Genomic DNA, 56,497 nt, shown 5'->3' on the forward strand with positions numbered 1-56,497 from the left:
TCTGGTTCTTTTTTTTAAATGACACTGTGGGTTACCCAGCCCTCACAGCCGCCCCTGCCCATTGCCTACCGGCGCGCGGACGCGCGCGGCCCCCTCCCCCTACCCCCCTCCCGCAAGGGGAGGGGGGACTCAGAAAGGACAGGCTCAGCGGGGCGGGAGCAGCAGCCATCTCAGCCACTCTTCGGCACGCGCACGGTCACCGGCATGCCCTGGCGCAGGCCCGGATCCGCGTCGTCGACGATGATGCGCAGGCGGTAGACCAGGTCGGTGCGTAGCTCCGGCGTCTGCACCGTCTTCGGCGTGAACTCGGCGACCGGCGAGACGAAGCCGACGCGGGCGCGATACGGCCGGTCCGGCCTGGTGTCGGTGACCACCTCGACCTGCAGGCCCGGATGGACCCGGCCGAGATCGGGCTCGGCCACATAGGCGCGGATCCAGACCGGCCTGGTCAGCGACAGCACATAGGCGACGCTGCTGGGCGCCATGATCGCCCCCGGCTCCGCCACCCGCGACAGGATGATGCCGTCGGCCGGGGCCTCGAGCGTCGCGTCGGCCAGCGAGGTCTCGGCGGTGGCGAGGTCGGCCTGGGCGGCGGCGAGGTTGGCCCGGCCGGCGGCGATGTCCTCGGCCCGGCTGCCCTCCAGCAGCAGCTCCAGCGCCTGCCGGTCCGCCTCCAGCCGGGCCTGGGCCATGTCGCGGGCGGCCAGGGCCTGGTCGAGCGTCGATTGCGGCGCGTTGCCCTTCTGCCGCAGCTCCTGGGTGCGGTCGAAGGCGAGCCTGGCGTTCGCCAGATCGGCCTCGCGCTCCGCCACCGTGGCGCGGGCCTGGGCGATCTCGGCGGCCCGCGGGCCGGCCACCAGCTTGTCGAGATCGGCCTGGCGCGCCGCGACGCTGGCCCGCGCCGCCGCGACGCTGTCCTGGAACGGACGCTCGTCGAGCCGCGCCAGCACCTGGCCTTCGGTCACCGTCTCGCCTTCCTCCAGCTTCATCTCGACCAGCCGGCCGGAGACGCGGAAGCCGAGCTCGGCCTGGCGGATGTCGACATTGCCGTAGAGCGTCAGCGGGCCGTCCCCCGCCTCGCGCCAGCCCAGCCGGCCGGGCAGGTCGAACCACCAGCCGGCGGCGACCGCGGCTGCGACCAGGACGACGACGGCGATGCGGGCCCGCTTCATGGCTGCGTCTCCGCCGCGATGCCGCGCAGATAGATATCGAGATGCCGGTCGATGAAGACGCCGAGGTCGAAGCTCTCGTCCTGGCGCACGAAGGTGCTGCCCCAGATCACCGCCATCAGCAGCGGCGCGATCAGCAGCCGGGCCGCGTCGGCCGGATCGACCGGCCGGATCTCGCCGGCGGCGATGCCGCGTTCGATCAGCCCGACGACGGTGCCCAGCATCCGGTCGATCACCGTCGCCCGCCAGAACTGCGCCAGTTCGGGAAACTGCGGGGCCTCGGCGATGATCAGGCGGGGAAACTGCCGCAGCGGCGACCCGGCCACGGTGCGCATGATGGCGCGCAGCAGCCTGGGCAGGATCTCCAGCACCGGCGTCTCCGGCTGCGCCGTCTCGCCGATCAGCCGCTCGACATTGGGCAGCACCGCCTGGCGCACCAGCGCCTCGAACACCGCCTGCTTGCTGGGGAAATAGAGATAGACCGTGCCCTTGCTGACCCCGGCGCGGGCGGCGATGTCCTCCATCCGCGTTGCGGCGAACCCCCGCTCCACGAACAGGGCAAAGGCCGCATCCAGCAGCTCCGCCGGCCGCGCCTCTTTGCGCCGTCTTCGCACCGTCTGCGCCATGACCGGTTCGCCCGCCTTCGTTAATGACTGACCAGTCAGTTATTAACGAAATAGAAGCGAGAGTCAAGAAGTGGTCGGCTGCCGTAGGTTGGGTTCGCTTGCGAACCCAACGCTTGGCCACGGCACGATGTTGGGTTCGCGAACGCGAACCCAACCTACGAAACCAAATGGAAGGAGTTCTTGCTTCCGGGGAAGCGCCGGTTGGCGCGGCAGTCTACGCCGCCGCCCGGTCCCGCCTTTCCTCGACCGCATGGCAGGCGACCAAAGCGTCGCCCGCCGCGAGCGGCTGGGGCACCTCCTGCCGGCAGCGGTCGTTCGCCAGCGGGCAGCGCGGATGGAAGGCGCAGCCCGGCGGCGGGGCGATCGGGCTCGGGATCTCGCCCTCCACCATCTTGCGCGGCCGGCCGGTCATCTCCAGGTCCGGCAGCGCGTCGAGCAGCATGCGGGTGTAGGGGTGGCGCGGCGCCCGGAACAGCGACCGGGCCGGCGCCAGCTCGACCATCCGGCCGAGATAGACGACGCCGATCCGGCTGGCCATGTGCCGGACCACGGCCAGGTTGTGGCTGATGAACAGATAGGTCAGCCCGTACTGGTCCTGCAGGTCCCGCATCAGGTTCAGGATCTGGGCCTGGACCGAGACGTCGAGCGCCGAGGTCGGCTCGTCGCAGACGATGAACTCCGGCTCCGACGCCAGCGCCCGGGCGATGCAGATGCGCTGGCGCTGGCCGCCGGAGAACTCATGCGGGAACTTGCGCCCGTCGCGCGGGTCCAGCCCGACCCGGCGCAAGAGCTCGGCCACCTTCTCCGCGGTCTCGGCCTGGGACGAGGACAGGCCGAAGGCGCGGATCGGCTCGGCCACGATGCGGTCGACCCGCCAGCGCGGGTTCAGGCTGGCATAGGGGTCCTGGAAGATCATCTGGATCCGCCGGCGCAGCTTCGCCAGCTGCGCCTTCTTCGCCGGGTCCGACAGGTCGATGCCGTCGATCAGCACCGCCCCGTCGCTGGGCTGCAGCAGCCCCACCGCCAGGCGGGCGATGGTCGACTTGCCGGAGCCGGATTCGCCGACCAGCGCCAGGGTCTCGCCCCGGGTGATGGTGAAGCTGACATCCTGGACCGCCCTCAGGGTCAGCCGCGGCGCCCCGCCCAGGAGCCGGGCCAGCCAGGGCTGGGACAGGTCGAAGCGGCGGCTCAGGCCGACCACCTCGACCACGGTCTTGGTCGTCATGCGCGTCCCCTTTCCACCAGCCAGCAGGCCGCCGCCCCCGGCCCCGCCCCGATCAGCTCCGGCCGGTCCTTTCGGCAGCGGTCGAAGGCGGCGGTGCAGCGCGGGTTGAAGGCGCAGCCGGCCGGGATCGCGTCCAGCCGCGGCATCGCGCCGGGGATCTGCTGCAGCCGCGCGTCGTCGCCCGTGACCGTCGGGATCGAGCCCATCAGCCCCACCGTGTAGGGGTGGTGCGGCTGCTTGATCACGGTCCTGACCGGGCCGATCTCGGCGATCCGGCCGGCATACATCACCGCCACCCGGTCGGCGGTCTCGGCGATCACGCCCATGTCGTGGGTGATCAGCATCACCGCCGTGCCGCGCTCCCGGCACAGCCGCTTCAGGACCGCGATCACCTGGGCCTGGACCGAGACGTCGAGCGCCGTGGTCGGCTCGTCCGCGATCACCAGCTCCGGCTCCGCCGCCAGGGCCAGGGCGATGACCACGCGCTGGCGCATGCCGCCGGAGAATTCATGCGGGTAGCTGTCGATCCGCTCCGCCGCCGCCGGGATGCCGACCTCCTCCAGGAGGGCGATGGCGCGGCGGCGGGCGCCGTCGCGGCCGAGCGGCAGATGGGTGCTGATGGTCTCGGTCAGCTGCCGGCCGACGGTGTAGAGCGGGTTCAGGCTGGTCAGCGGGTCCTGGAAGATCATGCCGATGCGCCGGCCGCGGATCCGCCGCATCGCCTCGGGCCGCAGATTGTCGATGCGCTCGCCCTTGAGAAGGATCTCGCCGCCGGCGATGCGGCCGGGCGGGTCGATCAGCCCGATCACGGCGGTGCCGGTGATCGACTTGCCGGCACCGGATTCGCCGACCACGCCCAGCACCTCGCCGGGCGCGATGTCGAAGGACACGCCGTCGATCGCGGTCAGGAGGCCGCGCCGGCTGCTGAACTGGACCTTGAGGTCGCGGACGCTGAGGGTCGCCGTCGTTTCAAGACTTGGCATGGCCCTCACCGCAGCTTCGGGTTGAGGGCGTCGCGCAGCCAGTCGCCCAGGAGGTTGACCGACAGCGCCAGCACCGCCAGCGCGGCGCCGGGGAAGATCGTGATCCACCATTCGCCGGAGAACAGGAAGCGGTTGCCGATGTTGATCAGCGTGCCCAGCGAGGGCGAGGTCGACGGCACGCCGACGCCGAGAAAGGACAGGGTCGCCTCGGTGATGATCGCCAGCGCCAGGTTGATGGTGGCGATCACCAGCACCGGCCCCGTCACGTTCGGCAGCACGTGGCGGAACATGATGGTCCAGTCCGACAGGCCGATCAGCCGGGCGGCCTGGACGTATTCCTTGCGCGATTCGACCAGGGTCGAGCCGCGCACGGTGCGGGCGTACTGCACCCAGTAGGACAGGCCGATGGCGACGACGATCACCCCGATCTGCAGGTCGGTGCCGCCGCCCCTGCCGACCAGGGCCAGGGCGATGCCGTTGATCAGCAGCGCGATCAGGATCGCCGGGAAGGTCAGTTGCACGTCGGCGACGCGCATGATCACGGCCCCGACCCAGCCGCCGCGATAGCCGGCGACGAGGCCGAGGGTGACGCCGATCAGCATCGCCAGCGCGACGCCGGCGACGCCGACCATGAGCGAGATCCGGGTGCCGTAGAGGATGGCCGAGAACAGGTCGCGCCCCTGGTCGTCGGTGCCGAGCGGGAACTGCGGGTCGCCGTCCGCCTCGAAGGCCGGCGGGATCAGCGAGTTCATCAGGTCGAGGCTGGCCGGGTCGAACGGGTCCTGCGGCGCGATCAGCGGCGCCAGGATGGCCCCCACGGCCATCAGCAGCGTGACCAGCAGGGCGAGGATGGCGATCGGCGAGCGGCGGAAGCGCCAGGCGAGGTCGCTGTCGAGCAGTCGTTGCATCGGCTCAGGTCCCCACGCGGATGCGCGGATCGACCGCGGCGTACAGGATGTCGACCACCAGGTTGATGGTGACGAAGATGAAGGCGCTGAGCAGCAGGTAGGCGGCCATGATCGGGATGTCGACATTGGCCACCGCCTGGATGAACAGGAGGCCCATGCCCGGCCACTGGAACACCTGCTCGGTGATGATGGCGAAGGCGATGATCGAGCCGAGCTGCAGCCCGGTGATGGTGATGACCGGGATCAGCGTGTTCTTCAGCGCATGGCCGAAATGGATCGCCCGGTCGGTCAGGCCGCGGGCGCGGGCGAAGCGGATGAAGTCGGTGCGCATCACCTCCAGCATCTCGCCGCGCACCAGCCGCATGATCAGCGTCATCTGGAACAGGCCGAGCGTGATCGCCGGCAGGATCAGCGAGCGCAGGCCGGACAGGGTGAGGAACCCGGTGCTCCACCAGCCCAGCCGCACCACGTCGCCGCGGCCGAAGGACGGCAGCCAGCCGAGCTCGACCGAGAACACGAAGATCAGCAGGATGCCGATCAGGAAGGTCGGCAGCGACACCCCGACCAGAGAGCCGCCGAGGAACAGGCGCGACAGCCAGCGCCGGGGATAAAGGCCGGTGAACACCCCCATCGGCACGCCGATCAGGAGCGCCAGCAGGGCGGAGGTCAGCGACAGCTCCAGCGTCGCCGGCGCGCGCTCGCCGATCAGGCCCGAGACCGGCTGCTTGAACTGGTAGGAGTTGCCGAAGTCGAACCGCACCACGTTGCCGGCATAGCGGGCGAACTGCACCACCACCGGATCGTTCAGCCCCAGGCTCTCGCGCAGCGCCTCGCGCTCCGCCTCGGTGGTCTCCTGCCCGACCATCTGATTGATCGGGTCTCCGACGAAGCGGAACATGGTGAAGGCCAGCAGCGCCACCACCAGCATCACCAGAATCGCCTGCGCCACGCGCGTCAGGATGAAGGCCAGCATCACACCCCGCTGCCGATGAAGGTAAGGGGGCGGCGGCCCAAGGCCGCCGCCCGGCGGGTTCTCAGTTCTTCTTGATCCAATCGAAGATCAGCCAGTTGTCCGGCCGCTGGACCACGGTGAACTTCTTCGACACGCCCCAGGACAGCGCCTGCTGGTGCAGCGGCAGGTAGCCGACATCCTGGTTCAGCAGGATGTCGTAGGCCTGGGCGATCAGCTCGTCGCGCTTGGCCTTGTCGCCCTCGACCGAGAAGGCGTCGACCAGCGCGTCGACCTTCGGGTTGCAGTAGCCGCCGTCGTTCGAGCCGGCGACGCCCGGCGCCCGGCAGCGCACCAGGTTGTTGAAGACGCTGAGCGAATCATAGCCGTCCGGGGTCCAGCCCAGCAGGTAGAAGCTGGTGCTGTGGCCGCCGGCCTCGCCGATCTGGGTGAAGTGCTTGGCGCGGGGCTGGGCGTTCAGCGTCACCTTGACCCCGACCCGGGCCAGCATCGACACCACGGCCTGGCAGATCGCCTCGTCATTGACGTAGCGGTCGTTCGGGCAATCGAGCGTGATCTCGAACCCGTCCGGGTAGCCGGCCTCGGCCAGCAGCTTCTTCGCCGCATCCGGGTCGTAGGGATGGCGCTTGAAGTCGCCGGCCCGGTCGAACAGCGCGGGCGAGATCATCAGCGCCGTCGGCGTCGCCTGATCGCGCATAATGCGCTTGGCGATCGCGTCCTCGTTGATCGCCTGGTAGAAGGCCAGCCGCACCCGCCGGTCCTTCAGCGGGTTCTTGCCCTTGACGCTGGAATACAGGAGCTCGTCCCGGTCCTGGTCCAGGCCGAGGAAGATGGTGCGCAGCTCGGGCGCGGTCAGCAGCGCCGTGTCGGCGTTGCCGGAGACGCGGTCCTGGTCCTGCACCGGCACCGGATCGACCCAGTCGACCTGGCCGGACAGGAGGGCGGCGACGCGGGTGGCCGAGGACGCGATCGGCGTGAATTCGACCCGGTCGATATTGCCCTCGGGCTTGCCCCACCAGTTCGGGTTGCGCACGAACACCGTCTTCACCCCGATCTCGTGGCTCTCGACCATGAAGGGGCCGGTGCCGTTGGCGTGCAGCACGGCGTAGCCGGGGTTCTTGTCGGCCGTGGAGGACGGCGCCACGGCGTTGTTCGCCTCCGACCACTCCTTGTCGAAGATCGGCCAGGAATCCCAGGTCCCGTTCAGGAGCGGGTTGGGCTTGGTCAGGATGAAGTCGACCGTGTGGTCGTCGACCTTCGCGGCCTTCATGTCCGACGGGACGCGGCCCTTGATGTCCGAGCCGGGCGCCCGCAGCCGATCGAGCGAATACAGCACGTCGTCGGCGGTGAACGGATTGCCGTTCTGGAACTTCACGCCCTCGCGCAGATGGACGCGCCATTTCAGCCCGTCGTCGGTCACCTCCCAGCCCGTCGCCAGGGCCGGCACGATCTTCATCTGCTGGTCGCGCTTGGTGAGCCCCTCATAGACGTTGCTCATCGTCGCGGTCGTGAAGGTCTCATTGTACTGGTACGAGTCGAGCGTGTTCAGGTTGCCCTGGAAGGCGAAGCGGAACACGGTCTCCGCCCGCGCCGAGGCCGAAGCCGCCAAAACCGCCGCCCCGATCAGAAGCCCGGCCGCGGCCCACCGCAGCGGTCCGGGGGCCGCCAGGGTCAAGGATCGATCTCTGCCTCGCTGTCTCACATCCGCCATCGCTGCCTCGCTGGTTCTTGGTTGCAGGACGCCGGGCGATCGGTGCCGGCCCGGCGGGTCCAAAAGATTCGAAGGCGCGGCCGGTCGCGGCCACGATCTCAAACGCCGGTCGGCGTGACTGGATACCTCCCCGGTCCCGATGATTGCCCGACTTTTGCTCCGGGTCGAGCCGGATCGGGAACCGATGCCCAATTCTCAGGCAATCGCCGCCCGTCCCCGACGGCAGATCCGGCCCGCCATTCCCATTCCCCCGCCCGTCCCCTTCCGTCCCGGCAAACCCCAGCAACTGCCGTGCCAAAGGCGCCGGTCTGCGATGCGGCCGCGCCGGACAAGGCCGCAGCCGGCCGGCTTGCACCGCCTCCGCCTTGGCCCTAGGGTACGCCGCTTCTGTCCTGGAGAATTGCGCCGGTGCGCTATATCAGCACCCGGGGTCAAGCCCCCGCCCTTGCCTTCGACGACGTGCTTCTGGCCGGCCTCGCCCGCGACGGCGGGCTGTATCTGCCGGAGACCTGGCCCACCCGCTCGGCCGAGGAGTGGCGGCGCCTGCGCGGCCTGCCCTATGCCGAGCTGGCCACCGAGGTGATGCTGCCCTTCGTCGAGGGCTCGCTGACCCGGCAGGAGCTGGCGGCGCTGGCGGCCGAGACCTATGCTGGCTTCGGCCACCCGGCGGTGGCGCCCTTGGTCCAGCTCGACCACGACCTGTGGCTGATGGAGCTGTTCCACGGGCCGACCATCGCCTTCAAGGACTATGCGCTGCAGCTGCTGGGCCGGCTGTTCGACCATGTGCTGACCAGGCGCGGCGAGCGGGTGATGATCGTCGGCGCCACCTCGGGCGACACCGGCTCCGCCGCGATCGAGGCCTGCCGCGACCGCGCCGCCATCGACATCGTCATCCTGCATCCCGAGGGCCGCACCTCCGAGGTGCAGCGCCGGCAGATGACGACGGTCAAGTCGCCCAATGTCCGCAACGTCGCGCTGAAGGGCAGCTTCGACGATTGCCAGGACATGGTGAAGGCGATGTTCGCCGACGCCCCGTTCCGCGACGAGATGCGCCTGTCGGCCGTGAACTCGATCAACTGGGCCCGGATCATGGCCCAGATCGTCTACTACGCCGCGGCCGCCCTGGCGCTGGGCGCCCCCGACCGGCCGGTGGCCTTCGCCGTGCCGACCGGCAATTTCGGCAATGTCCTCGCCGCCTATGCCGCCCGCAAGATGGGCCTGCCGATCGCGAAGCTGGTGGTCGGGTCGAACCGCAACGACATCCTCGACCGCTTCTTCAAATCGGGCGAGATGAAGATGGACGGGGTGGTGCCGACGCTGAGCCCGTCGATGGACATCCAGATCTCCTCCAATTTCGAGCGGCTGCTGTTCGAGCTGTGCGACCGCGACGCCGACCGGCTGAGCGCGCTGATGGCGGAGTTCCGCGGCACCGGCCGGTTCGGCGCGACCCCGGCGATGCACAAGGCTGCGACCGAGCTCTTCGCCAGCCATCGCCTGGACGACGAGGGCACGCTGGCGGTGATCGCCGAGACGCGCGCCGCGACCGGCCAGACCATCGACCCGCACACCGCCTGCGGCCTGGCCGCCGCCCGCGCCCATCCGGCCGGCCCCGGCATCCCGATGGTGGTGGCCGCCACCGCCCATCCCGCCAAGTTCCCGGACGCGGTCGAGCGCGCCACCGGCTGGCGCCCGCCGCTGCCGCCGCATCTGGCCGACCTGTTCGAGCGCGAGGAGCGGCTGACCGTTCTGCCGAACGAGATCGGCACGATCGAAGCCTTCGTCCGCAAGTCCCGCACCAATGGAGGGCCGGCCTGATGCCGACCCGCGAGAGCACCCTGTCGAACGGGCTGCGCGTCGTCACCGACCCGATCGACACCGTGGAGAGCGCCTGCGTCGGGCTGTGGGTCGGCGCCGGCACCCGGCACGAGACCGCCGAGGTCAACGGCGTCGCCCATCTGCTGGAGCATATGGCGTTCAAGGGCACGCGCCGGCGCAACGCGCAGGACATCGCCCAGGAGATCGAGGCGGTCGGCGGTCACCTGAACGCCTACACCAGCCGCGAGAACACGGCCTACTACGCACGCATATTGAAGGAGGATGCGCCGCTGGCGCTCGATATCCTCGCCGACATCCTGCAGAACTCGGTGTTCGACGAGGCCGAGCTGGGGCGCGAGCGCGCCGTGGTGCTGCAGGAGATCGGCCAGGCGATCGACACGCCCGACGACATCATCTTCGACCAGTTCCAGGAGGCCGCCTACCCGGACCAGCCGATCGGCTGGCCGGTGCTGGGCACGGCCGACATCGTCGGGTCGCTGCCGCGCGAGGCGATCGCCGGCTATATCGGCCGCAACTACGGCGCCGACACCATGGTGCTGGTCGCCTCCGGCAACGTCGACCACGACCGGCTGGCGGAGCAGGCCGAGCGGCTGCTCACCGGCCTGCCGGCCAAGGCCGAGGCGCGCACCGCCCCCGCCGCCTACCAGGGCGGCGAGCACCGCGAGGAGCGCGACCTGGAGCAGTTGCACCTGGTGCTGGGCTTTCCGGGCCTGTCCTACACCGATCCGGACTTCTACGCGGGCTCGGTGCTGTCGACGCTGCTGGGCGGCGGCATGTCCTCGCGGCTGTTCCAGGAGATCCGCGAGAAGCGCGGCCTGGTCTATTCGATCTACTCCTTCACCAGCGCCTATCAGGATGGCGGGCTGTTCGGCATCTATGCCGGCACCGGCGAGACCGAGGTGCAGGAGCTGATGCCGGTGCTGTGCGGCGAGATCGGCCGGGTGGTCGGCGATGCGGCGGAGGACGAGGTCGCGCGCGCCCGCGCCCAGATCAAGGCCGGGCTGCTGATGAGCCTGGAATCGACCATGGCGCGGGCCGAGCAGCTGGGCCAGCAGATGCTGATCTTCGGCCGCCCGGTGCCGGCGGAGGAGGTGGTGGCGAAGATCGACGCGGTCGACGCCGCGGCGGTCCGCCGGGTCGCCGAGCGCGTGTTCCGCACCGCCCCCACCCTGGCGGCGCTCGGGCCGGTCGGCCGGCTCGAGAGCTACGACGCGATCCGCGCCCGGATCGGCTGACGGCGTTGAGCGGGGCGGCGGTGATCGGCTTCTTCCGAACGGGGCTCGGCACCCTTCCGCCGGTCCGGATCGAGGGCCGGCGGACCTACCTCAGGCCGCCGCGGCTGCGCGACTGGCGCCCCTGGGTGGCGCTGCGCGGCGACAGCCGCAGCTTCCTGACGCCGTGGGAGCCGACCTGGCCGGAGGACGCCTTGAGCCGTGCCGCCTATCTGCGCCGGCTGCGCCGCCAGATCTACGAATGGCGGCAGGACGAGGGCTACGGCTTCCTGATCTTCGAGCGCGACAGCCGGCAGCTGGTCGGCGGCATCGGCTTCTCCAACGTCCGCCGCGGCGTCGCCCAGTCGGCCTCGATCGGCTACTGGATCGGCGAGCGCTTCGCCCGGCAGGGGCTGATGACCGACGCGACCGCTGCGGCGGTGGCGTTCGGCTTCAACCAGCTCGGCCTGCACCGAATCGAGGCGGCGTGCCTGCCGCACAACGAGGCCAGCCAGAAGCTGCTGCTGCGCCTCGGATTCACCCGCGAGGGCCAGGCCCGCGCCTATCTCAAGATCGACGGAGACTGGCGGGATCACTTGCTGTTCGGGCTGGTCGACACCGAGTTCCATCCCGGGCCGTGACCATGCAGCTTGATGCCGTTCTTCTGCGCGCCTAGGTTCAGGCAAAATCATGGCGGAACGCGGCACGTGGCATTGGACTGGGACACCCTCTCGCGCACCCTGCGCCCCGAGAACAGCCCCGGCTTCCTGCTGTGGCAGGTCGCCAACCAGTGGCAGCGGCTGCAGCGGTCGACCCTGGAACCGCTCGGCCTCACCCACGTCCAGTTCGTGCTGCTGGCCGGCCTCGCCTGGCTGAGCCGCAAGGAGAACGACGTCACCCAGGCCCGGCTCGCTGCCTTCTGCAAGACCGACGCGATGATGACCAGCCAGGTGGTGCGGTCGCTGGAGGCCGGCGGCTTCATCGCCCGGGCGCCGCACCCGACCGACAGCCGGGCCCGGCAGCTCCGGGTCACCGCCAAGGGCGCCGAGGTGCTGAACGCCGCCATGCCGAGGGTGCGCGAGGCCGACGCCCAGTTCTTCGGCGCGCTGCAGGAGAGCCAGGGCTTCGTCGAGCAGCTGCGCCGGCTGTGGTCCAGCGGCGCCAAGCGCGAGCCCTAGGCGAGGAACCAGGCCGGGATCAGGAACACCAGCGGCGCGAACAGCGCGATCCGCATCCGCGGCAGCGCCACGCCGTTGCGCTCGAGCAGCGTCAGCTGGATGTGCAGCGCCAGGAACAGGGTGCCGGCGAAGACCAGCGCCGCCGTCGACAGGGTCAGGAGCCCGAGCGCCTTCAGCAGCGCCAGGGCCGCGACCATCAGCCCGGCGCAGCCCAGCAGCCACATCGTCGCCTGTTTCGAGATCAGCGCCCGGTTGATCCGCAGCTCGACATGGGCCAGCGACACCCACCAGATCGTCTGCATGCAGACGATGGGCAGCAGCCGCGACATCTCGGGCAGATGGGCCCGCCAGCCCGGCAGCAGCTCCGTACCGAACAGCTCGAAGCCGGCGAGGATCGCCGCAGCCCCCGCCATGGTCAGCGCCAGCAGGGCCAGGTAGAACCGGTCGAACCATTCGGCCGAGGCCTCGTACAGCGTCTTGAAGAACGCGGTCACGATCAGCTGGTGCACCAGGAAGATCGCCGCCGAGATGCGGAAGCAGACCGCATAGACCGACACCGCCTCGACCGACAGGAAGAAGCCGACCAGCACCCGCGAGCTGTTGACGATGGCGAAATAGACCAGCGAGTTCACCATCATGAAGAAGCCCATCCGCCGGGCGTCCGCATGGGCGGCGAGGAAGCCCGGCCGGATGGTGCGCGCCAGGCCCACGAGGGCGAAGAGAGTGAAGCCGAGCGCCACGCCGCCGCAGCCGAGGATCACCAGCCCCAGCGGCACCCGCCACAGCGCCAGGAACACCAGCGCGCCGACGATCAGGAAGGCATAGAGCGCCAGGTTGTCGGCGACCAGGATGCCGAAGCGGCGCCCCATGGCACGGTAGTAGACGCTGGCGGCGACCTGGGCCCCGGCGCCGGCCATGGCGACGCCGGCGAAGGCGGGCAGCAACTGGCCCGAGGCGGCCCAGGCGATCGCGGCGCCACCGAGGCCGACGAGGCCGATCGAGGCGACGACGAAGAACAGCAGGTCGAGGACGCGGTCGTCCTTGCGGATCAGCACCAGCTGCGGGATCGCGCCGGTGATGCCGAGGCTGAGAATCTGCGCCCCGATCACGCCGATGCTGAGCCCCAGCTCGGCCGTGCCGTAGTCCTGGAGGCTCATGACCTGGGACAGCAGCAGCGGCCCGAAGAAGGCGGAACCCTTGCCGAGCGCGAAGGCGAGCAGGAACAGCGCCGCCTTGCCGCCGGCCGCCCGAACCCGGGCGAGGGTCATCGCGAACGCCATGGCCGGGAACGGCTCATGGCGACCCTGGGATCACCATCCGGGTCAGGCCCGGAGATAGACGCGGTTGACGTAGGGATCGAGCGTCAGGCCCTGGGCCACCCGGCCGGCCTCGGCGATCGGGCGCGGCGGGCCGTACAGGATAGGGCCCTGGCAGTACACCACCTGGAAGATCAGCCGCGGCGTCTGCCGCGCCGGCAGGCCGCGATGGAAGCCGAAGGTGTTCTCCAGGAAGCTGGTGCCGGCGGGACCCTCGAACTGGACGAAGCGCTCGCGCCCGAAGGCGCCCTCGACCTCAGCGTCGGAGTAGCGCCGGATCGGCATCAGCCGGTCCTCGCGGTGCGAGCCGCGGACATAGATGTGCGGTCCGGCCCCGGCGTCGACATCGGTGAGATAGACGAACAGCTTGATGAAACGCCAATCGTCGTAGTCGCGGTGGAACAGCTCGGCGTGCTGGGCCTGGCCGTCACCGGCGATCGACCACCATGCGGCCATGTAGCTGATCGTCGGCTTGCAGCCGAGGGCCGCCTGCACCGCTTCCAGCACCGCCGGGTCGTTGGCGATGGCCAGCGCATGGGGCGCGTTCACCACCACCTCCGGCCGGAGATGCGCGACATGGGTGCCCGGCGGCGCCTGATCCGGCGCCTGGAAGGTGCCGTCCTCGGGCTTGTAGGGGTTGAAGGACGGGTGGCCGGCGAAGTGGCGCCGCATCTCCTCGACCCGGCCCGGCGTCATCAGCCAGGGCGTCATGGCGAAGCCGTCGGCGGTCAGCGCCGCGGCGCCGCTCCGGCCCTCCGGCGACCCGGCGACCGGACCGCGCCCGATCCGGCCGGCGATGCGGTCGGCCACCCAGTCCCGCCAGGCGACGCGCTGGAACCGGCGCTGCACCAGGAACCGGGTCATCCGGCCGGCCTTGGCCGCGTGTTCGGAAAGGGCTGCCATCAAAATCTCCTCGCGCCGAGCGCCGTCACGCCGTCGACGACGGCCCGGGACGAAGCGCCCGTCCCGGGCCGTCAGCGGTCAAATTCCGCTGCGAGTCCTATACCGGTCGTGTCCGCGTGCACCAAGAATCATTTTCATCTCGGTGCGGGCCGACCCGCCGGCCCCGTCACTCGGCCGCGCGGTAGATCTCTCCGCCGCCCTCGCGGAACCGCGCCGACATCTCCTCCATCCCCGCCTCGGCCGAGGCCCGGATCTCCTGCGTGATCTTCATCGAGCAGAATTTCGGGCCGCACATCGAGCAGAAATGCGCGGTCTTGGCGCCCTCCGCCGGCAGCGTCTCGTCGTGATAGGCCAGCGCCGTGTCGGGGTCGAGCGACAGGTGGAACTGGTCGCGCCAGCGGAACTCGAAGCGGGCGCGGGACAGGGTGTCGTCGCGCAGCTGCGCCGCCGGATGCCCCTTGGCCAGGTCGGCGGCATGGGCCGCGATCTTGTAGGTGACGACGCCGGTCTTGACGTCGTCGCGGTCCGGCAGCCCGAGATGCTCCTTCGGCGTGACGTAGCAGAGCATGGCGGTGCCGAACCAGCCGATCATCGCCGCGCCGATGCCGGAGGTGATGTGGTCGTAGCCGGGCGCGATGTCGGTGGTGAGCGGCCCGAGCGTGTAGAACGGCGCTTCGCCGCAGACCGCCAGCTGCTTGTCCATATTGGCCTTGATCTTGTGCATCGGCACATGGCCGGGGCCTTCGATCATGACCTGGACATCGTGCTCCCACGCCACCTGGGTCAGCTCGCCCAGCGTCTCCAGCTCGGCGAACTGGGCCGCGTCGTTGGCGTCGGCGATCGAGCCGGGGCGCAGCCCGTCGCCCAGCGAGAAGGCGACGTCATAGGCCCGCATGATCGCGCAGATCTCGCGGAAATGGGTGTAGAGGAAGCTCTCGCGGTGATGCGCCAGGCACCACTTCGCCATGATCGAGCCGCCGCGGCTGACGATGCCGGTCACCCGCTTCGCCGTGAGATGGATGTAGGGCAGCCGCACCCCGGCATGGATGGTGAAGTAGTCGACCCCCTGCTCCGCCTGCTCGATCAGCGTGTCGCGGAAGATCTCCCAGGTCAGGTCCTCGGCCACGCCGCCGACCTTTTCCAGCGCCTGGTAGATCGGCACCGTGCCGATCGGCACCGGCGCATTGCGCAGGATCCATTCGCGGGTGGTGTGGATGTTGCGGCCGGTCGACAGGTCCATCACCGTGTCGCCGCCCCAGCGGATCGCCCACACCATCTTCTCCACCTCCTCCGCGATCGAGGAGGTGACGGCCGAGTTGCCGATATTGGCGTTGATCTTCACCAGGAAGTTGCGGCCGATCGCCATCGGCTCGGATTCCGGGTGGTTGATGTTGGACGGGATGATCGCCCGCCCCCGCGCCACCTCGTCGCGCACGAATTCCGGGGTCACGTGGTCCGGGATCGCGGCGCCGAAGCTCTCGCCGTCGCGCGCCGCCTGCTCCCGCGCCCGCTCGCGGCCGAGATTCTCGCGGATCGCGACATACTCCATCTCCGGCGTGACGATGCCGGCGCGGGCATAGGCCATCTGCGTCACCGCGGTGCCGCCACGCGCCCGCAACGGGCGCCGGTCGCCGCGCGGGAACTCGAACAGGTTGGCGGCCTCGCCCGGGCGGCGGCCGTCATCCTCCGGCCGCACGGTGCGCCCGTCATAGGCCTCGACATCGCCGCGGGCGGCGATCCAGCCGGCCCGCAGCGCGGGCAGGCCGGCGCCGATGTCGATCAGCGCCGCCGGGTCGGTGTAGGGGCCGGAGGCGTCGTAGACGCGCAGCGGCGGCTCGCCGGATTCGGGCGACAGCACGATCTCGCGCATGGCGACGCGCAGGTCGGGGTGGCGCTCACCGGGAACATGGACCTTGCGCGACGCCGGCAGCGGGCCGGTGGTGACGGTTGTGGGGATGGCGTCCTTGGGCATCGTCGTCCTCCTCGATCGGACGGATTGAGGGCGTGCCAAGGACGGAAAGCTGGAAAGAGAGCGGCTGAGCGCGCATGTGGTTCCATTCCCTACGCCGGCACGACCCGGATCAGGTTCGAAGGGTTCCCACGTCGCGGATGGTGTGGTGTCTCAGCTCCTTACCGGAGCTCCCCTCGGAACGCCTCGATCAGAGCGCGCCCGGGGAGGGCATGTCAAGCGGGAAGGCAGCCGACGCACCGCTCCGCCTCGATCTTGACCGTATTCCTAAAAAAGTCTACATTCCAATGCATTGGGGTGTATTTCTGATTCTTCGGTTGAGAGCGACGGATGCTGCGACATGCCTGGGTGCTGTCGATCGCGCTGGCCCTGGCCGCCTGTGGCGGGGGGCGCGAGATCGTGCGCAACCCCACCGGCAGCGGTGTCGCCCGATACGTCACCGCCAACGCGCCGGAGGAGTGCGTGCCCTATGCCCGCGCCGTCTCCGGGATCCAGATCAAGGGCGACGCCTGGACCTGGTGGGACCAGGCCGACGGCGTCTACGGCAAGGGCAGCGAACCGCGCTCCGGCGCCGTGCTGGTGCTGGGACGGTCGGACCGGCTGAGCGCCGGCCACATCTCGGTGGTGGTGGCGGTGCGCAATTCGCGCGAGATCACCGTATCGCACACCAACTGGGGCAATGACGGGCCGACGCGGCGCCGGATCTACCGCGAGCAGTCGGTGATCGACGTCTCCAGCGGCAACGACTGGACCGCGGTGCGGTTCTGGAACCCGGACACCAACGCCTATGGCGGCGTCTACGAGGCGGACGGCTTCGTCTATCCCACGAATGCCTGAGGCCGATCGCGAGCCTCTCGACGACCGGACAGCGCTTCGGCTATAAGCCCGCGCGCGACTGCGGCACGGCCGCGGCGCTTCGGACGTTTCATCCCATGACCCTGCCCCTTCCCACCCCGGATCCACGGGCCCGCCGGCGCCTGGAGATCGGCCTTGCCCTGCTCGCCGACGGCCAGCCGGCCGAGGCCGCCGAAGCCATCCGCGCCGCGATCGAGATCGATCCCGGCGACGTCGAGATCCACTACGCGCTGGGCCAGGCGCTGGAGGCAGCGGACGGCGACGCGGCCACGGCCTACCGCGCCGCGCTGGAGCTGGACCCGGACGACCGGATGGGCGCCGCGGTGCGGCTGGCGCTGATCGGCGCCGCCCCGGTGCCGGCACAGCTGCCGGAAGCGCATGTCCGCACCCTGTTCGACCAGTACGCCCCGCGCTTCGACACGGCGCTGGTCGAGGCCCTGCGCTATCGCGGGCCGGAGCTGCTGCGCCGCGCCGTCGACCGGACGGTGCCGGAGGGCCGCCTCGACATCCTCGACCTCGGCTGCGGCACCGGCCTGGCCGGCATCGCCTTCGCCGACCGCCGCCGCCGGCTGGACGGCATCGACCTGTCGCCCGGCATGATCCTGCAGGCAATGGCGCGCCGACTGTACGACCGGCTGGAGCCGGGCGAGATCGTCGCCACGCTGGCGGAGTGGCCGGAGCGGTACGACCTGGCCCTGGCGGCCGATGTCGCGGTCTATATCGGCGACCTCGCGCCGCTGCTCGCCGCCGCCCGGCGGGTGCTGCGGCCGGGCGGCCTGTTCGCCCTGACCCTGGAGGCGCAGGACGACGCCGACGGCCACGGCTGGCGCCTGGGCCACCATCATCGCTACCAGCATTCCGCCGCCTATCTGCGGGCCGCCGCGGCGGAGGCCGGCTTTGCCACGGTCGAGATCGAATCCGCCTGGACCCGCACCGAGAACAAGGTGCCGCTGCCCGGCTGGGTCGCGGTGCTGCAGGCGGCATGAACTATCGCCACGCCTTCCACGCCGGCAACCAGGCCGACGTCCTGAAGCACGTGGTGCTGGTGGCGCTGCTGGAAGCAATGCGCGGCAAGGCCAAGCCCTTTTCCGCTCTCGACCTGCATGCCGGCGTCGGCCGCTATGCCCTGGCCGCCGAGGCGTCCAAGACCGGCGAATATGTCGACGGCATCGCCCGGATCGAGCGGGAGACGGAAGCCCCGGCCGCGGTCGCCCGCTATCTCGAGCTGGTCCGCGCGTTCAATCCCTCCGGCCGGCTCGAGATCTATCCCGGCTCGCCGCGGCTGATCCGGGCGCTGATGCGGCCGGAGGACCGGCTGACCCTGGTCGAGCTGCATCCCGAGGACAATGCCAGGCTGCGTGCCGAATTCGCCGGCGACGGCCAGGTCGCGATCCACCACCGCGATTCCTGGGAGGCGCTGCGCGGCCTGCTGCCGCCGCAGCCGCGGCGCGGGCTGCTGCTGCTCGACCCGTCCTTCGAGCAGCCGGACGAGCTGGCGCGGCTGGCCCGCGGCATCGCCACGGCGCATCGCCGCTGGCCGGAAGGCGTGATCGCCGCCTGGTACCCGATCAAGGACCGGCCGCCGGTCGACGCCATGCTGTCGGCATTGCCGCCCCTGCCCCGCGCCTGGACGGCCGAGCTGACCGTGTTCGACACGCTGTTCCCGGCCCGCCTCAACGGCTCCGGCCTCGTGCTGGTGAACCTGCCCTGGGGCGTCGAGGAGGCGCTGCGCGAGGCCCTGGCCTGGCTGCAGCCGAAACTCGCCCGCCAGGGCGGCGGCTGGCGGCTGGAGCCGCGGGGAGCTGAATGAGCCCGATCCGGGACGCCGATCTCGCCACGGAGACGGCGACAATTCGCGGGTAGGAATTCCGAGCGGATAGGCTCACAGTCCTCCAAACCATCCGGGAGGACAGGCATGTCGACGACAGGCGGCCCACCCAGGGAAGGCGCCGCGATCGCCACGAGCGGCAGCGAATTCGTCATCGGCAAGACGTTTCTGATCGCGCTTTCGGCGGCAATGGGCGGCTTTCTGTTCGGCTTCGACACGGCGGTCATCAACGGCGCCGTCGCGGCCATCCGCCAATGGTCCGGGGCCGGCGACGTCCTGCTCGGCTTCTCGGTGGCGAGCGCGCTGCTCGGATCGGCGGTCGGTGCGTGGTTCGCGGGGCCGATTGCGGACAAGTACGGCCGGATCGCAGTGATGCAGATCGCCGCGGTGATCTTCCTCATCGGCTCGGTCGGAACCGGCCTGGCGTGGAGCATCTGGTCGCTGACGGCGCTGAGGTTCCTCGGCGGGGTGGCCGTCGGGGCGGCCAGCGTCATCGCCCCGGCCTATATCGCCGAAGTCTCGCCGGCCCACATCCGCGGCCGCCTCGGCTCGCTGCAGCAGTTGGCCATCGTGGTCGGCATATTCGTCGCGCTGCTGTGCGACTATGCGCTGGCGGCGGCGGCAGGCGGCGCCGGCAACACGCTGTGGCTGGGGCTCGAGGCCTGGCGCTGGATGTTCATCTCCATGGCCGTGCCGTCGGTGATGTACGGGGTGCTGGCCGGCATCATCCCGGAATCGCCGCGCTTCCTGGTCGGCAAGAAGCGCATCGCCGAGGCGGCGGAGGTGCTGCGGCGCTTCGTCGGCAACCGGCCGCCGCCGCGGGTGAAGATCGCCGAGATCGAGAGCAGCATCGATCTGGAGAAGCGGCAGTCGCTGCGCGACCTGCGCGGCCCCCGCCTGGGCCTGCTGCCGATCGTCTGGACCGGCATCCTGCTGTCGGTGTTCCAGCAGTTCGTCGGCATCAACGTGATCTTCTACTACTCCTCGGTGCTGTGGCAGGCGGTCGGCTTCACCGAGGCGGATTCCCTCGTCATCACCGTCGCCACCTCGGTCACCAACATCCTGACCACGCTGGTGGCCATCGCCCTGATCGACCGCGTCGGGCGCAAACCGCTGCTGCTGGTCGGGTCGGCCGGCATGACCCTGACGCTGGGCACCATGGCGTACATCTTCGGCACCGCCCCGACCGAGATGGTCGACGGTGCCGTGACCCCGGTGCTGGGCGACACGGCCGGTGTGGTCGCCGTCGCCGCCGCCAACCTCTATGTCGTGTTCTTCGGGGTCAGCTGGGGGCCGGTGGTCTGGGTGCTGCTGGGCGAGATGTTCAGCAACCGCATCCGGGCCTATGCCCTGGCGGTGGCCGCGGCGGCGCAATGGGCCGCCAACTTCGTCGTCTCGGAGACCTTCCCGTCCCTCGCCTCGGCCGGCCTCGGGGTCGCTTACGGCATCTACGCCGTGATGGCCCTGCTGTCCTTCCTGTTCGTCAGCCGTGCCGTCCGGGAGACCCGCGGGCGCGAGCTGGAGGAGATGGAGTGATCCGGCCCCACGACGACACATGACGGCTGGAATCGCTGGGCCAAGTTTCGGGGCGCTGCCGATGGGCTTGCGTCCGGGAGGGATCCGGATCATATATCCGGATAGACAGCGCGAGGATCGGCGATGGGCAGTTCCGCTCAGAAGAAGGCCATCAGGAACTACCGCGCACGCCTTGAACGGCGCGGCCTTGCACGCTTCGAGATCATGGCGCCGGATGCGGATCGCGAGCTGATCCGGGCGCTGGCGCGCCGGCTGGCCGAGGCAGGCCCGGAGGCGGAACGAGTGCGAACGACCGTGCAAAGGGCCGTGGCCGGCGAGCCGCCGAAGACCGGGGGCATCCTTGCAGCTTTGCGGCGCTCGCCGCTGGTCGGTGCCGATCTCGACCTCGGCCGCCCCCGTGAGGAGGGGCGCGGGATCGACTTGTGACGCGCTACCTCCTCGACACGAACATCATCAGCAACCTCGTCAAGCCGCAGCCAACGGACTCGTTGCTGGCCTGGATGGCCGCACAGAAGGACGAGGATCTGTTCATCGCCTCGCTGACGGTGGCGGAAATCCGCCGCGGCATCCTGGAGAAGCCGAAAGGCAGGAAGCGCGACGCGCTCGATGCCTGGTTCTTCGGTCCGGAAGGGCCGCAAACACTGTTTGCGGGACGAGTCCTGGCGTTCGACGACAAGGCCGGGCTGATCTGGGCGCGGCTGATGGCGGAAGGAAGGTCGGCCGGGCGACCCCGCAGTGCCCTCGACATGATCATAGCCGCGGTCGCCAGCGCCAACGAATGCGTCGTCGTAACCGACAACGAGAAGGACTTCGCCGGCCTGCCGATCGTCAATCCGCTTCGGAAAGAAGGGTGACAGGGGCAGCGATCAGTCCAGGCAGTCGCAACTGACTTTTCAGGGCGGCGCCGGGCGGCTGGAGCCGCTACCGAGGGGAGAACTGAGCGTCTCTCTGGGATGAGCGTAGGGCAGAAATTCGTCTATTGGCTTCCTATGGTTCTGTCTCTCGATGGGCAGCCGTTTGTTCCATTCATTGATCCGCGTCGTTCTCGCGGCCTGACCCGAGAGGGGAGACGCTTTGCATTTTCAATGATGCATGAGCGTATTCGCGCTGCTGATCCTGACTATGAAGCCGTTCGGTTTGCTATTTTCCGGTTCGGGGACATGGAGGGGAATAAACGCCCCCCTATTCTACACACGGATGAAGGGGTGGAGTTGTTCTCACTTGCTCAGATGGAAGAGATGGTCGAAGCGACCTACGAGCTATGGCGCGAGGTGTGCGAGGAACGCGAGATGGAAACGCGCCGCAAAGCATCGGGCAGACGCGGCCCCCTAATCTAAGCGGAAACACCAATCGCCAGAAACGGTTCGGGCGATACGGATGTTGGGTTCGCTTCCACGAACTCAACATCCATGTCCGGCGCCTCAGGCCTCCTTCTTCTGCCGCTCGATCTTCTTGCGCTCGTTCGGGTCCAGAACCGTCTTGCGCAGGCGGACCGTCTTCGGCGTGACCTCGACCAGCTCGTCGTCGTTGATGTAGGTCAGCGCCCGCTCCAGCGTCATCTGGATCGGCGGGGTCAGGCGCACCGCCTCGTCCTTGCTGGTGGTGCGGATGTTGGTCAGCTGCTTGCCCTTCAGGACATTGACCTCGAGGTCGTTGCCGCGGGTGTGCTCGCCGATGATCATGCCCTGATAGACCTTGGCCTGCGGCTCGATCAGCATCGGGCCGCGGTCCTCCAGGTTCCACAGCGCATAGGCCACGGCCTCGCCCTGGGCGTTCGAGATCAGCACGCCGGTGTGGCGCGAGGCGATCGCGCCCTTGTGCGGGGCGTAGTCGTGGAAGATCCGGTTCAGGACGCCGGTGCCGCGGGTGTCGGTCAGGAATTCGCCCTGGTAGCCGATCAGGCCGCGGGTCGGCACCAGCATCACCAGGCGCTGCTTGCCGCCGCCGGACGGCCGCATCTCCAGGAGCTCGCCCTTGCGCTCGGACAGCTTCTGCACGACGACGCCGGAATGCTCCTCGTCGACGTCGATCGTCACTTCCTCGATCGGCTCCAGCACCTGGCCGGATTCGTCCTTCTGGAACACCACGCGCGGGCGGCTGATCGACAGCTCGAAACCCTCGCGGCGCATGGTCTCGATCAGGATGCCGAGCTGCAGCTCGCCGCGGCCGGCGACCTCGAAGGCGTCCTTCTCGGCGGTCTCGGTGATCTTCAGCGCGACATTGCCCTCGGCCTCGCGCAGCAGCCGGGCGCGGATGACGCGGCTGGTGACCTTGTCGCCCTCGGTGCCGGCCAGCGGGCTGTCATTGACCGAGAAGGTCATGGCGATGGTCGGCGGGTCGATCGGCTGGGCCGACAAGGCCTCGGTCACCGCCGGGTCGCAGATGGTGTCGGCGACGGTCGCGGTCTCCAGCCCGGCGATGGCGACGATATCGCCGGCCTCGCCGGAGTCGATCGGCTGCCGCTCGATACCGCGGAAGGCCAGGACCCGGCTGATCCGGCCGGTCTCGATGGTCTCGCCGTTGCGCGACAGCGCCTTGACCGTCTGGTTCGGCCTGACCGAGCCGGACAGGATGCGGCCGGTCAGCACCCGGCCGAGATAGGGGTTCGCCTCGACGGTCGTCGCCAGCATGCGGAACGACTGGTCCTCCTCGACCTTCGGCGCAGGCACGTGCTTCACCACCAGGTCGAACAGCGGCGCCATGTCGGTCCGCTCCGCCTCCAGGCTGTCCGCCGCCCAGCCCTGCTTGGCCGAGGAGAACAGGGTCGGGAAGTCGAGCTGCTCGTCATTGGCGTCGAGCGCCGCGAACAGGTCGAACACCTCGTCATGCACCTGGTGCGGGCGGGCGTCCGGCCGGTCGCATTTGTTGACCAGCACGATCGGCCGCAGGCCCAGCTTCAGCGCCTTGCCGGTGACGAACTTGGTCTGCGGCAGCGGGCCTTCGGCCGCGTCGACCAGCACCACCACGCCATCGACCATGTTCAGGATGCGCTCGACCTCGCCGCCGAAATCGGCGTGGCCCGGCGTGTCGACGATGTTGATGCGGACGTCCTTCCACACCAGCGACGTGCATTTCGCCAGGATGGTGATGCCGCGCTCGCGCTCGAGGTCGTTCGAGTCCATGATCCGCTCGGCCACCACCTGGTTGTCGCGGAAGGCCCCCGACTGGCGCAGCAGCACGTCGATGAGCGTGGTCTTGCCATGATCGACATGGGCGATGATGGCGATGTTCCGGATATCCATGGTCCGTCCAGGGGGCGGGAGGGCGGGAAGCGGTGCGGGCAAAACAAAGGACGGCGGACGGGTCGTCTTGCCAACGCCCCAGCCGCCGTTGCAGTGCAATATAGGCGGATCGGCGTCAAACGCAAGCCGAGGGCGCCAAATCGTTGAAAAGTCGAGAGAGAATTTAAGGCAACGAAACGCGCATGGTATGTGTTCCCATCACGGCACAACCGAAGCGCGAGCGGCGGCAGCACCACGGGCGCGCGGCGATCAGGGGGAGCGCGGGATTGCGGGCAAGACTGGGCAGGTTCGGGTGGCTCGGCCTCCTCGCGGCACTGGTTCCGTCGGCGGCGCTGCTGGCCCAGGACGAGGCGCCGGCCACCGAAGGCGAGGCGGCGACCGAGGCGGCGCCGCTGCCCGACGAGCTGCCCTATGCGGCGACGCTGGAGCCGATCCCGGACGAGAACGCGACCGCGGCGCTGACCGGCGCCTCGAACCTGCTGAAGCTGCAGTCCAGCCCGCCCTCGGGCCCGGTCGGGCTGGTCCGCCGCGCCATGGCCGACCGCGACCGGCTGTACGGTGCGCTGGGGGCGCTGTCCTATTACGGGGGCGAGGTCCACATCGCCATCGACGGCGCGGAGCTGGACGATCCCGGGCTGATCGACCGGCTGACGGCGCGGCGCGGCAAGGATCCGGTCAAGGTCTCGATCAAGATCGATCTCGGTCCATCTTATAAATTCAAGACCGTGCGGCTGACCGACACCCAGGGGTCGGACCAGCTGCCGCTGGTGATCGACCGGGCGCCGCTCGGCCTCGATCCCGGCAAGCCGGCGCTGTCGGCGACGATCCTGAGCGCCGAGGGCGCCATGGTGGCGCAGATGAACGACCAGGGCTACCCGCTGGCCAAGGTGCCGTCGCGCGACGCGGTGGTCGACCATGCCGACCGGACCATGGACCTGACCGAGATGCTGGACCCGGGGCCCAAGGCCGGCTTCGGCCCGGTCGCGGTGGAAGGCCAGGAGACGGTCCGGGAAAGCTTCATCCGCAGCCGCGTGCCTTTCGTCACCGGCCAGATCTACTCGCCGCAGCAGGTCCAGGACCTGCGCAAGGACCTGGCCGATCTGGGCGTGTTCAGCAGCGTCCGCGTCACCACCGCGGATCAGGTGGACGCGCAGGGCAACGTCCCGGTGACGATCGCGGTGCAGGAGCGGCCGCTGCGCTTCATCGGCTTCGGCGCCAAGTACGAGACCAATTACGGCGCCGGGGTGAACGCCTATTGGGGCCACCGCAACCTGTGGGGCGGGGCCGAGCAGCTGCGCATCGACGGCGAGGTCAGCGGCCTCGGCTACAACGACGCCGCCGAACCGAACTTCAAGTTCGGCGTGTCCCTGAAGGTGCCGGGCTTCCTCGACCGCAACACCACGCTCGACAGCAAGGCCGAGGCGGTGCGCGAGGTGCTGGACGCCTATACCAGCACCCGCGGCCTGGTGCAGAGCATCGCCACCTACCACTATACCAAGCAGATCGACCTGCTGGCGGGCCTCAGCTTCGAGACCGGCCATGTCGAGAACGATGAGGGCGAGTGGGACTACACCTTCGTCGGCATCCCGCTCGGCGCCAAGATCGACACCACCGACAACCTCTTGAACCCGACCAAGGGCTACCGGGCCCAGCTGTCGCTGACCCCCTATCCCACCTTCCTCGGCTCCTCGGTCGACATGATCGTGGCCAAGGCGCTGGGGTCGGCCTATCTGGACCTGTCGGGCGGCGACGGCGACATCGTCCTGGCCGGGCAGCTGGGCATCAGCAGCATCGCCGGGCCGGACATCGCCGACGTGCCGCCCGACAAGCGGCTGTATGCCGGCGGCGGCGGCACCGTCCGCGGCTACAAGTACCAGAGCATCGGCCCGCTGGATAAGAACGACAACCCGACCGGGGGCCTGAGCTCGATCATCGGCAGCCTGGAGCTGCGCTACAAGATCACCGACACGATCGGCATCGTGCCGTTCTTCGACGCCGGCGGCGTCTATGAGAAGAGCGTCCCGGATTTCGGCACCGACATCCAGTACGCGGCCGGGCTGGGCGCCCGCTACTACACCGGCATTGGGCCGATCCGCGCCGACATCGCCATTCCGCTGAACAAGCGCAAGAGCGATGACAGCTTCCAGCTCTACATCAGCATCGGGCAGGCCTTCTGATGCGCGCTCTCCGGCTTCTCCTCATCGTCCTCGCGATCGTCATCGGCCTGCCGGTCGCGCTGCTGCTGCTCGTCTTCGCGGCGGCGCAGACCGGACCCGGCAAGCGCCTGATCGCCGACCAGGCCGGCAGCCTGGCGAGCTCGCCGGAGATGCAGGTCTCGGTCGGCGCGATCGAAGGCTTCGTGCCCTTCGACATGACGGTACGCGACGTCGCCGTGTCCGACCCCGAGGGCAAGATGGTGACGGTCGACTGGGCCCGCCTGGCCTGGAGCCCGACGGCGCTGCTGCGCCGAACCCTGCGGGTCGATGCGGTCGAGGCCGGCACGGTCACGGTCGACCGCCTCCCCGCCGGCGGCGCCGAGCCGGAGCCGGAGCCGAGCTCCGGCGGCTTCTCGCTGCCGCGGCTGCCGGTCGACATCCGGCTCGACCGGCTGAATGTGGAGCGGATCGCGATCGGCCCGGCCGTCGCCGGAATGGCGGCGACGCTGAGCGTGGCCGGCGATGCCCAGCTGGGCGACCCGTCGCAGGGCCTGGCGGCCAACCTCGCGGTCCGCCGGCTGGACGGCGCGGCCGGCGACATCACCGCCCGCCTGGCCTTCATCCCGTCGACCGAGCAGCTCGACGTCGCCGTGTCGGTGCAGGAGCCGCCGGGCGGCGTCATCGCCGCCATGGCCCAGTTCCCGGGACAGCCGCCGGTCGACCTCCGGCTCGACGGCAGCGGCACGCTGTCCGACTGGCGCGCCACCCTGGCCGGCAAGGTCGGCGACCTGGGCGGAGTCGACGGCCAGGTGCGGATCGCGCCCGGCGAAGGCCGCCGGCGCCTGACGGTCGATCTCAACGCCGACGCGGCCCGGCTGGTCCCGGCCGGGATCGCCGCGCTGGTGCAGGGCCCGACGACGCTGAAGGCCGAGGCCGAGATCGCCGATGCCGGCCCGATCACCATCCGGCAGCTCGACGCCGCGGCCGCCGCCGGCACCGTGTCGGTGACCGGCAGCGTGAACCCGACCGGCAACCAGGTGGATCTCGCCTACACGCTGCAGGCCGGCGCCGCCGCCGGCTTCGCCACCCTGCTGCCGCCCGGCACCGGCTGGGACTCGCTGGCGGTCGACGGCACCGCCCGGGGCGCCCTGGACGCTCCGGTCGTCGCCGCCACGATCCGTGGGGCCGGGCTGCGCCAGGCGCCTTACGGCGCCGGCACGCTGGCAGTCGACCTGACGGCGACGCCGCAGGGCAAGCTGTCCGACCCCGAGGCCCCGATCGGGCTGCATGTCACCGCCTCCGCCGACGGCCTGGCGCTCGGCGATCCGCAGATGGAAGCCGCGGCCGGTCGCACCCTGCAGCTCAGCCTCGACGGCAGCGCCACCCAGTCGGGCAAGGCGGTCATCGACCGGCTGGAGACCCGGCTGGACGGCGCGGTGCTGACCGCCGGCGGCCAGGGCGATGCCATGGCGCCGTCCGGCGCCGGCACGCTGCACCTGACCGCCGCCGATCTCGGCCGCTTCTCCGGCCTGGTCGGCCAGCCGATCTCCGGCGCCCTCGACCTGACGGTGAAGCCGTCGCTGGCCGCGGACGGCGCCGCCACCCTGGAATGGAACGGCGCCATCCGCGAACCGAAGGCCGAGGCGACGCCGACCGCCGCGGTGCTGGGCCGGGAGGCGACGCTGACCGGCCGGATCGAGCGCGACGCCGGCGGCAGGATCACCGTCTCCGGCATCAGCGTGAAGGGCGACAAGGCCTCGCTCGACGCCGCCGGAACGCTGGACGGCGAGGCGATCCAGGGCACGATCAAGGCGGCGCTGGGCTCGCTCGCCGCGGTGTCGCCCGGGATCGAGGGCGCGGTGTCGGTCGACACCACCCTGTCCGGCGCGATCGGCGCCCTCGGCGTCAAGGGCCAAGTGGTGGCCGAGGGGGTGAAGACCGCCGGCCATGCGATCGAGCGCCTGACCGTCGATATCGACGCCGCCGGCCTGCCCTCCGCCCCCGCCGGCACGGTCAAGCTGGCCGGCACGGTCGACGGCAAGCCGGCCACCGGCAACATCGTGCTGGCCCAGGGTCCGAACGGCGGCTTCGACCTCAATCCGCTGGTGCTGGACGTCGCCGGCATCAAGGCCGACGGCAACGCCGCGGTGGCCGCGGACGGCAAGCCGGTCGGCGGCACCGTCCGCCTCGCCGTCGCCGATCTCGGCGTGGTCGGCGCCTTCATCGGCCAGGCGCTGCGCGGCCAGCTCGACGCCACCCTCTCGCTCGATCCCGCGGCCGGGGCCAAGATCGACCTGACCGCGCGACGCGTCGCCTATGCCGACCAGGCCCAGCTCGGCGAGGTCCGGCTGACCGGGACCGTGCTCGACCCGATGGCGGACGGCCGGCGCATCCAGGACGGCCGGCTGCTGGTCACCAACGCCGCCGCCAGCGGCACGCCGATCAGCCGGGCCGAGCTGACCGTCGCCGGCACCATGCAGCAGCTGGCGCTGAAGCTGCAGGCCGCGACCGGCTACGGCACCGCCGACATGGCGGCCGATGTCGGCCTGAACGGGGCCGAAACCGTGGTCGGCCTGAAGAGCCTGGCGATCCGCCAGTCCGGCCAGTCGGTCACCCTGTCGAAGCCGGCCACGATCCGTGCCGGCGCCACCGGCGTCGACCTCGGCACCATCGACCTCGCGGTCAGCGGCGGCGGCAGCGTCACCCTGTCGGGCCGGGCCGGAGACGCGCTGGACCTGCGCGCCCGCATCGCCCGGCTGCCGCTCGGCCTGGCGTCGATCGCCAGCCCCGGCCTCGAGCTGCAGGGCCGGCTGGACGGCGACGCCACCATCACCGGCAGCGCCGCCGATCCGGGCGGCAAGTTCTCGCTGAAGGTGTCCGGCGCCAAGATGGGCGGGCTGAACACCGCCGGCCTGCCCGCGGTGGACGCCACCGCCGACGGCACGCTGGGCGGCCGGCGCGTCACCGTCACCAGCCGGGTCACCGCCGGGCGCGCCCGGCTCGACCTGCAGGCCGCGGTGCCGATGGGCGGCGGGCCGCTCTCGGCCTCGGCCAAGGGCCAGGTCGAGCTGGCGATGTTCAACGACTTCCTGGCCGCCGGCGCCGATCGCATCGGCGGGCCGCTCTCGCTCGACATCAGGATCGAGGGCACGCCCGACAGGCCCCAGGCCTCCGGCACCGTCACGCTGCGCAACGGCAGCTATCAGAACTCCGAATACGGCGTCCGGCTGCAGAACATCGACGCCACCGTGACCGGCGCCGGTGACAGCTTCCGCCTGACCAGCCTGTCGGCGAAGACGCCGGGCAGCGGCACCATCAGCGGCAGCGGCAGCGTCACCCTGGGGGCGGGCGGCAGCCTGCCGGTCGACGTCCGGATCCAGACCAGCAATGCGCTGCTGGTGTCCAGCGACCTGGCCACCGTCCATGCCGACAGCGACCTGACGATGTCCGGCGACCTGTCGGCCGATTCCCTGCTCAAGGGCTCGGTCAAGCTGCGCCAGGCGGTGATCCAGATCCCGGACAGCTTCCCGGTCTCGGTCACGCCGATCCCGGTGCGCCAGGTCAATGCACCGCCGGAGATCGCCGCCCGGCTGAAGGACCAGGAGCCCCCGCCCGCCGCCCGCCAGGCGTCGGCCCGGGCGCCGCGCCGGGCGGAGCCGCAGAAGCCGCCATCGCAGATCGCCCTCGACATCACCGTAGAGGCGCCGAACCAGCTCTATGTCCGCGGCCAGGGCATCGATGCCGAGATGCAGGGCCAGATCCATGTCGTCGGCACCACCACGACGCCCGACATCCAGGGCGGTTTCGAGATGCGGCGCGGCGCGATCTCGAAATTCGGCCAGCGGCTGGATTTCGAGCGCGGGCGCATCACCTTCGACGGCGGCGTGATGACGGATCCGCGGCTCGATTTCCTGGCGTCGTCCCGGGCCGGCGACGTCACCGCCCATATCCTGGTCGGCGGCTATGCCTCCAAGCCGGAGCTCACGCTCAGCTCGACGCCCGAGCTGCCGCAGGACGAGGTGCTGTCGCGCCTGCTGTTCGGCCAGGCCACCGGCCAGCTCAGCCCGACCCAGGCGATCCAGCTGGCCCAGGCGGCGGCCGAGCTGGCGGGGGTCGGCGGCGGCGGCACCGGACTGCTCGGCGGCATCCAGAAGTCGCTCGGCCTCGACCAGCTCGACTTCAACACCGATGCCTCCGGCGGGTCGGCAGTCGGCCTCGGCCGCTATCTCACCAAGGGTGTCCGAGTCGGCGTCGAGCAGGGAATCGACGCGGGCAGCACCCGGGCCATGGTCACCCTCGACGTGACCGACAACATCAAGGGAAAGGCGGAGGTCGGCGGCGACAGCGGCGGTGCCGTGGGGGTGACGATGGAGTGGGACTACTGAGAGGGGACGCCCGCGACCATTTGCCACAACCCTGAGTTGCAGCTTCAGCAACTCGGGACGCCTTCTCTTCGGCATGGGCGGGGACAGCTGCCGTGTCGCCCATCCTTCGCCGTCGTCCGCCGGATAGCACGTGTCAAAAGTTGTATAAAATACGAAACTTTTTTTAATTAACTCGGATGTTACATTCATTCAGCTTGTCTGGAACGTTCTTTCTTGGCACGCATCATTTTTGATCCCCAAACGGGCCCAAGCGGAAGGGACGACGCAGATGGCGCTTGAGAAAGCCCCGATGCCGAGGGGTGTTGACCAGCCGTTCGACGACAATCCTTGCGAGACGATCTACGCCGAGGACACCAGCCAGATCATGGAGCAGCGCTGGTACAAGCGTTTCAGAGACGGCGCAGCCGACTACTTCCTGCATCGCGACGGAGCGCCGGCGCGCATCGAATACCACGACAACGGCGCCGTGCGCCGCGAGGACTGGTTCCAGGTCGGGCGCTATCACCAGACCGCGAAGCCGGCGGTGACCGTCTACCATCCCGACGGCACGCCGAAATTCGAGTGGTGGTTCGTGGCCGACGAGGCCCATCGCGAGGATGGCCCGGCCTACATCCACCACGGCCGCGACGGCAACCGGCTGGAGCGCTGGTACCGGCACAACCAGCGCCATCGGACCGACGGGCCGGCCGTGGTCGAACGCGACAGTGACGGCACCGTCCGCAAGGCCGAATGGTGGCTGGGCGGCAAGGAGGTCACCACCGCGGCGGAGGCGTTCCTGGCCGAGACCGGGGCGCGATGGCCGTTCGACGCGCGGACCGAGGCCGGTTTCCTGGAGCGGGTGCTGTCCCGCGCCGCATAGCGCGGCGTGTCAGCCGGCGATCTTCCGTTCCGGCTCCACGCCCTCGCCTTCGGACGGATCCTCCCGCGGGATCGCCACCGCTCCTTCCGGCAGGTGCTGGCGCAGGAACCCGGCCAGCATCTCGATCTCGCCGCGGCGCGCCGCCCCCCGCCGCCACACCAGCCCGATCCGCCGCGACGGCGGCGGCGCATCGAACGGCCTGAGCGCGATGTCGCTGTCGGCCGTGGTTGGCGCGGTGCAGGCCAGGGCCGGCAGCAGCGTGATGCCGATCCGCCCGGCCACCATCTCGCGCAGGGTGGACAGGCTGGTGGCGCCGAAGGCGTCCTCCTGGGTCCGCGCCGCTCTGCGGCACACCTCCAGCGCCTGGTCGCGCAGGCAGTGCCCGTCCTCCAGCAGCAGCAGATGCTCGTCCGACAGGTCGGCGGGCGTCACCCGGTTGACGCGGGCCAGCCGGTGCCCGGTCGGCACGGCCAGCAGGAACGGCTCGTCGAACACCGGCAGCGAGTCCAGCTTCGGATCCTCGACCGGCAGGGCCAAGAGCGCCGCCTCCAGCTCGCCGCGGCGCAGCCGCTCGACCAGCCGGTCGGTCAGGTCCTCGCGCAGATAGAGGCGCAGCTCCGGATAGCTGCGGCGCAGCGTCCGCATCAGCCGCGGCAGCAGATAGGGGCCGAGCGTCGGGATCACGCCGAGCCGGAAATCGCCGGCCAGCGGCGCCGCCTGGTCGCGGGCGGCCAGCAGCAGGTCCTGGGTTTCCGCGAGGATTCGTCGCGCCCGGGCGACCACCGCCTCACCCAGCGGGGTCAGGATGATGCGCCGCCTCGACCGTTCGAACAGCGGCCCGCCCAGCATCTCCTCCAACGCCTGCACCTGGGCGCTGAGCGAAGGCTGGCTGACATGGCAGGCGGCGGCGGCCCGGCCGAAATGCCGCGTGTCGGCGACCGCGACGACATAGCGGAGCTGCCGCAGGGTGATGGGTTGGTTCATAGGCTCAAGCTATCATAATTGTCGGAACAATCGATTGGATTGTGGGAATCCGCCTTGCTATCTGCTTGCTGCAGCGCGAAATCATTTCCGCTGCACTGCAAACACGAAGTCCACGACACATCCCCACGGAGCCTCCAGATGCCCATGCTGACCATCGGCGACACCTTCCCGGATTTCTCGCTCCAGGCCGTCGTCTCGACCGACCCGAAGGACGCCTTCACCCAGATCGACCGCGCCGCCAGCAAGGGCAAGTGGAAGGTCGTGTTCTTCTGGCCGAAGGACTTCACCTTCGTCTGCCCGACCGAGATCGCGGCATTCGGCAAGCTGGCCGGTGACTTCCATGACCGCGACGCGCTGGTCTACGGCGTCTCGACCGACAGCGAGTTCGTGCACCTGGCCTGGCGCCAGAACCACGCCGACCTGAAGGAGCTGCCGATCCCGATGCTGGCCGACATCCGCAAGGATCTCAGCCGCTCGCTCGGCATCCTCGAGAAGAGCGAGGAAGTCTGCCTGCGCGCCACCTTCGTCGTCGATCCGGACAACATCATCCGCTTCGTCTCGGTCAACGACATGTCGGTCGGCCGCAACCCGCAGGAGGTCCTGCGCGTCCTCGACGCCCTGCAGACCGACGAGCTCTGCCCCTGCAACTGGCAGAAGGGCGAGGAGACCCTGAAGGCCGCCTGATCGTCTGATCGGCACCTTCCCTCTGCGCGGCCGGTCCGACCCCGGACCGGCCGTTGCCTTTTCCAGACCCGACATCCCGCCGGAGCCCCCATGTCGATCGACACGCTGAAGGCCAGCCTTCCCGACTACGCCAAGGATCTGAAGCTCAACCTGTCCTCGGTCCTGACCCCGCCCGGCGTGACCGCCCAGCAGATCTGGGGCTCGGCCCTGGCCAGCGCCTATGCCTCGCGCAACGCCACCGTGATCAAGGCGATCGCCGCCGAAGCGGCGCAGCACCTGTCGCCCGAGGCGCAGGGCGCCGCCAAGACCGCGGCGGCGATCATGGGCATGAACAACATCTACTACCGCTTCACCCACCTCGTGTCCGAGAAGGACTACGCGACCATGCCGGCGCGGCTGCGCATGAACGCGATCGCCAATCCGGGCGTCGACCAGGTGGATTTCGAGCTGTATTCGCTGGCGGTGTCGGCGATCAACGGCTGCGGCATGTGCATGGACAGCCATGAGCAGGTCGTCGCCAAGAAGGGCGTCGGCAAGGACGTGGTCCAGGCCGTGATCCGCATCGCCGCGGTGATCCACGGCGTGGCCGCCACCCTGGACGCCGAGGAGAAGCTGGCCGCCTGACGGCCCGCGCTCCGGCAGTGCGAAAGGCCCGCCCCGTGGCGGGCCTTTTGCTATTCGGCGGCCAGCCGGTCGAGCGGGATGCGGCGCCGGCGGGTGGAGCGGTCGGCCAGCACCATCGGCATGCCGTCGGAGCAGGTCTCGATCCGCGCCTCGACGCCGTAGACCTCGCGCAGCATCTCGGCGGTGACCACCGCGCGCGGCTCGCCGCAGGCGGCGACGCGGCCCTCCCGCAGCACCAGCACCCGGTCGGTGAAGCGCACCGCCTGGTTCAGATCGTGCAGCGCGATCAGCACGCAGAGCCCCCGGCTGCGCGCCAGGTCGCGGATCAGCGTCAGCACCTCGACCTGGCGCTGCAGGTCGAGCGCGCTGGTCGGCTCGTCCATCAAGAGGATGCGCGGATCGCGCACCAGCGCCTGGGCGATCGAGACCAGCTGCTTCTGGCCGCCGCTGAGCTCGCCCAGGTTGCGCATGGCGAGGTCGTCGATCTCGAGCAGCCCGAGCGTGCGGGTGACGGCGTCCAGATCGGTGTCGTCGACCCGCCAGCCGGCGCTGCTCTTGCGCGCCAGCAGCACGGATTCGAGCACGGTCAGGACGGCGTTCACCGCCGTCTCCTGCGGCAGGTGGCAGGGCCGGCTGGGATCGCCCTGGGTCCAGCTGCCGGCGGGGCGGCCGTCGATCAGCACCTCGCCCGGGCCGCCGATCAGCCCGGCGATGCGGCGGAACAGGCTGGACTTGCCGACCGCGTTCGGGCCGATCACCGCGGTCACCTCGCCGCCCTGCATCACCGGCGTGGTGATGCCGTGCAGCACCGCCCGGCGGCCATAGGCGACCGAGACGTCGCGAAGTTCGAGGGTGACAAGGTTCATTGCCATGCGCGGCGCCGGCTGGTCAGGATCAGGCTGAAGAAGAAGGGCACGCCGACCAGGGCGGTGATCACGCCGATCGGGAAGATGACGCCCGGCACGATCGACTTCGACACGATCGAGGTGGCGGACAGCATCAGCGCCCCGGCCAGGGCCGAGGCCGGCAGGAAGAAGCGCTGGTCCTCGCCGATCAGCATGCGGGCGATGTGCGGGCCTACGAGGCCGACGAAGCCGATGGTGCCGACGAAGGCGACAGGCACGGCCGCCAGCAGGCTGACCGCCAGGATCGTCTCCAGCCGCAGGCGGCGGACATCGATGCCGAAGCTGCGGGCCTTGTCCTCGCCCAGCCGCAGCGCCGTCAGCTGCCAGGCCCGGCGCGCCATCAGCGGCAGCAGGACGACCAGCACCCCGGCGGTGACCGCCAGCTTGCCCCAGCTGGCCTTGCCCAGGCTGCCCATGGTCCAGAACACCACCGCGGCCAGCGCCTGCTCCGACGCCACATACTGCAGCAGCGACAGGAGCGCGTTGAAGGTGAAGACGATGGCGATGCCCAGCAGCACCACCGTCTCCATGGTCACACCGCGGCGCTGGCTCAGCGCGTGCAGGCCCAGCGACGCCACCAGCGCCATCAGGAAGGCGTTGACCGGCACCATGACGTCGGTCAGCGACGGGATCAGCGCCACGCCGAGGACGATGGCCAGCGCCGCGCCGAAGCTGGCGGCGGCGGAGATGCCGAGGGTGAAGGGGTCGGCCAGCGGGTTGTTCAGCACCGTCTGCATCTGGGCGCCGGCCACGGCCAGGGCGGCACCGACCACGACGGCCATCAGCGCCACCGGCAGGCGGATATCCCAGATCACCACCCTGAGCGTCGCCGGCACATCGGACGGCGAGACCAGGGCGGACACCACCTCGCCGACGCCGTAGCGCGCCGGGCCGATGCCGATGTCGAGCACCAGGCTGACCAGGAGCGCCGCGGCCAGGGCGGCGAGCAGCAGCAGCTTGCGCCGGGCCAGGCCGCGATAGGCGGCGCGGCCGGCGCTGAGGTGGGTGGCGATCGGGATCGGAGAGGCGTGGTCGACCATGAGAACCTTCAGCCCGCCGGGGCCAGCGAGACCCAGTAGCCGGGCCGGTACGGGATCGGCAGGAAGCGCTCGTGCAGGGTGCGGAACGTCGCCTCCGGGTCGAGGTCGGCGAAGAGATCCGGATGCAGCCACTTGGCGATCTGCTGCACCCCGACGAACTGGTAGGGGCTGTCGTAGAACTGATGCCAGATGGCGTGGACGCGGCCATCGGCCACCGCCTTGACGCCGGTATAGGCCGGGCGCCGCACCAGCGCCGCCAGCCGCTCCTTCGCCTTGGCCTGGTCGGCGTCGGGGCCGAGCCCGACCCAGCCGCCGTCGGGCACGAACTGCGACCAGTTGGCGCCGGTGGCGATGACCACGTCGGGGTTGGCGACCGTCACCTGCTCCGGGTTCAGCACGCCGAAGGCGCCGGGGATCAGGCCGGCGGCGATGTTGGTGCCGCCGGCCATCCGCACCATGCGGCCGAAATTCTCGTCGCCGAAGGAGGCGCAGCATTCCGCGCCCCAGCCGGTGCCGGCGGCGCGCTCGATCATCACCTTGGGCTTCGGCGCATCCGCCTTGGACAACCGGCCCAGCACCAGGTCCAACTGCTGGCGGTAGAAGGCGATGAAGTCCTCGGCCCGGTCCTGCCGGCCCAGGATCTGGCCGAACAGCCGGACGCTGGGCTCGGTGTTGGTGAAGGGCTCGTCCCGGAAATCGATGAAGACGGTGGCGATGCCGGCGCCCTCCAGCGTCTTGATCAGCCCGGATTCCTCGGCCGCCGGCTTCTGGCCCAAGAGCAGGAACAGCACGTCGGGCTTCAGCGCGATCGCCTGCTCGGTGTTGAACGTCCCCTCCTCCGGATCGCCGATGTCGGGGATGGCGTCGATGCCGGGGAACTTCGCCTGGTACAGCCTGTAGGTGTCGAGGTCCGAGCGCTCGAACTCGTCCTTCCAGCCGGCGATGCGGCCGATCGGGTTCTCGCGGTCCAGCGCCGCGACGATGTAGATCTGCCGCCCCTCGCCGAGCAGGATGCGCTCGACATGCTTCGGCACCTCGACGGTCCGGCCGGCCAGGTCGGTGACCGAGATCTTGTCTTCCGCCGCCAGCGCGGCGCCGGCGCAGAGGCTGAGCGCCGCCGCCGCCAGGAACCGGATCATCGAGCCCATTCGCACCCCCGTCGTGACCGGGGTTGGGTACCATGCGGATATTGCGATTGCGAGTGCTTTTCAGTCTCGCTCGGCGAGGCTGCAGCGGAGCGCGGCTCTCTGGCATGCTGTCGCCGCAGCCCCGGAGTCGCGATGATTCAGCTGTCCCGTGTCCGCCTCGATCCGATCCATGTCCGCCAGGCGGTGCGGGGCGCGATCGCGGCCGTCGCCGCCTATGCCCTGGCCGAGGCCTTCGGCCTGCCCAAGGGCTACTGGTCGGTGCTGACCGCCGTGATCGTGATGCAGGCCACGCTCGGCGCCACGCTGAGCGCCACCATCGACCGGCTGCTCGGCACCGCGTTGGGCGCCGCGTTCGGGGTGGTGGGCGCGGTGCTGTCCGGCCCATCGGCGCTGCGCACCGGCGCGGTGCTGCTGCTGGTGATGCTGGCCACGGTCTATATCGCCGCCCGGCGGCCCAGCCTGCGGCTCGGCTCCGTCACCGCGGCGATCGTCATGCTGTCCGACCCGAGCCATGCCGACCCGCTGGGCGCCGCCTTCCAGCGGGTGGCCGAAATCGGCCTCGGCGCCGTGGTCGGCGTGCTGGCCGCCCTCCTGATCCTGCCGGCCCGGGCCGGCGACCATCTGCGCGACACCGCCGCCGAGCTGCTCGGCCAATGCGCCACGCTGCTGACCCTGATCGCCGGCCGCCTCGCCGGGTCGGGGGAGGACCCGACGGCGCTGAACCAGCGTATCCGCACGCTGCTGCGCAAGGGCGACGGCCAGATCGACGAGGCGCGGCGGGAACGGCCCGGCGCCATTCCCGACCATCTCGACCCGGCGCCGATCATCCGCACCATCCGCCGCCTGTGGCACAGCGAGATCATCCTGGTCCGCGCCGCCCAGGCCCCGCTGTCGCCGCCGCTCCAGGCCGCGCTGGGGGCGACGCTGGACCAGGCGGTGACGGCGGCGAAGAAGCGGATGACCGCGCTGGCCGCGGCCCTGGAAGCGAGGGCGGCGCCGGGCGACGGCAGCGCCCTCGACCAGGCCGTGGCGGCGCTGCAGAGCAGCATCGATGCGCTGCGGGGCACGGGTGGGGACGGCCTCGACGGCCGCGAATTCGGCCAGGCCTTCGCCATCGCCTTCACCTTCGCCCAGCTCCGCGACAGCCTCGCCGATCTGGCCGAGCGGCTGCGCGAGCAGGCGGGCGAGGCGACGGCGCCGCCGACGGCGGACTGAAATCAGGGAGAGCGCCATGACCGCATCCGGCATCCACGCCATCCTCTACGCCTTCTTCGATGCCGAGGAGCGGCTGGACCGCGCCGCCATGCGCCGGCAGGTGGAGGCCTGCCTGGAGGCCGGGGTCGCCGGCATCGCCGCCCTCGGCCTGGCCACCGAGGTGGCGAAGCTGAGCTTCGACGAGCGCCGGGCGGTGATGGACTGGGTGGCCGAGGATGTCGGCGGCCGGGTGCCGGTCGGCTTCACCATCTTCGGCCCGTCGGTGGCGGAGCAGGTGGCGATGGTCCGCGCCGCCGAGGCGGCCGGGGCCGGCTGGCTGATCCTGCAGCCGCCGGCCGCCGGCAGCCACGGCGCCGGCGAGTACCTGGATTTCTTCAGCCGGGTGATGGATGCGACGGCGCTGCCGGTGGCGATCCAGAACGCGCCGCAATATCTCGGCCGCGGCCTGTCCGCCGAGGACGTCGCCCGGCTGATGCGGCGCCACGCCAACATGACCCTGATCAAGGCGGAGGGGTCGGCCATCGAGATCGAGCGGCTGATCGCCGCCACCGAGGGCCGGCTGCGGGTGTTCAACGGCCGCGGCGGGCTGGAGATGATCGACAGCCTGCGCGCCGGCTGCAGCGGCTTCCTGCTGGCACCGGACGCGGTCGACCACGCGGTGGCGATCCAGCGGCGGTACGAGGCCGGGGACGAGGCAGGGGCCGCCGCTGCCTATGCCCGGGTGGCGCCGTCGATCGTCTTCGTCATGCAGTCGATCGAGACGCTGATCTGCTACGGCAAGCGCCTGTTCGCCGCCCGGGCGGGCTTGGCGGTTCACGATCGGGCGCCGGCGCTGCGCCCGACCGAGTTCGGGCTCGATCTGGTGGCCCGGCACGCCGCGGCGCTCGGGCCGTTCGGGCCGCGCTGACAGCCAGCTTCGTAGGTTGGGTTCGCGTCGGCGAACCCAACATTCGTTCGGGCTGCGCGGTGTTGGGTTCGCGTTCGCGAACCCAACCTACGTCGAGCGGGACGGTCCGCCGACCCTCAATTCCGCAGCACGTTCGACAGCTCCCGCATCTGGGTGCGGGCGCGCAGCAGGAAGAAGCCCTGCACCGCCAGGTGGTTGGGCTGGAACATGGCGTCGGCGCGGCCGTTCATCACCACCAGCGGCCGCAGCTCCGCCGCCTCGCGCAGGTTGTCGACCATCTCGTCCCAGATCTTGGTCGCGCCGGACTGGGCGATCACGCCCTCGAAGTCGCGGCCGAGCGCGCGCAGCACCAGGAAATAGGCGTAGAGCCGGCCCTTGGTGGCATAGAAGATGTCGTCCGCCCGGGTGTCGATCAGCCAGCCGCGGCTGGCCTCGATATGGTCGGCGATCACCGAGGATTGCGAGCCGAGGTCGGCGGCGAAGCGGTCGATCGTCTGCAGCAGGTTGTCGGCCCGCCGCTCGAACGGCGCGGTGCCGGCGGCGACCTGCTGGTTGTAGCTGCGCAGCGCCCGGGCGGCGGCACGGTACTGCGATTCCGACGAGGCCGTCGGCGCCCAGGAGGTGCTGAGGTCGAACAGCCAGATCGTGCCCGGATAGCGCAGCAGGCCGGTGGCGCGGTCGAGATCCGGATCCACCTGGGAGGAACCGCGGGACCGGCCGATCTGGTCGCCCATCTCGGAGGTGAAGCGCGACAGGGCGTAGACGATGCCCTGCTGGTAGTTCGGCATGTTGTCCAGGAGCCAGCCGGGCAGGAAGAACGGGTCGTTCGCGGTCCAGCGATGGGCGCCGCCGGTCTCGCGCTCGATCAGGGCTGCCGCGATCTCCACCGCCTGGCTGCCATTGGCCACCGGCGCGGCCGCGGTGAAGTCCGGGTCGTCGTCGATCGCGTGCACGATGAAGGCGCCGACCGCCATGTAGAGCACGAACAGCAGCACCAGCCCGCCGATGCCCCAGCCGACCGCCCGGGACCAGCGCCGGCCGCCGGCGGGCGGTGGCGCGGCGGGCGGGGCGCCGTCGCCGGCCGCCCGGCGCCGGAACAGCCCGCCCAGTCGCGCGCGCCAGCCGCGACGGGCCGGCGCCGGATCGAGGTCCTCCTGGAAGATGTCGTCCGACCGTTCGCTCACTCGCCCCTCGCCGCCTGATGGTCTCGCGAAACAGAATGGCGATGGCGGCGGTCCGGTGCCAGCCCCGACACGGTGGTGCCGGTACAATCGGCCGCGCGCGCCGACGACGCCTCAGCCGTGCCGGTGGATGTGGGCGGGTGTCTGCATGTCGCGCCACCGGGCATTGCGCTCGTCGTCCTGGCGGCGGCGTCCGGCGTCGGCCGATCAGGGCGGGCCGCGGGGGCGGAGCAGGATCGGGGGCGGCCGTGGCGGGCGGGCCGGTGCCGGCGGTCGGCCGGTCGTCCCCGTGCGGCGCCGGGACGAGTTCCCGGTTCCGGTTGAAGACTCGCCGGCGGCGAGGCTGTGCATGCGGCGCCCGCCCTTCGGGCCGGTGCCTGGACCATCGGTCCCGGCTTTCGCCGTGGCAGCGGGGGGGCCGCCGGCCGGCGGGATCCCGCCGGGCGGAATGCCCAGGGCCCGGCACAGGTTGGCGATCAGGGCTTCGATCGGCAAGGCGGTGTCGGCGAGGTCGACGTCGATGCGCTCGTCCTCGGTCAGCTTTTCCCAGAGATCGGCGGTCAGCTGTTCCTTGGCCTCGGTGTCGGGGGCCTCGGTGTCGGGGGCCTCGGTGTCGGGAACCGCGGCGATGGCGGCGGCGACGCCCTGGGCGACGGCGTGGCGCCGGTCGTCCGTTTCGTCCTGCCGGCTCTCGCGCCGGTGCTCGGCCTCGCGCCGCGCCGCCTCGCGCTCCTGGCGCAGCCTGGCCTTCAGCGCGATGGCGCGGCGGATGCCGAGGAACAGGCTGCTGAAGCGGGTCTCGGCCGTCCCGGCGCGGTCGAGATCACCGGCCGCGAGGGCGGCGAGGGCCAAGGCGTGAAAGCCGCGGGCCAGCTCCTCCGCGAGCTCCATCAGCTCGGACGTCATCGCGGCGTCGGCCTCGATCGCGGCCGGCGACGCGGCGGTCAGCACTTCCCGCCGCCGGCGCAGCTTGAGCGCCACGGCGCGGCGGATGGCGAGGAAGAGGCTGCTGAAGCGGGTCTCGGCCTTGCCGGCACGGTCGAGATCGCCGGCCGCGAGGGCGGCGACCGCCTCGGCCTGGAAGGTCCGGGCCAGCTCGAGGGCGAGCCTGGTCAGCCCGGACAGCACCTCGGTCTCCCGCTCGTCCGTGGACGGCGAGGCAGCGGAGGAAGCCCCGACTGTGCTGGCATCGACCATTCCAACATCAGAACAAAAAGAGAACAAACGGTCAAGCGGAATCGCACCCGGCTGAATGGTCATCGCAATGTCAGGGGCCGGTGCTGCTGCATCGCCATGCCGATGGCCACGCCCCTGCGGGGCTCGCCATGACGGCTCTCTCGCGATACCGCTGCAAAGATCCGACAGCGGCGTCAGCCGCGAGGCACGACGGTGACCATGATCCCAGTGAAGTGCAGGGCGCTGCCGGCCAGCACGAACAGGTGCCAGATCATGTGGTTGAAGGGCAGCCGGTCCCAGACATAGAAGGCGACGCCGGCGGTGTAGGCGAGGCCGCCGGCCACGATCCAGCCCACCGCGGCGCCACCGAGCGACGACCACACCGGGCCGATCGCGACCAGGATCAGCCAGCCCATGCCGAGATAGAGCGGCAGCGCGACGTGCCGGCCGTAGCGGCGCCAGAACAGGCGCAGCGCCACGCCGGCGATCGCGAGGCCCCAGATCACCGCGAACAGTGTCCAACCCCAGACGCCGCGCAGGCCGAGCAGCAGGAACGGCGTGTAGGTGCCGGCGATCAGCAGATAGATCGAGGCATGGTCGAGCAGGTTGCAGGCGTGCCTGAACCGGGGCGTGCGCGCCGCATGCAGCAGGGTGGACGCCACATAGGTCAGCACCAGCGTCGCGCCGTAGATCGCCAGGCTGACGATCTCGAGCGCCCCGCCGTACAGGCTGGCCAGGATCACCAGGATCACCAGCCCCGCCACGGCGAGGGCGGCGCCGATGCCGTGGGTGACCGCGTTGGCGATCTCTTCGGCCAGGCTTTCGGTGCGGTCGGCGATCCCTTCAGTCATGGGATCAATCTAGCATCCGATCCGGCCGCCGCCATGCGGCGCGATCATCCAGCAGCTTGGCCCTCGGCAGGCTGTCGAATACACCGAAACAAGAGCGACGATCGACAATAAAAGAATCTAATTTTGAACAATATTTAATAGATCACCAGCGACCATTCATACTGTTCTATCAAATCCCCTTGTCGGATTTCGTTTCGTTTGTAATGGTGAAATCCAGACCCGAATCTGAGGATCGGCATTTTCGTCGCCAGATCCATAGATTTCGATGTTTCCGAGATCGAATAGTCCAAGGGAGGCGAACCTGCATCCATGCCTGCGTCGATCGCGGAGCATGTCCTTCGTCTCGCCACGACGGTTCAGTGGTCTCAACACCGAATATTGGCACCTGCCAAAACCAACCCAATCAAAAAAGGAGCCGATCGTGGGGGAATTTGAAGCGACAAGTTTATCGGAGCGTGTGCGGCAGAAGACACTTCGGTATTCAAAGCAGATAGCGTTGGCGCTGACCCTCGCGATGTCCGGCGCGGGCCTGGCCCACTCGCAGGATCTGGCAATGCGGGCCGATCAGACCGCCTATGGCGGCCAGATCGGCGTCCCATTGAAGCAAGGCGACTTCGTCTATCTTCCGGCTGGATCCACCGTCACGGCATGGGACTACCGAAATCCGGAGGCGCCCCGGCTGGTCGGCGACACGCGCCGGCAGCCGCTTGCCGGCGTCATCACCTCGATCGCGTCCCGTGGCCGATATCTTTACGCCAGCTGGCGGCGACAGGACGGCACCTCCGGCCTGGCCATCTATTCCCTCCTCGATCCGGGGCGTCCGAGGCTGGTCGACGGCGGCACCCTGCGGAAAAGCGCAGCGGCCGAGGCCATCACGGCCATCTCGATCGATGGGGACTTCCTCTATGCGTTCGACAGCGAGAGAGGCCTGGTCGTTCACTCCCTGGCCGATCCGCTGTACCCCAGAGCCATCCGGGTGGTCGAGGGCGGCCCAGCCGATGTGGTCGGCATGGCCGGCAATCGCATCTTCACGTCGGGCCGGACGTGGCTGGGCGACACCCTGCTGCAGATCTTCGACAACAGCCGGAAGAATTTGCCCAAACGAGTGAGCAGCGAAAATCTGGACGGGTTCGACAATTTCCGCCTGCAGTTTGCCTGGCCGCTCGCGGTGGGGTTCGGGCTGAGCGTCAACCTGTATTACCTGCCGCCCTGGGGCGGTCCGCCGCTGCTGTGGGGCAGCGCGGCGCCGGGCGAAGCGCTCTTCAATGGCTTCATCGCCGGCGACAAAGCCTACGGCTTCGGAGCATCCGGCGTCAGCGTCTGGAGCCTGCGCCTGCCGATCCGTCGTGTCGGCCACGCCGACTTCGACAATGCCTTCGCCGCGGAAACGACCACTGTGCAGGGCCAGTTCGGATGGGTGGCCACCACCACCGATCAGCTGGCTCTCTTCGACACGGGCAGGACGGCATCGCCCCGCCTGGCCAGCGTCGTCGATACCCTTGGCGGCGCCGATGTCAGGGACGCGGCCCTGATCGACCGCAGCCTGGTCCTGCTGCAGAACGTCTATGGGCTGAGCGCGGCCAACGACGACGATCTCGCGCCGACGGGACGGTTCGACGCCGACCTGCCGAAGGCCAAGCAGGCCCGTGCGTTCGAGGACATGGCGGTCGATGGCAGGCGGGCCTATCTGGCGGCCTGGGGCTATGGGTTGATCGTCGTCGATCTCAGCAATCCGTCGGCGCCGCGCGAGCTGGGGCGCCTGCCCGCCGAATTCTCCTCCGCGATCGCGGGGAAAGGCCGGCATGTCTATCTCGGCACGGCCACGAACGGGGGCTCGGTCACATCGGTCGACGTGTCGAACCCGGCCCGTCCGGCGGTGCGGAATGCGGTTCCGGTGGACACCCGGGTCGAGCGGCTGCAACTGGCCGGAGGGCTGCTCTTCGCGGCCACCGCGCCGGACGCCGCGGGAGGTCCTTCGGGGGGCTTGCGCATCTTCGACGTCGGCAACCCCTCGCAGATCAGCGAGATCGGACGCTACACCGACGATTGCGCGTTCTCGAGCGACCTGGCCGTCAGCGACGATGCCAGGACCATCCACCTGCGATGCTCAAACGGCCTCCACATCCTGGATGTGAGCCAGCCGAGCCGGCCGATCCGCGTCGGGTTCTACGCGGCCGGCCCCGGTGGCCCGGCAATCGCGCTCGGCTCCGGATCGGTGTTCGTCGCGACGGACGGGGATGTCGAGGAGGTCGATGTCCGCAACCCGCGCCGGCCGACCTTGCTGAATCGATATCACCTTCCAGCCGAGGCTCGCCGGCTGCGGGTGATGCCGGGCCGCCGCCTGTTCGTGTTCACAGGGACGGGCGGCCTGCGGATCATCAAGCTCTGACGGGCCGCGGGAAAAGCGGGCCGTCCGACGTGATCGGCCCTGGGGCGCGGAGCACCCAGGGCCGATCGATGCGGATCAGGCGCGCCAGAACGGCTTGCGGATCTCGGCCTCGACATCGCTGTGGCTGAGCCCGACATCGGCCAGGACATGATCGTCGAGGCTGGACAGGTGACGGCGCTGGCGCTCGCGGTCCTGCCAGTCCAGAAGCCGGTCGACCAGGCGCAGGACCAGGCCCCGGGAAGCGATGGCGTCGCGAGAGGCGGTGAGCTGGATTCCAGTGGCGGACATCACGGTTCTCCTTGCATTCGAGAGCGGCTGGCCCCGCAGGGGAAGCATCCGCCTCGCCCTGATAGTTGCGCCTTCGTTCTCGTTTCGACAAACGAGGCTTTCTCGTGCTACGGCTTAGAAAATCTATCGCACGACCGGGCCGATCCGATGGCGCGCCGCCTGCCTCCGCTCAACGCCCTCCGCGCCTTCGAGGCCGCCGCCCGGCACCTCAGCTTCGTCGACGCGGCCGACGAGCTCGCGGTCACGCCCGCCGCGGTCAGCCATCAGGTCAAGGCGCTGGAGGCGCATCTCGGCGTCGCCCTGTTCCAGCGGCTGCCGCGCGGATTGGTGCTGACCGAGCAGGCCCGCATCCTGGCGCCGCAGCTGACCCGCGGCTTCGACCGCCTGGCCGAGGCGGTGGCGCGGGTCCGGGTCGACGAGGTCCAGACCGTGCTGTCGGTCACCGTTCTCCCCTCCTTCGCCGTGCGCTGGCTGCTGCCGCGTCTGGCCGGCTTCCGCCGGCTCAACCCCGGCGTCGAGATCGAGGTCAGGGCCCAGCACCAGGCCGTCGACTTCCGCGGCGAGCGGGTCGACATCGCCCTGCGCTACGGCCGCGGGGGCTGGCCCGGCCTGCATGTCGAGCGCTTCCTCGATGACGCGGTGTTCCCGGTGTGCAGCCCGAGGCTGCGCGACGGGCCGCACCCGCTGCTGCGGCCCGAGGACCTGCGCCACCACACCCTGATCCACGACGTGCTGACCGGGGACGACGAGCCCTGGGTCACCTGGCAGCACTGGCTGCTGCATTTCGGGCTCGACGACGTCGACCATCGCCGCGGGCCGCGCTACAGCGACAGCCACATGATGCTGGAGGCGGCCGCGGCGGGCGAAGGGGTGGCGCTCGGCCGCAGCTCGATCATGGCCGACGACCTGGACCGCGGCCGGCTGATCCGCCCGTTCCCGGACATCCAGGTGGCCGACTACGCTTACCATTTCCTGTGCCGGCCCGACGCCATCGACCGGCCGGCCGTGCGCGCCTTTCGCGACTGGCTGGTCGCCACGGCGGCCGACGACCCGACCGCGCCCGACACCGTGGAGCGGTGACCGCCCCCGGGACGCACACCGGAGATCATCCATGACCGGGAAAGGATGAGGAGAGATCGGCCTCTATTCTCATGGAACGCAGCGCGTCGGCTCGCTATCGTGCCTGATCGGCGCCTACTCTCGGCTGGGAGCGTCCTGTGGAACGCCGCCTCGCTGTCATACTTGTGGCCGACGTTGTCGGATATAGCCGCCTCATGGGGCTCGATGAGGAGCGGACGCAAGCTGCGTTCCGAACCTGCCATGCCGCTATCGCGGCGATCATCAGCAAGCATCGTGGCAGGATCTTCGGTGGCGCTGGCGACAGTGTATTGGCTGAATTTGCAAGTCCTGTCGAAGCCGTGTGGGCTGCAATAGAAATCCAGAATGATATAGCCGAACGACCCCTCGATTTACCCGAGGGCCAGCAAATGCAGTTCCGGATCGGGATCAACCTTGACGATGTGATGGTTGAGGACGGCAACCTTTACGGCGATGGGGTGAACGTGGCGGTTCGCCTGGAAGCATTGGCCGAGCCGGGCAGCATATGCCTCTCCGGCAATGTTCACGACCATGCGCAGCAAAAGCTGCCACTGCAGTTCGTCGATCTCGGAGCGCAGCGCCTAAAGAACATCGCCAAGCCGGTACATGTCTATCGCGTAGCCCCGCACAGTCCCGCCAAAAATGTTCTGTCGGTGACCGCGGCCGATGCATTTGCTACAAATTGGCTGGCGCCACGGTTAGGGAAATTTCAGGCAATTCACCCTGACATCGACTTGAGGCTCGAGGCCATGAGCCGAGTGGTCGATTTCACTCGTGAGGCATTCGATATCGGCATTCGCGAGGGTCACGGCAATTGGCCCGGCCTCATGTCCCATTTGTTGATGCCAATCGAGTTCACGCCCTTCTGCAGTCCGGAATTCCTGGTCCGCACCGGCAAGCTCATCGCCCCGACCGATCTCTTGCAACTCCCGTTGCTCTCTTGGGGAACGACCAACGATTGGTGGCGTGAGTGGTTCGAACTGTCAGGCATCTCGAACCCGGAGCCGGCATTCCGCCCATCGATTCAACTCAGGGCGCAGACGGCGTTCAGCCAGGCGGCGATGGCGGGACAGGGGATGGCCATCCTGAACCCCGCCCTGTTCGCTGCCGAGATTGCCGCTGGCCTTCTGGTTCAGCCGTTCGATATCGTCGCCCGAAGCGGATTGAGCTACTGGCTCGTTTACCTGGAGGAATGCCAAAGCTTTCGAAAAGTTGGCGCCTTCAGGGAATGGATCCTTGAAGAGGTCAAGGGCGACGTTGTGCCTCCGGCAGCCGATTTGCGTCGCCTGCAACGCAGGCGCCCCCGGCGATAGGCCTTTTGTCCGATATTAATACTGATTTTCAACGCAAAATTTGCTTTGACCGTTTGGTCAGGATTTCGTTACGGTTCGACTTCAGGAGAGGCGGCGCCGAGACACGGGAATCCGGCCACGGCGCCATGCGAGGCTTGCGGTTCGTCGTCTCCCGGCTGGAAGCCGGGATCGAGCCCCTGGGAGAGATGATGACGACGGCTTCCGATGCCGGCATAGCCGGCCTGCTCCATATCCTCCACCCATGCCCCGACGGCCAGCCCTCGCGGTGCTGGCGCCCCATGCGCATGGCAGATATGTTCTGACTCTTGGTTCGACAGGGAGCGTCTTCCAACAATGAAAAACCTTCTCTCCGCCCTCGCCCTCTCCACGGCGCTCGTGGCCGGGGCTGCCTTCGCCGACGAGGTGAAGCCGGCAGTGGTCTTTGACATGGGCGGCAAGTTCGACCGCTCCTTCAACGAAGGCATCTACAACGGCTCGAAGAAGTGGTCCGACGAGACCGGCGTGAAGATCGCCGAGTTCGAGGTCACCAACGAGTCCCAGCGCGAGCAGGCGCTGCGCCGCATGGCCGAGAACGGCGCCAATGTCGTGATCGCCGTCGGCTTCGCCCAGGCCCCGGCGCTGGAGATCGTGGCCGAGGAGTTCCCGGACACGAAGTTCGCGATCATCGACGCGGTGGTCGAGAAGCCGAACGTCCAGTCGATCGTGTTCAAGGAGCAGGAAGGCTCCTTCCTGGTCGGCGTGCTGGCGGCGCTGGCCTCGAAGACCGGCACGGTCGGCTTCGTCGGCGGCATGGACATCCCTCTGATCCGCGCCTTCGGCTGCGGCTACGTCCAGGGCGTGCACTACGCCAATTCCAGCGCCAAGGTGCTGGAGAACATGACCGGCACCACCCCGGCCGCCTGGAACGACCCGACCAAGGGCGGCGAGCTGGCGCGCAGCCAGTTCGACCGCGGCGCCGACGTGGTCTATGCCGCGGCGGGCGCCACCGGCCTCGGCGTGCTGCAGGCCGCGGCCGACGCCAAGAAGCTGTCGATCGGCGTCGACAGCAACCAGAACCACCTGCATCCCGGCTCGGTCCTGACCTCGATGCTGAAGCGCGTCGACGTCGCCGCCTACAACGTCTTCAAATCGGCGCAGGACGGTACCTTCAAGCCCGGCGTCAACGTGCTGGGCCTGAAGGAGGACGGCGTGGGCTGGGCGCTGGACGACAACAACGCCAAGCTGGTCACGCCGGAGATGAAGACCAAGGTCGACGCCGCGGCCAAGGGCATCATCGACGGCTCGATCCAGGTGGTGGACTACCGCACCAACAACTCCTGCCCGATGTAACAGCGGCGTCCGATCCGCAATGGACAATGATGGCGTGACCCGCGCCGCGACGGTCGGCGGTGTCCCTGCGGGGGCGCCGCCGGCCATCGAGCTGCGCGGCATCAACAAGAGCTTCGGCCCGGTCAAGGCCAACCAGGACGTCTCGCTGACGATCGCCCCCGGCACGATCCATGGCATCATCGGCGAGAACGGCGCCGGCAAGTCGACGCTGATGTCGATCCTGTACGGCTTCTACGAGGCCGACAGCGGCGAGATCCTGGTCAATGGCCGGCCGCAGCGCATCACCTCCTCCAGCGACGCGATCGCGGCCGGCATCGGCATGGTGCACCAGCACTTCATGCTGGTGGAGCCCTTCACGGTGCTGGAGAACGTGATCCTCGGCGCCGAGGGCGGGGCACTGCTGGCCGGCGGCAAGGCCCGGGCGCGGGCGGAGCTGCAGCGGCTGGAACGCGAATACACCCTGGAGGTGCCGGTCGACGCCGTGGTCGGCGACCTGCCGGTCGGGCTGCAGCAGCGGGTCGAGATCCTGAAGGCGCTGTACCGCGGCGCCGACACCCTGATCCTGGACGAGCCGACCGGCGTGCTGACGCCGCAGGAGGCCGACCATCTGTTCCGCATCCTCGCGGCGCTGCGGGCCCAGGGCAAGACGGTGATCCTGATCACCCACAAGCTGCGCGAGATCATGGCGATCACCGATGCGGTGACGGTGATGCGGCAGGGCCGCGTCGTCGCCAATGTCGCGACGAAGGAGACCAGCCGCGAGCAGCTGGCCGAGCTGATGGTCGGCCGCAAGGTGCTGCTGCGGGTCGACAAGACCCCGGCGCGGCCGGGCGAGACGCTGATGGAGGTGCGCGGCCTCGACGTCGTCGACGGCCAGGGCGTGCGCCGGGTCAAGGACGTGTCCTTCGCGCTGAGGGCCGGCGAGATCGTCGGCATCGCCGGCGTGTCCGGCAACGGCCAGTCGGAGCTGCTGGCCGCCCTGGCCGGCATGGTCCGGCCGGCCAAGGGCGACATCGCGGTCGGCGGCACCGCCCTCTCCTCCCTCCCGCATGTCGATGCCCGGACGATGCGCCGGCTGGGCGTCGGCCATGTGCCGGAGGACCGGCACCGCGAGGGGCTGGTCACCGCCTTCACCGCCGCCGAATGCGCCATCCTCGGCCACCATGCCGACCCGGCCTATAACGGCGCGGTGATGACCGACGGCCGCAAGGTCCTGGCCCATTGCGAGCGGCTGATGAAGGACTACGACGTGCGGCCGCCGAACCCGCATCTCAAGGCTGCCAACTTCTCCGGCGGCAACCAGCAGAAGATCATCGTCGGCCGCGAGGTCGAGCGCGACCCGAAGGTGCTGCTGGTCGGCCAGCCGACCCGCGGCGTCGACATCGGCGCGATCGAGGCGATCCACCGCCGCCTGGTGGCGCTGCGCGACAGCGGCAAGGCGATCCTGCTGGTGTCGGTCGAGCTGGACGAGATCCGCTCGCTGGCCGACCGGATCCTGGTGATGTTCGACGGCATGATCGTCGGCGAGGTCGCGGCCGACGGCGCCAGCGAGCAGTCGCTGGGCCTGATGATGGCCGGCGTCCAGCAGGAGGCGGCGGAATGAGCGCCTTCGGCCGTCCGGCCGATGTGCCGCGCTGGGTGTCGATCGGGCTGATCCCGCTGGTCAACCTGGTGTTGGCCTTCGTCGCCGCCGGGCTGGTGGTGCTGCTGATCTACTGGGGCCAGTACGCCGACGGCACGCTGCCCGGGGCGGATTATCTCTACACCCCGGTGCGGGCCGCGGGGCTGCTGCTGAAGGGCGCCTTCGGCAGCTTCCCGAACTGGAGCTACACGCTCTACTACACCACCAACTTCATCTTCGCCGGCCTGGCCGTGGCGGTGGCCTTCCATGCCGGACTGTTCAACATCGGCGCCGAGGGCCAGGCCTATGTCGCCGGGCTCGGGGTCGGGCTGGTCTGCCTGTATCTCGACTTCCTGCCCTTCATCCTGGTGCTGCCGCTGGCGATCGTGGCCGCGGCGCTGTTCGGCGCCGCCTGGGCCTTCATTCCGGCCTATCTGCAGGCGAAGCGCGGCAGCCACATCGTCATCACGACGATCATGTTCAACTTCATCGCCTCGTCGCTGATGGTCTATCTGATGGTCCATGTGCTGATCGCGCCGGGCCAGCAATCGCCGGAGAGCCGGGCCTTCGCCGCCGGCACCGTGCTGCCGACCATCAGCGAGGTCCTGTCCTGGTTCGGCATCCGCATGCGGCGGCTGCCGCTGAACCTGTCCTTCCTGTGGGCCCTGGCCTGCTGCGTCTTCGTCTGGATCTTCATCTGGCGCACCCGCTGGGGCTATGCTCTGCGGACGGTAGGGCTGAATCCCCGCGCCGCCGTCTATGGCGGCATCTCGGTCGCCGGCATCATCATCCTGGCGATGTGCATCTCCGGCGCCCTGTCCGGCTTCATCGCGCTGAACGAGATCATGGGCGTGCAGCGGCGCATCCTCTTGAACTTCGTCGCCGGCGCCGGCTTCGTCGGCATCGCCGTGTCGCTGATGGGCCGCAACCATCCGTTCGGCATCATCTTCGCGGCCCTCCTGTTCGGCGCGCTGTACCAGGGCGGGGCGGAATTGAACTTCGACATGCCGGAGATCACCCGCGACATGGTGGTGGTGATCCAGGGTCTGGTGATCCTGTTCGCCGGCGCGCTGGAGAACCTGTTCCGGCCGCGGATCGAGGCGCTGTTCCGGCGCCGCGCGCCGGCGCTGCAGGCGGCGAAGGGGACGAGCTCATGACCCTGCTCGACGTCATCGCCCTGCTCGACGCCACCATCCGGACCTCGACGCCGCTGGTGCTGGCGGCGCTGGCCGGCCTGTTCGCCGAGCGGGCCGGGCTGGTCGATATCGGGCTCGAGGGCAAGATGCTGGCCGCGGCCTTCGCCTCCGCCGCCATGGCCGCCGGCACCGGCTCGGCCTGGGCCGGGCTGGGCATGGGCGTGGCGGTGTCGGTGGTGCTGGCGCTGCTGCACGGCTACGCCTCGATCACCCATCGCGGCAACCAGGTGGTCTCCGGCCTCGCCATCAACATCCTGGCCTCGGGCCTGACGGTCACGCTCGGCATCGCCTGGTACCAGCGCGGCGGCCAGACCCCGTCGCTGGAGGGCGACGCCCGGTTCCAGCAGATCGTGCTGCCGCTGGCCGACACGCTGCGCGAGGTGCCGGTGATCGGTCCGATCTGGTCCGAGCTGGTCTCCGGCCATTCGGTGCTGGTCTATGCCGCCTTCCTGGCGGTGCCGCTGACGGCCTGGATCGTCTACCGCACCCGCTTCGGCCTGCGCCTGCGCGCGGTCGGCGAGAATCCCGCGGCCGTCGACACCGCCGGCATCTCGGTGACAGCGCTGCGCTACCAGGCGATGGTGCTGACCGGCGTGCTGTGCGGCCTGGCCGGCACCTATCTGTCGGTCGCGCAGAACGCCTCCTTCGGCCGCGACATGACCGCCGGCAAGGGCTATCTCGCCCTCGCCGCGCTGATCTTCGCCAAGTGGAAGCCCTGGCCGGTGATGCTGACCTGCCTGCTGTTCGGCCTGCTCGACGCGCTGGAGGCGCGGCTGCAGGGCACCCGCATCCCCGGCATCGGCGAGATCCCGGTCCAGTTCATCCAGGCGCTGCCCTATATCCTGACCGTGGTCCTGCTGGCCGGCTTCATCGGCCGGGCGACGGCGCCGAAGGCCAGCGGCGTGCCTTACGTCAAGGAGCGCTGAGCCATGCCCGATCCCGGCTTCGAGGCGTTGTTCCAGGCGGCCAGCGCAGCCCGCGCCCGCGCCCATGTGCCCTATTCGCATTTCCCGGTGGGCGCCGCGATCCGCACGCCGGACGGCCGCATCCATGCCGGCTGCAATGTCGAGAACGCCGCCTATCCGCAGAGCCAATGCGCCGAGGCGACGGCGATCGGCGTCATGGTCGCGGCCGGCGGCAAGGCGATCGAGGAGATCGTGGTGATCGGCGGCGAGGCCGGCGACACGCTCTTGTGCACGCCCTGCGGCGGCTGCCGCCAGCGCATCCGGGAATTCGCCCGCGGGGACACGAAGATCCATGTCTGCGGGCCGGAGGGGCTGCGGATGACCACGACGCTCGACGCCCTGCTGCCGCATTCCTTCGGGCCGGAGAACCTAGCCGAGTAGCTTACAGGCGCAGGTGGCGAATATGAATCGTCAGGCCCGACAGCGTCTGATCGAAGAGATTTCCGAACAGCAGCGAGCCGGGCCGATCGAGATCGCGGTGCCACTCGACCTGTTCTTCGACGGCAATGACGATCGCGGCTCGATCGGCTGCAATCTCGGGGATGAGCAACCGGCCATTGCCGAATTCTACCGGACGCTGTCCGACTTGCGTCGGAGGCCCGAGGTGCAGGACATCCTGGTTCGCATCTGCGCCGTGGACGACGATGAGAGCTGGCCGTTTGCGGATACGGTCTATGTCATCTCGTCCCTCCGGCAGAGCGAGATCGAGAGTGCCCTTGCCGGCCTGAGGTTTGACGAGGTCGTGGCCAAATGGATGTACGGCAAGCCGCCCGCCGTGGCGGAGCCAAGGCCCGGCTTCACGCCGTACAGCGTTTGGTGGGATTGAGCGGAGCCCACACGCCGCCTCTGGCGTCCGCCCCCGTCCCGTCCTAGTAAGAACCAACCGTGTCCAAACGGATTCGCCCGAGGGTCGCCATGTCCGAGTTCGCCGCCGCGTCGGCCGAGCGCCGCTGAGATGGCGCTGCTGCCGCAGGAGATCATCCGCCGCAAACGCGACGGGGCCGTGCTCGACGTTGCCGAGATCGAGGCGATGGTGCGTGGCGCGGTCGACGCCAGCGTCACCGACGCCCAGATCGCCGCCTTCGCCATGGCGGTCTTCTTCCGCGGCATGACGATGCCGGAGCGGGTGGCCTTCACCCGCGCCATGGCCCGGTCCGGCCGGGTGCTGGACTGGGCCAACCTGCCCGGCCCGGTGCTGGACAAGCATTCGACCGGCGGCATCGGCGACAAGACCAGCCTGATCCTGGCCCCGATCGTCGCCGCCTGCGGCGGCTTCGTGCCGATGATCTCCGGCCGCGGCCTGGGCCACACCGGCGGCACGCTGGACAAGATGGATGCGATCCCCGGCTATGTCAGCCAGCCGGAGACGGAATTGCTCGACCGGGTGGTGCGGGCGGCCGGCTGCGCCGTGGTCGGCGCCACCCGCGACATCGCCCCGGCCGACCGCCGCATCTACGCCATCCGCGACACCACCGGCACGGTCGAATCGATCGACCTGATCACCGCCTCGATCCTGTCGAAGAAGATGGCCGCCGGCCTGGGCGGGCTGGTGATGGACGTCAAGTTCGGCACCGGCGCGTTCATGAGCGACATCGGCGACGCCCGGGCCCTGGCCCGCTCGATCGTCGACGTGGCCAATGGCGGCGGCCTGCCGACGGTCGCCCTGCTGACCGACATGAACCAGCCGCTGGGCCGCACCGCCGGCAACGCGGTCGAGGTGCGGGAAGCGATCGACCTGCTGACCGGCGGGCCGAAGGACGATCGTCTGTGGGAGGTGACCGCCCGGCTGACCGCCGAGCTGCTGGTGATCGGCGGCCTGGCCGCCGATGCCGAGGCCGCCCGCGTCAAGGTCGAGCACGCTTTGGCCAGCGGCGCCGCGGCCGAGCGCTTCGCCCGCATGGTCCGCGACCTGGGCGGTCCGGGCGATATCCTGGAAAAGGCTGACAGCCACCTGGCGGCGGCGCCGGTGGTCCGGCCGATCGCGCCGGAGCATGACGGCGTCGTCGCCGCGGTCGACGCCCGGGCGATCGGCGTCGCCATCGTCGCGCTGGGCGGCGGGCGCACCCGGCCGGAGGACGGCGTCGACCACGCCGTCGGCCTGACCGAAATCGCCGCCATCGGCGAAGCCGTCGGCGCCAAGGGCCGCCCCCTGGCGCTGCTGCATGCCCGTGATGAGGCCTCGGCCGCCGCGGCGGAGGCGGCGATCCGCGCCGCCGTCACCGTGGCCGACACCGCCCCGGCCCAGCCGGCGCTGGTCGCCGAGCGGATCGCCTGAGCATGGCCGCGCAGGCAGTCGCCGCGCCGCCGCAGGCGAGGCAGTCGGCGGCCCAGGGCATCGCGCTCTATGCCGGCGGCGTCTTCGTCCTGTGCGTCATGGACGCCATGATCAAATGGCTGTCGGCAGACTATCCGATCGCCCAGATCGTATTCTTCCGCGCCTCGATCGGGCTGATCCCGACCCTGGTGCTGCTGTATCGGCCGCCCGGGCTGCAGGCGTTGCGGACCCGGCGGGTCGGGGCGCATCTGCTGCGCGGCCTGGTCGGCGTCGTCGGCACCTTCGGCTTCTTCTGGGCCTTCGCGGTGATGCCGCTGGCCGACGCCTACGCCATCGGCTTCGCCGCGCCGATGTTCATCACCGCCCTGTCGGTGCCGATCCTGGGCGAGAGGGTGGGGATGCGGCGCTGGCTGGCCGTGCTGGTCGGCTTCGGCGGGGTGATGATCATGATCCGGCCGGGCGGCGAGGGCAGCAGCTTCGGCGGCGGCGCCGCCATCGCCCTCCTCGCCACCGCGGCCTATGCCCTGTCGATGGTGCTGATGCGCCTGTACAGCCGCACCGAGACCAACGCCTCGATGATCTTCTACGCCACCATCGTCATCGTCGCCGTCGCCGGGGTGCAGATGCCCTTTATCTGGGTGACGCCGAGCTGGAAGGACGCCGGCCTGCTCGCCGTGCTCGGCCTGCTCGGCGGCATCGGCGCGATCATGATGGCGCAGGCCTACCGTGTCGCGACGCCGTCGATCGTGGTGCCGTTCGAATACACCGGCATGATCTGGGGCGTGGGCCTGGGCTTCATGCTGTGGGGCGACGTGCCCGATCTGTGGATCTGGGTCGGCTCGGCGGTGGTCGTCGCCAGCGGCCTCTACATCCTGCACCGCGAGACGCGGAGCCGCCCCCCCTCGCCGCCGGCCGGGACCACCGACCCATCCGGCGGGATTCCGGTATCATGACGGAGGCTGCGGCGATGCTGCCGAAGGCGGAGCTTCACCTGCATCTGGAGGGCGCGGCGGGCCCGGACCTGGTCCGCCGCCTGGCCGGCCGGCACGGCATGACCCTGCCGGCGGAGCTGTTCAACGCGAAAGGCGAGTTCGCCTGGACCAATTTCCTGCACTTCCTCAAGGTCTATGACGCCGCCAGCACGGTGATCCGGACCGAGCAGGACTATCGCGACGTCACCTACGAGTACCTGAAGGCCTGCGCCGCCGAGGGCGCGATCTACGCCGAGCTGATGTCCTCGCCCGACCATGCCGCCGCGGCCGGCCTGTCCTATCGGGGCCATCTCGACGGCATCGCCCAGGGCATCGAGGATGCGCGGGCCGAGACCGGCATCGAATCCCGCATCATCGTCACCTGCGTCCGCCATCTGGGGGCGGAGCGCGGGGTCGAGGTGGCGAAGCTGGCGGCGAAGCACCCGCACCCGCTGGTCACCGGCTTCGGCATGGGCGGCGACGAGGCCGGCTTCCCGCCGCGCCTGTTCGCCCAGGCCTTCCGCATCGCGCATGAGGAGGCGGGCCTGGCCTGCAACGTCCATGCCGGCGAGGCGGCGGGGCCGGAGAGCGTGTGGGCGGCGCTGCGCCTGCCGGTCGCCCGCATCGGCCACGGCGTGCGCTCGATCGAGGACCCGACCCTGGTGCGCGAGCTGGCCGACCGCGGCATGGTGCTGGAGGTCTGTCCGACCAGCAACGTCGCTACCAAGGTCTATCCGGACTATCGTGCCCATCCGCTGCGCCAGCTGATGGAGGCCGGGGTGAAGGTGACGCTGAACAGCGACGACCCGCCCTATTTCGCCACCACCATCGGCCGCGAATACGATGTGGCGGAGCGGCATTTCGGCCTCGACGAGGCGGCACTGCGGCAGGTGACCCGCACCGCGCTGCAGGCCGCCTTCGTCGACGAACCCACCCGGGCCCGGCTGCTGGCCAGGCTCGAGTCCTGATCCCACCCGAAGAAGAGAGGATACCCATGACCATCAAGCGCATCGGCGTCGGGCCGCGCATGAGCCAGGCCGTCATCCATGGCGACCGCGTGTTCCTGGCCGGCCAGGTGGCCGAGACCCCGACCCCGGACGTGACCGAGCAGACCCGGCAGATCCTGGCGACGATCGACGGGCTGCTGGCCGAGGCCGGCACCGACAAGACCAAGCTGCTGACCGCCAACATCTGGCTGGCCGACATCGCCGATTTCGCCGCCATGAACGCGGCCTGGGACAAGTGGGTCTCGCCCGGCAACACCCCGGCCCGCGCCACGGTCGAAAGCAAGCTGGCCGCCCCGGAATACCGGGTCGAGATCCAGGTCACCGCGGCGATCTGACCGCAGGTCGTACCACCCGCGTAGGTTGGGTTCGCCGTGGCGAACCCAGCAGCATCAAGTGTTGGGTTCGCTTCCGCGAACCCAACCTACACCCTCACTCGATCGCCGACAGAAACCGGTCCAGCCGCA

General features: G+C 69.8%; 51 protein-coding genes and 1 riboswitch (1 of these 52 cut by a window edge). Of the genes, 31 read left to right on the forward strand and 20 right to left on the reverse strand.

What is annotated here, in order from left to right:
* Positions 1-170: 170 nt before the first annotated feature.
* The 7 genes from hlyD to ACFW16_RS18735 form a co-directional block, all read right to left on the reverse strand.
* Complete coding sequence (gene hlyD, locus ACFW16_RS18705; protein ID WP_380307694.1) at positions 171-1,172, reverse strand: secretion protein HlyD; 1,002 nt, start codon at positions 1,170-1,172, stop codon at positions 171-173.
* Positions 1,169-1,795 (reverse strand): TetR/AcrR family transcriptional regulator, encoded by a 627-nt coding sequence (locus tag ACFW16_RS18710; protein ID WP_380307696.1) that lies wholly within the window; start codon positions 1,793-1,795, stop codon positions 1,169-1,171. Before ACFW16_RS18710 ends, hlyD begins: the two co-directional genes overlap by 4 nt.
* Positions 1,796-2,009: 214 nt before the next feature.
* Positions 2,010-3,020, reverse strand: coding sequence for an ABC transporter ATP-binding protein (locus ACFW16_RS18715; protein WP_380307698.1), 1,011 nt, complete (start codon positions 3,018-3,020; stop codon positions 2,010-2,012).
* A complete protein-coding gene (locus ACFW16_RS18720; RefSeq protein WP_380307700.1) occupies positions 3,017-4,003 on the reverse strand; it encodes an ABC transporter ATP-binding protein in 987 nt (328 codons plus the stop codon). The genes ACFW16_RS18715 and ACFW16_RS18720 overlap by 4 nt, the downstream gene beginning before the upstream one ends.
* Positions 4,004-4,008: 5 nt before the next feature.
* Complete coding sequence (locus ACFW16_RS18725) at positions 4,009-4,911, reverse strand: ABC transporter permease (protein ID WP_380307702.1); 903 nt, start codon at positions 4,909-4,911, stop codon at positions 4,009-4,011.
* Positions 4,912-4,915: 4 nt separating this feature from the next.
* Positions 4,916-5,884: an ABC transporter permease gene (locus ACFW16_RS18730; RefSeq protein ID WP_380307704.1), complete on the reverse strand. Its 969-nt coding sequence runs from the start codon at positions 5,882-5,884 to the stop codon at positions 4,916-4,918.
* A gap of 61 nt (positions 5,885-5,945) precedes the next feature.
* Entirely contained in the window at positions 5,946-7,556 is a 1,611-nt protein-coding gene (locus ACFW16_RS18735) for an ABC transporter substrate-binding protein (RefSeq protein WP_380307706.1), read from the reverse strand.
* A gap of 444 nt (positions 7,557-8,000) precedes the next feature.
* Between ACFW16_RS18735 and thrC the strand changes: the two genes are divergently transcribed.
* The 4 genes from thrC to ACFW16_RS18755 all read left to right on the forward strand — a co-directional run bounded on the left by thrC (position 8,001) and on the right by ACFW16_RS18755 (position 11,817).
* A complete protein-coding gene (gene thrC, locus ACFW16_RS18740) occupies positions 8,001-9,407 on the forward strand; it encodes a threonine synthase (protein WP_380307708.1) in 1,407 nt (468 codons plus the stop codon).
* On the forward strand, positions 9,407-10,663 hold the full coding sequence (locus ACFW16_RS18745) for a M16 family metallopeptidase (RefSeq protein WP_380307710.1): 1,257 nt from the start codon (positions 9,407-9,409) through the stop codon (positions 10,661-10,663). Before thrC ends, ACFW16_RS18745 begins: the two co-directional genes overlap by 1 nt.
* 5 nt (positions 10,664-10,668) lie before the next feature.
* On the forward strand, positions 10,669-11,280 hold the full coding sequence (locus ACFW16_RS18750) for a GNAT family N-acetyltransferase (RefSeq protein ID WP_380307712.1): 612 nt from the start codon (positions 10,669-10,671) through the stop codon (positions 11,278-11,280).
* A gap of 66 nt (positions 11,281-11,346) precedes the next feature.
* Positions 11,347-11,817: a MarR family winged helix-turn-helix transcriptional regulator gene (locus ACFW16_RS18755; RefSeq protein WP_380307714.1), complete on the forward strand. Its 471-nt coding sequence runs from the start codon at positions 11,347-11,349 to the stop codon at positions 11,815-11,817.
* Here the strand turns inward: ACFW16_RS18755 and ACFW16_RS18760 are convergent.
* The 3 genes from ACFW16_RS18760 to thiC all read right to left on the reverse strand — a co-directional run bounded on the left by ACFW16_RS18760 (position 11,814) and on the right by thiC (position 16,008).
* Entirely contained in the window at positions 11,814-13,097 is a 1,284-nt protein-coding gene (locus tag ACFW16_RS18760) for a lipopolysaccharide biosynthesis protein (RefSeq protein WP_380307716.1), read from the reverse strand. The genes ACFW16_RS18755 and ACFW16_RS18760 overlap by 4 nt on opposite strands.
* Before the next feature lie 42 nt (positions 13,098-13,139).
* Entirely contained in the window at positions 13,140-14,036 is an 897-nt protein-coding gene (locus tag ACFW16_RS18765) for a phytanoyl-CoA dioxygenase family protein (protein WP_380307717.1), read from the reverse strand.
* A gap of 166 nt (positions 14,037-14,202) precedes the next feature.
* Positions 14,203-16,008 (reverse strand): phosphomethylpyrimidine synthase ThiC, encoded by a 1,806-nt coding sequence (gene thiC, locus ACFW16_RS18770; RefSeq protein WP_380307719.1) that lies wholly within the window; start codon positions 16,006-16,008, stop codon positions 14,203-14,205.
* Between the two features lie 68 nt (positions 16,009-16,076).
* A riboswitch (TPP riboswitch) is annotated at positions 16,077-16,192 on the reverse strand.
* A 143-nt stretch (positions 16,193-16,335) separates the two neighbouring features.
* On the opposite strand from thiC, the gene ACFW16_RS18775 reads away from it, so the two are divergent.
* The 7 genes from ACFW16_RS18775 to ACFW16_RS18805 all read left to right on the forward strand — a co-directional run bounded on the left by ACFW16_RS18775 (position 16,336) and on the right by ACFW16_RS18805 (position 21,561).
* Complete coding sequence (locus ACFW16_RS18775) at positions 16,336-16,842, forward strand: CHAP domain-containing protein (RefSeq protein ID WP_380307721.1); 507 nt, start codon at positions 16,336-16,338, stop codon at positions 16,840-16,842.
* Positions 16,843-16,937: 95 nt separating this feature from the next.
* Positions 16,938-17,846, forward strand: a complete 909-nt coding sequence (locus tag ACFW16_RS18780; protein WP_380307723.1) for a methyltransferase — start codon at positions 16,938-16,940, stop codon at positions 17,844-17,846.
* The gene (locus ACFW16_RS18785) at positions 17,843-18,670 is read left to right on the forward strand and encodes a 23S rRNA (adenine(2030)-N(6))-methyltransferase RlmJ (protein WP_380307725.1); all 828 of its coding nucleotides are present in this window, start codon (positions 17,843-17,845) and stop codon (positions 18,668-18,670) included. The genes ACFW16_RS18780 and ACFW16_RS18785 overlap by 4 nt, the downstream gene beginning before the upstream one ends.
* A gap of 105 nt (positions 18,671-18,775) precedes the next feature.
* Complete coding sequence (locus ACFW16_RS18790; protein WP_380307727.1) at positions 18,776-20,224, forward strand: sugar porter family MFS transporter; 1,449 nt, start codon at positions 18,776-18,778, stop codon at positions 20,222-20,224.
* Positions 20,225-20,347: 123 nt separating this feature from the next.
* The gene (locus ACFW16_RS18795) at positions 20,348-20,650 is read left to right on the forward strand and encodes a hypothetical protein (protein ID WP_380307729.1); all 303 of its coding nucleotides are present in this window, start codon (positions 20,348-20,350) and stop codon (positions 20,648-20,650) included.
* Positions 20,647-21,078 carry a PIN domain-containing protein gene (locus ACFW16_RS18800; RefSeq protein ID WP_380307731.1) on the forward strand — a complete coding sequence of 144 codons (432 nt, stop codon included), beginning with the start codon at positions 20,647-20,649 and terminating at the stop codon, positions 21,076-21,078. Before ACFW16_RS18795 ends, ACFW16_RS18800 begins: the two co-directional genes overlap by 4 nt.
* Before the next feature lie 99 nt (positions 21,079-21,177).
* Positions 21,178-21,561: a hypothetical protein gene (locus tag ACFW16_RS18805; protein ID WP_380307733.1), complete on the forward strand. Its 384-nt coding sequence runs from the start codon at positions 21,178-21,180 to the stop codon at positions 21,559-21,561.
* 84 nt (positions 21,562-21,645) lie between these two features.
* Here ACFW16_RS18805 and typA read toward each other — a convergent pair whose 3' ends face one another.
* Positions 21,646-23,466, reverse strand: a complete 1,821-nt coding sequence (gene typA / locus ACFW16_RS18810; protein ID WP_380307735.1) for a translational GTPase TypA — start codon at positions 23,464-23,466, stop codon at positions 21,646-21,648.
* Positions 23,467-23,732: 266 nt separating this feature from the next.
* Here typA and ACFW16_RS18815 point away from each other — a divergent pair, with 266 nt between their 5' ends.
* The 3 genes from ACFW16_RS18815 (at position 23,733) to ACFW16_RS18825 (ending at position 30,866) form a co-directional block, all read left to right on the forward strand.
* Entirely contained in the window at positions 23,733-25,643 is a 1,911-nt protein-coding gene (locus tag ACFW16_RS18815) for an autotransporter assembly complex family protein (RefSeq protein WP_380307737.1), read from the forward strand.
* Positions 25,643-30,007, forward strand: a complete 4,365-nt coding sequence (locus ACFW16_RS18820) for a translocation/assembly module TamB domain-containing protein (protein ID WP_380307739.1) — start codon at positions 25,643-25,645, stop codon at positions 30,005-30,007. The genes ACFW16_RS18815 and ACFW16_RS18820 overlap by 1 nt, the downstream gene beginning before the upstream one ends.
* A 289-nt stretch (positions 30,008-30,296) precedes the next feature.
* A complete protein-coding gene (locus ACFW16_RS18825; RefSeq protein ID WP_380307741.1) occupies positions 30,297-30,866 on the forward strand; it encodes a hypothetical protein in 570 nt (189 codons plus the stop codon).
* Between the two features lie 9 nt (positions 30,867-30,875).
* Here the strand turns inward: ACFW16_RS18825 and ACFW16_RS18830 are convergent, their stop codons facing one another.
* Complete coding sequence (locus ACFW16_RS18830) at positions 30,876-31,850, reverse strand: LysR substrate-binding domain-containing protein (RefSeq protein WP_380307743.1); 975 nt, start codon at positions 31,848-31,850, stop codon at positions 30,876-30,878.
* Positions 31,851-31,994: 144 nt separating this feature from the next.
* Between ACFW16_RS18830 and ACFW16_RS18835 the strand changes: the two genes are divergently transcribed.
* Complete coding sequence (locus ACFW16_RS18835) at positions 31,995-32,534, forward strand: peroxiredoxin (protein ID WP_380307865.1); 540 nt, start codon at positions 31,995-31,997, stop codon at positions 32,532-32,534.
* 90 nt (positions 32,535-32,624) lie between these two features.
* The gene (locus ACFW16_RS18840) at positions 32,625-33,158 is read left to right on the forward strand and encodes a carboxymuconolactone decarboxylase family protein (protein WP_380307745.1); all 534 of its coding nucleotides are present in this window, start codon (positions 32,625-32,627) and stop codon (positions 33,156-33,158) included.
* A 50-nt stretch (positions 33,159-33,208) separates the two neighbouring features.
* On the opposite strand, the gene ACFW16_RS18845 is transcribed toward ACFW16_RS18840, so the two are convergent.
* Genes ACFW16_RS18845 through ACFW16_RS18855 form a run of 3 tightly spaced genes read right to left on the reverse strand, consistent with a single transcriptional unit; the run spans position 33,209 to position 36,251 of the window.
* A complete protein-coding gene (locus tag ACFW16_RS18845; RefSeq protein WP_380307747.1) occupies positions 33,209-34,030 on the reverse strand; it encodes an ABC transporter ATP-binding protein in 822 nt (273 codons plus the stop codon).
* The gene (locus ACFW16_RS18850; RefSeq protein WP_380307749.1) at positions 34,021-35,103 is read right to left on the reverse strand and encodes a FecCD family ABC transporter permease; all 1,083 of its coding nucleotides are present in this window, start codon (positions 35,101-35,103) and stop codon (positions 34,021-34,023) included. Before ACFW16_RS18850 ends, ACFW16_RS18845 begins: the two co-directional genes overlap by 10 nt.
* Before the next feature lie 8 nt (positions 35,104-35,111).
* A complete protein-coding gene (locus ACFW16_RS18855) occupies positions 35,112-36,251 on the reverse strand; it encodes an ABC transporter substrate-binding protein (protein WP_380307751.1) in 1,140 nt (379 codons plus the stop codon).
* Positions 36,252-36,383: 132 nt separating this feature from the next.
* Here ACFW16_RS18855 and ACFW16_RS18860 point away from each other — a divergent pair, with 132 nt between their 5' ends.
* Positions 36,384-37,466, forward strand: a complete 1,083-nt coding sequence (locus ACFW16_RS18860) for an FUSC family protein (RefSeq protein ID WP_380307753.1) — start codon at positions 36,384-36,386, stop codon at positions 37,464-37,466.
* A 16-nt stretch (positions 37,467-37,482) separates the two neighbouring features.
* Positions 37,483-38,373, forward strand: a complete 891-nt coding sequence (locus ACFW16_RS18865; RefSeq protein WP_380307755.1) for a dihydrodipicolinate synthase family protein — start codon at positions 37,483-37,485, stop codon at positions 38,371-38,373.
* A 116-nt stretch (positions 38,374-38,489) separates the two neighbouring features.
* On the opposite strand, the gene ACFW16_RS18870 is transcribed toward ACFW16_RS18865, so the two are convergent.
* From ACFW16_RS18870 to ACFW16_RS18880, 3 genes are all read right to left on the reverse strand, one after another.
* Entirely contained in the window at positions 38,490-39,557 is a 1,068-nt protein-coding gene (locus ACFW16_RS18870; RefSeq protein ID WP_380307757.1) for a DUF2333 family protein, read from the reverse strand.
* Between the two features lie 204 nt (positions 39,558-39,761).
* Positions 39,762-40,751, reverse strand: a complete 990-nt coding sequence (locus ACFW16_RS18875) for a hypothetical protein (protein WP_380307759.1) — start codon at positions 40,749-40,751, stop codon at positions 39,762-39,764.
* A gap of 173 nt (positions 40,752-40,924) precedes the next feature.
* Positions 40,925-41,581, reverse strand: coding sequence for a hemolysin III family protein (locus ACFW16_RS18880; protein WP_380307761.1), 657 nt, complete (start codon positions 41,579-41,581; stop codon positions 40,925-40,927).
* Between the two features lie 496 nt (positions 41,582-42,077).
* Here ACFW16_RS18880 and ACFW16_RS18885 point away from each other — a divergent pair, with 496 nt between their 5' ends.
* Complete coding sequence (locus ACFW16_RS18885) at positions 42,078-43,970, forward strand: hypothetical protein (RefSeq protein ID WP_380307763.1); 1,893 nt, start codon at positions 42,078-42,080, stop codon at positions 43,968-43,970.
* 75 nt (positions 43,971-44,045) lie between these two features.
* Here the strand turns inward: ACFW16_RS18885 and ACFW16_RS18890 are convergent, their stop codons facing one another.
* Positions 44,046-44,258: a DUF1127 domain-containing protein gene (locus ACFW16_RS18890; protein WP_380307765.1), complete on the reverse strand. Its 213-nt coding sequence runs from the start codon at positions 44,256-44,258 to the stop codon at positions 44,046-44,048.
* A 147-nt stretch (positions 44,259-44,405) separates the two neighbouring features.
* Here ACFW16_RS18890 and gcvA point away from each other — a divergent pair, with 147 nt between their 5' ends.
* The 12 genes from gcvA (at position 44,406) to ACFW16_RS18950 (ending at position 56,368) form a co-directional block, all read left to right on the forward strand.
* Positions 44,406-45,338: a transcriptional regulator GcvA gene (gcvA, locus tag ACFW16_RS18895; protein WP_380307767.1), complete on the forward strand. Its 933-nt coding sequence runs from the start codon at positions 44,406-44,408 to the stop codon at positions 45,336-45,338.
* A 137-nt stretch (positions 45,339-45,475) separates the two neighbouring features.
* Positions 45,476-46,669 carry a LysR substrate-binding domain-containing protein gene (locus ACFW16_RS18900; protein ID WP_380307769.1) on the forward strand — a complete coding sequence of 398 codons (1,194 nt, stop codon included), beginning with the start codon at positions 45,476-45,478 and terminating at the stop codon, positions 46,667-46,669.
* 333 nt (positions 46,670-47,002) lie between these two features.
* Positions 47,003-47,998: a BMP family protein gene (locus tag ACFW16_RS18905; protein ID WP_380307771.1), complete on the forward strand. Its 996-nt coding sequence runs from the start codon at positions 47,003-47,005 to the stop codon at positions 47,996-47,998.
* Positions 47,999-48,017: 19 nt separating this feature from the next.
* Positions 48,018-49,601 carry an ABC transporter ATP-binding protein gene (locus ACFW16_RS18910; RefSeq protein ID WP_380307773.1) on the forward strand — a complete coding sequence of 528 codons (1,584 nt, stop codon included), beginning with the start codon at positions 48,018-48,020 and terminating at the stop codon, positions 49,599-49,601.
* Entirely contained in the window at positions 49,598-50,776 is a 1,179-nt protein-coding gene (locus ACFW16_RS18915; protein WP_380307775.1) for an ABC transporter permease, read from the forward strand. The genes ACFW16_RS18910 and ACFW16_RS18915 overlap by 4 nt, the downstream gene beginning before the upstream one ends.
* The gene (locus ACFW16_RS18920) at positions 50,773-51,741 is read left to right on the forward strand and encodes an ABC transporter permease (RefSeq protein WP_380307777.1); all 969 of its coding nucleotides are present in this window, start codon (positions 50,773-50,775) and stop codon (positions 51,739-51,741) included. Before ACFW16_RS18915 ends, ACFW16_RS18920 begins: the two co-directional genes overlap by 4 nt.
* A 3-nt stretch (positions 51,742-51,744) precedes the next feature.
* A complete protein-coding gene (locus ACFW16_RS18925) occupies positions 51,745-52,161 on the forward strand; it encodes a cytidine deaminase (RefSeq protein ID WP_380307779.1) in 417 nt (138 codons plus the stop codon).
* Between the two features lie 22 nt (positions 52,162-52,183).
* Complete coding sequence (locus ACFW16_RS18930) at positions 52,184-52,606, forward strand: hypothetical protein (RefSeq protein WP_380307781.1); 423 nt, start codon at positions 52,184-52,186, stop codon at positions 52,604-52,606.
* Between the two features lie 129 nt (positions 52,607-52,735).
* On the forward strand, positions 52,736-54,055 hold the full coding sequence (gene deoA, locus ACFW16_RS18935) for a thymidine phosphorylase (protein ID WP_380307783.1): 1,320 nt from the start codon (positions 52,736-52,738) through the stop codon (positions 54,053-54,055).
* Between the two features lie 2 nt (positions 54,056-54,057).
* Positions 54,058-55,008, forward strand: a complete 951-nt coding sequence (locus ACFW16_RS18940; RefSeq protein WP_380307785.1) for a DMT family transporter — start codon at positions 54,058-54,060, stop codon at positions 55,006-55,008.
* On the forward strand, positions 55,005-55,994 hold the full coding sequence (locus ACFW16_RS18945) for an adenosine deaminase (RefSeq protein WP_380307787.1): 990 nt from the start codon (positions 55,005-55,007) through the stop codon (positions 55,992-55,994). Before ACFW16_RS18940 ends, ACFW16_RS18945 begins: the two co-directional genes overlap by 4 nt.
* A 26-nt stretch (positions 55,995-56,020) precedes the next feature.
* The gene (locus tag ACFW16_RS18950) at positions 56,021-56,368 is read left to right on the forward strand and encodes a RidA family protein (RefSeq protein ID WP_380307789.1); all 348 of its coding nucleotides are present in this window, start codon (positions 56,021-56,023) and stop codon (positions 56,366-56,368) included.
* A 94-nt stretch (positions 56,369-56,462) separates the two neighbouring features.
* On the opposite strand, the gene lepB is transcribed toward ACFW16_RS18950, so the two are convergent.
* Positions 56,463-56,497: the 3' portion of a signal peptidase I gene (lepB, locus tag ACFW16_RS18955; RefSeq protein WP_380307791.1), read on the reverse strand. Its footprint extends 736 nt past the window's final position; 35 of the gene's 771 nt are visible here — the last part of the coding sequence; its start codon lies off the right edge, out of view — the gene reads right to left on this strand; it ends in the stop codon at positions 56,463-56,465.

This window comes from Inquilinus sp. NPDC058860, from assembly GCF_042743185.1.
Taxonomy (GTDB): Bacteria; Pseudomonadota; Alphaproteobacteria; order DSM-16000; family Inquilinaceae; genus Inquilinus.

What these genes read in the sequence shown, in the direction of transcription:
- ACFW16_RS18780 (WP_380307723.1), top strand. Translation starts at nt 16,938, where the DNA reads ATGACCCTGCCCCTTCCCACCCCGGATCCACGGGCCCGCCGGCGCCTG.
- ACFW16_RS18925 (WP_380307779.1), top strand. Translation starts at nt 51,745, where the DNA reads ATGCCCGATCCCGGCTTCGAGGCGTTGTTCCAGGCGGCCAGCGCAGCC.
- ACFW16_RS18745 (WP_380307710.1), top strand. Translation starts at nt 9,407, where the DNA reads ATGCCGACCCGCGAGAGCACCCTGTCGAACGGGCTGCGCGTCGTCACC.
- ACFW16_RS18940 (WP_380307785.1), top strand. Translation starts at nt 54,058, where the DNA reads ATGGCCGCGCAGGCAGTCGCCGCGCCGCCGCAGGCGAGGCAGTCGGCG.
- ACFW16_RS18880 (WP_380307761.1), bottom strand. Translation starts at nt 41,581, where the DNA reads ATGACTGAAGGGATCGCCGACCGCACCGAAAGCCTGGCCGAAGAGATC.
- ACFW16_RS18760 (WP_380307716.1), bottom strand. Translation starts at nt 13,097, where the DNA reads ATGGCGTTCGCGATGACCCTCGCCCGGGTTCGGGCGGCCGGCGGCAAG.
- ACFW16_RS18930 (WP_380307781.1), top strand. Translation starts at nt 52,184, where the DNA reads ATGAATCGTCAGGCCCGACAGCGTCTGATCGAAGAGATTTCCGAACAG.
- ACFW16_RS18730 (WP_380307704.1), bottom strand. Translation starts at nt 5,884, where the DNA reads ATGCTGGCCTTCATCCTGACGCGCGTGGCGCAGGCGATTCTGGTGATG.
- ACFW16_RS18875 (WP_380307759.1), bottom strand. Translation starts at nt 40,751, where the DNA reads ATGGTCGATGCCAGCACAGTCGGGGCTTCCTCCGCTGCCTCGCCGTCC.
- ACFW16_RS18860 (WP_380307753.1), top strand. Translation starts at nt 36,384, where the DNA reads ATGATTCAGCTGTCCCGTGTCCGCCTCGATCCGATCCATGTCCGCCAG.
- ACFW16_RS18915 (WP_380307775.1), top strand. Translation starts at nt 49,598, where the DNA reads ATGAGCGCCTTCGGCCGTCCGGCCGATGTGCCGCGCTGGGTGTCGATC.
- ACFW16_RS18945 (WP_380307787.1), top strand. Translation starts at nt 55,005, where the DNA reads ATGACGGAGGCTGCGGCGATGCTGCCGAAGGCGGAGCTTCACCTGCAT.
- ACFW16_RS18950 (WP_380307789.1), top strand. Translation starts at nt 56,021, where the DNA reads ATGACCATCAAGCGCATCGGCGTCGGGCCGCGCATGAGCCAGGCCGTC.
- gcvA (WP_380307767.1), top strand. Translation starts at nt 44,406, where the DNA reads ATGGCGCGCCGCCTGCCTCCGCTCAACGCCCTCCGCGCCTTCGAGGCC.
- ACFW16_RS18715 (WP_380307698.1), bottom strand. Translation starts at nt 3,020, where the DNA reads ATGACGACCAAGACCGTGGTCGAGGTGGTCGGCCTGAGCCGCCGCTTC.
- ACFW16_RS18775 (WP_380307721.1), top strand. Translation starts at nt 16,336, where the DNA reads ATGCTGCGACATGCCTGGGTGCTGTCGATCGCGCTGGCCCTGGCCGCC.
- ACFW16_RS18890 (WP_380307765.1), bottom strand. Translation starts at nt 44,258, where the DNA reads ATGTCCGCCACTGGAATCCAGCTCACCGCCTCTCGCGACGCCATCGCT.
- ACFW16_RS18790 (WP_380307727.1), top strand. Translation starts at nt 18,776, where the DNA reads ATGTCGACGACAGGCGGCCCACCCAGGGAAGGCGCCGCGATCGCCACG.
- ACFW16_RS18830 (WP_380307743.1), bottom strand. Translation starts at nt 31,850, where the DNA reads ATGAACCAACCCATCACCCTGCGGCAGCTCCGCTATGTCGTCGCGGTC.
- ACFW16_RS18805 (WP_380307733.1), top strand. Translation starts at nt 21,178, where the DNA reads ATGAGCGTAGGGCAGAAATTCGTCTATTGGCTTCCTATGGTTCTGTCT.
- deoA (WP_380307783.1), top strand. Translation starts at nt 52,736, where the DNA reads ATGGCGCTGCTGCCGCAGGAGATCATCCGCCGCAAACGCGACGGGGCC.
- ACFW16_RS18710 (WP_380307696.1), bottom strand. Translation starts at nt 1,795, where the DNA reads ATGGCGCAGACGGTGCGAAGACGGCGCAAAGAGGCGCGGCCGGCGGAG.
- thiC (WP_380307719.1), bottom strand. Translation starts at nt 16,008, where the DNA reads ATGCCCAAGGACGCCATCCCCACAACCGTCACCACCGGCCCGCTGCCG.
- ACFW16_RS18825 (WP_380307741.1), top strand. Translation starts at nt 30,297, where the DNA reads ATGCCGAGGGGTGTTGACCAGCCGTTCGACGACAATCCTTGCGAGACG.
- ACFW16_RS18845 (WP_380307747.1), bottom strand. Translation starts at nt 34,030, where the DNA reads ATGGCAATGAACCTTGTCACCCTCGAACTTCGCGACGTCTCGGTCGCC.
- ACFW16_RS18795 (WP_380307729.1), top strand. Translation starts at nt 20,348, where the DNA reads ATGGGCAGTTCCGCTCAGAAGAAGGCCATCAGGAACTACCGCGCACGC.
- hlyD (WP_380307694.1), bottom strand. Translation starts at nt 1,172, where the DNA reads ATGAAGCGGGCCCGCATCGCCGTCGTCGTCCTGGTCGCAGCCGCGGTC.
- ACFW16_RS18765 (WP_380307717.1), bottom strand. Translation starts at nt 14,036, where the DNA reads ATGGCAGCCCTTTCCGAACACGCGGCCAAGGCCGGCCGGATGACCCGG.
- ACFW16_RS18720 (WP_380307700.1), bottom strand. Translation starts at nt 4,003, where the DNA reads ATGCCAAGTCTTGAAACGACGGCGACCCTCAGCGTCCGCGACCTCAAG.
- ACFW16_RS18905 (WP_380307771.1), top strand. Translation starts at nt 47,003, where the DNA reads ATGAAAAACCTTCTCTCCGCCCTCGCCCTCTCCACGGCGCTCGTGGCC.
- ACFW16_RS18850 (WP_380307749.1), bottom strand. Translation starts at nt 35,103, where the DNA reads ATGGTCGACCACGCCTCTCCGATCCCGATCGCCACCCACCTCAGCGCC.
- ACFW16_RS18785 (WP_380307725.1), top strand. Translation starts at nt 17,843, where the DNA reads ATGAACTATCGCCACGCCTTCCACGCCGGCAACCAGGCCGACGTCCTG.
- ACFW16_RS18725 (WP_380307702.1), bottom strand. Translation starts at nt 4,911, where the DNA reads ATGCAACGACTGCTCGACAGCGACCTCGCCTGGCGCTTCCGCCGCTCG.
- ACFW16_RS18910 (WP_380307773.1), top strand. Translation starts at nt 48,018, where the DNA reads ATGGACAATGATGGCGTGACCCGCGCCGCGACGGTCGGCGGTGTCCCT.
- ACFW16_RS18855 (WP_380307751.1), bottom strand. Translation starts at nt 36,251, where the DNA reads ATGGGCTCGATGATCCGGTTCCTGGCGGCGGCGGCGCTCAGCCTCTGC.
- ACFW16_RS18820 (WP_380307739.1), top strand. Translation starts at nt 25,643, where the DNA reads ATGCGCGCTCTCCGGCTTCTCCTCATCGTCCTCGCGATCGTCATCGGC.
- typA (WP_380307735.1), bottom strand. Translation starts at nt 23,466, where the DNA reads ATGGATATCCGGAACATCGCCATCATCGCCCATGTCGATCATGGCAAG.
- ACFW16_RS18840 (WP_380307745.1), top strand. Translation starts at nt 32,625, where the DNA reads ATGTCGATCGACACGCTGAAGGCCAGCCTTCCCGACTACGCCAAGGAT.
- ACFW16_RS18920 (WP_380307777.1), top strand. Translation starts at nt 50,773, where the DNA reads ATGACCCTGCTCGACGTCATCGCCCTGCTCGACGCCACCATCCGGACC.
- ACFW16_RS18835 (WP_380307865.1), top strand. Translation starts at nt 31,995, where the DNA reads ATGCTGACCATCGGCGACACCTTCCCGGATTTCTCGCTCCAGGCCGTC.
- ACFW16_RS18865 (WP_380307755.1), top strand. Translation starts at nt 37,483, where the DNA reads ATGACCGCATCCGGCATCCACGCCATCCTCTACGCCTTCTTCGATGCC.